Here is a 57671-nt window from a genome sequence, read left to right on the forward strand (position 1 = left end):
GTACCAGGCGGGCTGTCTGGCCGACAATGTGCTGGGGCAGCGGGCCTGAGTCGGCGGTCAGGCCCATGGCGCGTGCCAGCTGCTCCAGCGCCGCGCCCTCCGGCTCTGGCTCGTACTCCTTCCACTCACCGAACACACCGCGACTGCCGGCGGTGATGAGCAGCTTGGGGCTTGCCAGGGTGCCCGCTACGCCCACGCTGTGGGTGGGTGCGTAGTGGGGTGCGCCGGCTTCGGTGGACATGATCTGGGCGGGTTCGCCGGTGGTCAGCGGGTCCACGGCCCCATGCGGCACGGATCCCGCATAGCACCGTGAGACGAGGATGGGCACGGGGCGACCTCGGGTTGTTTGGCGCAGTCTGTTCAGGCTGGGGCGTCGTTTGAGGTAACCGCCCGCGGACCGCGGCGTCCCCCACAGCTTCCTGACCTTTCCGTTGATCCGCGCCCGCCACCAGAAACGGCCGTCCTCGTCGTTGTGACCGTCGAAGACGTACATCCGCAGGGCCGGGTCCGCGTCCCCCCACGCCGTGGACGTTGTCCCCACCGGGACGAACGTCTGATAGGCAGGATCCGAGTGGTACACGAAGCGCGCGGATCGCAGCCGGAAGTGGTAGCTGGTCGCTTCGTTAAGTGCCTGTTCGATGTCGTTGACGGTGGAGCGGCCGATGGACTCGTGTGTTTCGGGGTCGATGAGGGCGTGGGTGATGAGGTCCCGATCGGGCACCCAGTACCTGTCACCCTCATCGTCGTAGAGCCACTGGCCGCTGCTCGACGGTTCCGTCCCTGGCGGGGGCAGCAGTCCGGGCGGGCTGACGACCCACTGTCCTACCGGCTGCTCGCCCGGGTGTTCGTCGATCCGGACCGGGTAGGTCATGCCGGTCTCCTCGTCGGTCCATGTGCCCACGTCACCGGTGGATGTCCACACGGGTTCGCCGGTGGTGTTGGCCACGGTCCGTGCCAGGTCGAGTCGGTGCGGGGTGAGCAGGAGGATCGGGGCGCCGGGCGTTCGGGCACGGTCGTTGGCGACCAGCTCGGCGAGCACGTCCTCGGTGACCGGTCGAATGCCCTGGGAGGTCGAGATCCGGAACCGGCGCGCTGGCGGCTTCGTCTCCTCATCGTCCCCGCAGATGATGTAGACGAAGGTGTTAGCAGGCCAGGGGGCGTCGGCGAGACTGCCCTCGACGAGTTCGAAGTCGTCGTCGGTTACCTTCACCAGGCCGACGGTGCTGAGGTCCAGGTTCTCTGGCGATTCGTCGTTCCAGTCGCGGCCCAGTTTCCGGCCCTGAGGGGTCCTGAGCAGCCATCTGTCGGAGTGGGCCCCCTCGCTCTGGAGGTGATGGCCTTCCAGGGCTGCCAGGCTGTGGGCCCGCCCCTCGCGCCGTGCCGCGTCCACCGCCTGGACGGCCTGGCGGCGCAAATCGGCCCGGTCCACGTGCCGAAGGCGCAGCGTCCGGACAGCGAATGTGTCCAGGTCCACCAGTGTCAGGGGAACTGCGCCCTGGTTGCCGGGGAGGACCCCGGCCAGGGTCTTGAGCGCCGCGTGCAGGTCGTCCTGGCTGAGGAGGCCGGCGTCGACGAGCAAGCGCCGCAGCTCCGCGAGCGCGGGAGTGTCATCGTCGAAGACGATGTCCTCGTCATCCGCGGAGTCCTCGTCCATGCTCACGTCGGAGTCTGAGCTGGTGTCCTCGTCGAGGTGCGAGTTCTTCGGGTCTGCAAAGCGGACAGGCCTGCCCGGGTCCTGAAGGCTGTGGGAGCGGGAAGCCGAACGCAGGGCTGGTGCGGGGGCCGTGGCTCCGAAGGTCACGGAGCCAGTGTTCCGGGGGAGAGGTAGGGGTGGGAGGAAGTGCGGGTGGTGCGGACCCGCCTCTTGCCAGGTGTCGGTCTGGGGTGCCTGCCCGGGTGAGGCGGTCAGGCCCTGCGCTGCCAAGCTGCCTGCAGTGATGCCGCTGGTCGTGGACGTCCGGGCGCCGGGCCAGTTGTCCGACCTTTGGGTGCCGGAGGCTGCGGGAGCGGCGGACGGTGTCGGTGTCGGTGTCGGTGTCGGTGTCGGTGTCGGTGTCGGTGTCGGTGTCGGTGTCGGTGTCGGTGTCGGTGTCGAGGCAGTGTTCATGAGCGCGGCGCCGGATGTGCTGACCTGCGAGACCCCGGACCCGACCCCCGTCCCCGTCCCGGACCCGGCTGCGGTTGCGTCCTGAGCAGGGACGATGACGACACCCTGCACAGGAACGGTCGGCACGCCCTGCGATGGACCCGAGGCGATGACCTCGCTCTGACCCGCAGGGCTTTGACCCGGAACGGTCGGGCCGCTGAGCACCGGCATGGATTCGGGCTCGGCCGCGCGGCCGTCTTCCCGCCCCTGGGACACCTCCGTGTCCGCGACCACGTCTACCCGCTGGCTGTCCCCAAGGCCTCTCCCCCCTTCGCCGGTCTGGGGACCCGGCGCGGAGATCGAGCTGCCGGTGCGAGAAGGCTGAGCAGAACCAGCACCTGTCGAGGCGCCAGACGTCTCAGGGGCCCCGGACAGCGTCGGCATGTGCGAACCCCCGTCGCCCAGCCCATCGTCCTGGCCGACTCCGCGCGTTCCCTCCAACACGAGCCCGCTCTCGTCCTGTGGCTGCACCCGCTCGACCCTGCCGTCCTCAGCCCGAGTCCCGCTCGACGACGCCGGACCACGCGCCGTCTGCAACTCACCGTTCACGTCCGCAGCCTCGGGCAAGCCAGACCTGCTGAACATCCCCGTCGCGCCAACAACCCCACCGGCCCCCGGCGCCGGCGCTCCCGCACCCCTCACAAGCCCCAAACCGGTGTCCACACCGGTGTCCACACCGGTGTCCACACCGGTGTCCGAGACGGACACGGAGTCGTCCTCGACGTCGGTGAACGAGGACGCATCGCTGACATAAACCGACGACCCGTCACTGAAAGAATCGCTCAGGTCGCTGACACTGGTGAGGTTGCTGGGGACCTGCGGAGCATTCCCCAGGTTAGGAACGTCCGCACCCGGCAGGGATCCTGGAGTACCAACCGCCTCGAGCCCGTCCTCCGCACCCAGCGCACCCAGCGGACCCGGAGCTTCGGGGCCGTTCGCTCCAGGCGGGAGCGGGGACGGGAGCGGGGGCGGAGCCGAGAGCGTAGCGGCGGGCCGCACTGCATCCGGGACGCCGAGACCGACACTTCCCCCGGCGCCGAACCCCGCGGGCGGCACCGTGAACTGCGTGCCCTGCCAGTCCCCGACCGTCAACGGGTGACTGCTGTTGTCCCACACCGCGTCCGGCGAGTCGGGCAGACCCGGCTTGTCGCCGAAAAAATTGTTGTTGAGCGAAGTCTTCTGGAAGAACTCGTGATACAGCCCCAGACCAGCCGCACCCGCCACGAGTTCCGCGCTGGTGGTCAGCCCACCGCTGACACCCGCCATCCAGAAATCTTGCCAGCTGAGCCCGAACTTCCCCTCGAACACCAGTTTTTGCAACCCCATGGCGAAAATCTCAGCCTGGCCCTCGTTCACAAAAGCGAACGGAACCTCCGAGCCCTCTTTCAGCCACTTGTCCTTGAAATGCTTCGCGACGAACTTCCCGTAGAACTCGGCCAACGCACCGCCGAAGAACCCGGCGAAGAACCCGACGAACGCCGACTTGCCGATGTCGGTCCAGTCGAAGTCCTTCCGCTGCCGATCCGGACTGTCCGGCACCGTCATCGACAGGACCTGCGCGAAGAACGACGTAAACGCCTCCTCAAGCGCCTCCAGCACCGCCGTGAACGGCGTCGGCGCAGCACGCCCCATCCGCTGCATGACCAAAATGATCGACAAAGCCGTGCGCGACCTCACCGCCACCGCCTCGGACAGCGACGTCCCCCCAGTGAACACCGACAACAGTGCAATCAACGCCAACTCGAGATTCATGAAAGAGAACTCGATCAGAATCTCGTACTTAGCCTCGGCCAGCTTCCTCGAACGGTCGACCTGCCGATCGCCCGTCTTCTCCAGCTCATCCGCCATCCGGTACAGATGGTTCACACCGTTGTCATCGACGAACAGCCTCATCGCCCCGACGAACTGGTCCCCCACCGCCGGGGGCATCGAATACCCCACCTGTGCGATCGCACCCTGCGTCGCACCCGACAGATCCCGCAGATCTACTGCCAGCTTCTGATACGGCAACCGGCTGTCGTAGCCCAGGTCCTCATTACCCGATGCCACACTGGCACCCACCCAAACCTGGAGAAATTCCCTGAGGCTCGGAGAGAACTCAATCGCCATAACCGACTTTCCCCGTGCCGAAAGTGCTGCCGCAGCGGATGTCCATACGATGCACCGCCCCGTCTCCGGGGCGACGCAACAATGAAGGGCCCTGCGCTTCTCGGACTTCTTCCTATGCCGCTGCCTGCAACTCTTCGTACTCGGCGTGGACTTCTGCGGGAGACTTGTAGCCAAGTCCGGAGTGGAGGCGCTTTCGATTGTAGAACATCTCGATGTAGCGGACGATAGCCCGGTGGGCGTGTGCGCGTGTTGGGAACGTGGTTCGGTGCACGAGTTCGTTTTTGAGGGCGCCGATAAATGATTCAGCCATCGCATTGTCCCAGCAGACACCTGTGCGGCCGACCGACGCCCGCAGCGTTGCTGTATGGGCACGGGGTGGTGGCGGCGCTTGCCCTTCTGGCCCTGACGTCAACCGCCGCCGAGCGGCCCCTGCTGGTCGTCACCGCCATCGCGCTGTGTGCGCTCATTCCGTTGTGGTACCGCTCCGCTGTGTACGCCACCGACGAGTGGGCCGCTCCGGTGCGGGCCATGGTGAACTTGGGCCGCAAACCGCTGGCCGACGCGCTCGGACTGGTACTGCCCCAGCAACTGTCCGAGGAACGCACCATGTGGCAGCTCGTTACCCGGATGTCCCGGCGTCCCTACCGGGATGCCGCAGATACGGCCTTCGCACCATACCGGGCTGCGCCACCAGATCCGAACTGTCCATTGCATCCACCGGCTTCCAGATCGGGTGCGTAATGCACACAGCGCTGGATGTCCTTGCAGAGAAGTCACGCCCATCCCCGAATAGCGCATGGTGGGAACACTGCCTCTTCCCCAGTCCGACTCCCCCGCCACCGACCGCACCCTCGCCACCGGCCTCGCCGCTCTCACCTAGTACTCCAGCCGGACTTCTCCATTACCGCTGGTCAACGGCTTGAGTGTGGGGATTGTAGCGGGGTGGGTTTGGGTGCGGGGCGGTCTTGGTGGACCGTCCCGCGAACGGGTGGCCGCGCCGCATGTAGTGACAGTGTCGGGCGCGTGCTTGGTGGCGGCGTCTCCAGTGCGACCAGCTCATTGCGTGATCGCGTCGTTCAGGACGGCGGGGTTCAACTGCCAGCAGACGACGGATTTCTGCCGGGGTGAGGTCCACGAGGTCGGGTGTGTCGGCCGCGTCACCCCTTTTTCGCGTTCCTGAACGGCCATCGCCGCGAGGAAGATGTGCGCGAGCATGACGAGTGTGATGTGCCGGAACCAGCCGACGTAGCGGCGGACTTCGTACTGGTCCAGGCCGCATTCGTTCTTCGCACTCTGGAAGCATTCTTCGACCTTCCAGCGGCAGCCCGCGATGCGAGTCAGGTCGGCGACGGTGGCGCCCAGCGGGGCACTGGCCAGGTAGTAGGCCACCTCGTCGGGCCTGGCGATGCTGCGGCGGGCGAGCATCCAGCGTTGCCGAGTGGGCTCGTCGCCGTCGAACTCCCAGACGGCGGGCAGCCGGGCCGCCGCCCAGTCGTAGAGCCGTGGCCCCTTGGCGCCGTTGCCGCAGGACAGGCGTTGCCATGCCTCGGGCGGGGCCTGGCCGATGAGGTGGTCGATGCGGGGGCCGTGGACCTGCTGCGACTTGGGGACCGCGACGACGTAGGACAGACCAGCGTCTTCCAGGAAACGACGGAAGCGGGAGTCCTGGCCGTAGGCGGAATCTGCGGTGACCCAGGAGAAGGCGAGCGGGGAGTGAAGGGCCCGCAGGATCATGGCGCGGGCGAGGTCGTTCTTGGTGGTGAAGTCACGCTCGTCGGGGATCCTGGCCGCTCGGCAGCGCTCCCGGTCTTCGGCCCAGGACTTGGGTAGATAGAGCTCGCGGTCGACCAGGGCGTGCCCGCGTGTGGTGGCGTAGGCGGCGAAGACACCGATCTGGCAGTTCTCGGTCCGGCCCGCGGTCCCGGAATATTGCCGTTGCACCCCGGCCGAGGTGGTGCCCTTCTTGACGAAGCCGGTGTCGTCGATGATCAACACACCCTCTGATGAGCCGAGTTGCTCTGCTGCATAGGACTGCAGGTCATCGCGGAGACGGTCGGCGTCCCACCGGCTGTGGGACAGCAAGTGCTGGAGTCCGTCCGGGGTGGCATGGCCGGCGTACTCAGCAAGCTGCCAGCTGTTCTTGCGGCCTACCGGGCCCAGCAGCCCGCGCACGTAATCGCGCATCCGGCGTCGTGGTTCTATCCGGGCGAAGCAGGCTCCGGCCCGCAGGAATAGATTCTCGAGTTCATGGTCCCAGGCACGCCTGGGCACATCACTGATCACGCCTATGGACTGCTCGGCCCGCAGTCACTACATGCGGCGCGGCCACCCGTTCGCGGGACGGTCTGCCAAGACCGCCCCGCACCCAACCCACCCCGCTACAATCCCCACACTCAAGCCGTTGACCAGCGGTAATGGAGAAGTCCGGCTGGAGTACTAGGCCGCCGCCTCCACCCTCGCTCTGCGCGGCCTCAACCTGCGCTCCTCATCCTTCGTCCACGTCCACAACAACGTCCAACCCATGCCCGTCCAGAACCGCCCCGACATCCACGTCCCCCAACCGTTCCTAGCCAGTGCACATAGGTGAGTCCTGGACCCACTGCCGCGTGCTGGGCGCATCCCGAACGGTGTTGGATGCACTGGTCCCCCGCTTTCGCTTCCCGAAGGACCCCGGCGAGACCCGGTTCGTGTCCGATGCCCCGCCCAAGCGCCACCGCAACGACGACCAGGCCTGACACGCAAATGCCCGGGGCGGTCGTTCCGTCACCAGCGCCATACGCCAGCCGCCCACCCCGGGCACCGCTCAGCCTTCCACACCCCCACCCGGGGGCCGGACCAGGTCCCCGTTGCTGGCGCTCCAGCGATCACGCCCGTACACCCCCTTGATCCACCGGCATCTATGGCCAGCTTCTCCGCGCCCAGATACCGACTGCCGAGAGTCCACACCAGCCGAGACGGAGGCCTCTGCCCACATGCGCGCCCGAACCACGCTCACCCTCGCCCTGCTCGGACCCTCACGCTCACCGCGTGCGGAGCCGACACCCAGTCCCCGCCCGCGCACGATGCCCGTCTGAAGAAGGCCGCGGGTATCTGCAGCATGGACCTGGTCCTCGGGCTCTGGAAGAACACTCGCCCCTGGGCGCTGCGCAACCACAAGATCCGCCCGGCCGAAGGGGCCCGCCGCAACCGCGGACTTATCCGTATCGCCTGGCCGGCACCGAACTCGTTGCCTACCTCACCGAACTTGACGTCAACGCGCACTGCGGCTGGATGAGTTGCATCACCGACGACCGCAAGGCCACCGCCCTCCGCGTCTACGACAGCCTCGCCCCCGCCATCGACCGCGTGAGCAATGTCCGCACGGCCGGTGACCCCGACCCCGAAGTCGTCATCGACGACACCCTCGCCACCCCGCCCCCTGACCACTCGGTTCCACGCCGCCCGCCCCACCGGGCGGCGTGCCGTAGCCACAGGAGCGAAGGAGACGAAGGGCCGACCATCGGCCGGGCCCTTCGTCGCTGCAATCGATTCCATTATGTACTCTGCCTGTGGTTCAGCTCCTTGAGAGGCTGCGGGCGGTGATATCGCCGTGGGAGGTGGTGGCGCGGATGTCGAGTTCGGCGGTGCCGTCGTTCTTGAGGGAGTTGCTGACGCGGCCGTAGTCGGTGCCGGCGTCCAGGGCGGCCGAGACGCCGGCGGCGTCGACCGAAATGTTGCCGGACTGGGTGCGGAGCACGACCGTGCCGCGCACGGCCCCGGTGAGACGGATGTCGTCCCTTGCGGTGCTGATCTCCGCGGGGCCGCCCAACCGGTCGACCTCGATGTCGCCGTCGATCGCAGTGAGGCCTGGCTGCCGCGGACCTTGGTGAGATCACCAGAGCCGTGAAACGTCGGCTCAAGAAGATCCAGTACTGCCCTGACCTCGTCGAGGGCTGTATCGCTGCCACGGGTCTGAGTCTGGATGGCTGATCGAAACCGGGGACGGTCCCGGATCACACATTCCAGTCCTCATAGTCCCCGAATCACACGTCGTCGCAGAAGGTCTCCCAGAACCCGTTGTGCACGAGAGCGGTCTCGTCGATGTTGGAGACGAGATCGCGCAGCTCTTCCGCCACCTCCTCGCACCTCTCCGCGTCGCTCTCCGCATAGAACGGGAAGCATGCGATCACGGCCGCGACGCATCGGCTGAAGGAGTCGAGGTCTCTGTTCACGTGCCAGGTCGTTCGCTGCCTCCAACTTGGGAATTTGCACGATGTGACCACTGGCCACGTCGACGGCGATGCGTCCGAACAGGCCCCTTGTCGCGATGGCGACCATCCCCCGCTCACCGATCCCTCCGAAGTACACGGCTCGCTCAGCGGCCGGTACTCGTATCCGATCAATCCGCCTGGGATGCCAGTCTTCCCGAGATCGATAGCGATCTGGGTGGGCACCTCGGATGGGGCCTCGGTGGGGATCAAAACGAACTCGGGCTTCGGCAACTGCGGTTGGAGGCGGAGGCCGCGCCGCATCGAGCTGCTGGAGCTCGCCACCACGCCGGCCGTGGTGGGTTGGCTGGCCGGTGCGGGCCGGCCGGTTTCGTCGGTCAGTCTCCGTCGCTCGGTTTCGTGGCGGTCTTGGAGTACGCGTCGTGCCAGGCTGCCTTCGCGCCCGAGTCGCCGATCCGGTACACGTCGACGACCGCGCCCGCGGCCACCACCACAGACAGGATGGCCGCGGCGACGTGAAGGACCGACCCGGACCGCGCTCCCGACCGAGCCCCGGAAAGCTCCCGCGACTGCGGCGCGCCCGTACGGCGGGAGATCCACCACACGCCGGCCGCCAGCACGAACAGGCCCAGCGCCCAGGGCAGCATTCCGTCGCCCAGCTCGGCGTGCCGCCGCACCAGCGGGTCGCTGTCCACGTGTCGCTCCAGCCACTCCCCGGCCTGGGTGGCCAGCGGTACGGTCGCCAGCGTGACCAGGGCGAGTAGCGGCAGCGCCAGTCCGAGCCGCCGGGCGGCCTGTGGCCACAGCGCGCATATCACGAGCGTCAGCGCGCTGAGCGGGACCAGGACAACGACGGCATGGACCAGCAACACGTGCGCGGGCAGGCCGTTGATCAAACTCATCAGGCGCTCCTCCAGGGGCGGCCGTGGGGGCGCGAACGCCCCCAGTGGAGGGAAGGGTGAACTGGTTCAGGCGGGTGCCAGGAAGTGGTCGCCTCTTTTCCGGCTACCCGGGCGGAGGCAGGAGCCTTCACCCGTGAATACGGCGACTTCCTGTCTCGAGTTCACGCCCGTGAGGCTAGATTTCGAGGCCGTGGCGTCGGCCCGCGGGCGTGGCACTTCTGAAGCGCTGTCAGTGGCTGTTTGTAACTGATGGTTTCAGAATGAGGTTAGGAGTCGTCTCAAGCAGATGATGCTGCACGCGAGTTGGAGTAGACCCAGGTGAAGGTCGGCGCGTATCTCGTAGCGGATTCTGAGTCGCTTGAACTGGTGGAGCCAGGCGGTTGAGTCGGCCGCGCGGTGAGGTGCTTGCCGTGGGGCGAGTCCTGTTCCGCGCGGCCTCCCGCCGAACCGGACATGACGGTTTCCCGGTCATCCGGCTCTCCAGTGACTACGGCGTGAACGGGGAAGCTGTGTCCCAGTGGCGGCCCCTGAGGGATGTCGGCGAGCTGCACAGTGCCGTCGGGGAGGGCGATTACCGGGGGCGGGTGGCCGCCCGGGTCATGCTGCACTGCCGCGTCGTCGGGTCGTAGACCAGGTACAGGCAGATCGTGCCCACGGTTCGGCTGTCGGGGCCGTCTCCCCGGGTTCACGGCTGCCGAGCGGGTGACGAGTTCGTGCAGGCGCTCGAGCAGTTCGTCGGGGGCAGGTCCAAAGAGGCCAGGGCGCCGATGGCGGCCCGCAGTTCGCCCATGGCTGCCGCGGCGCGGATTGCCCGGCCGGGCGTGTCGCCGGCGACCAGAGCGACGCCTGCGCCGGACAGCGCGATGACGTCGACCCAGTTGCCGCCGGGACCCGAGGGCACGTAGCTGTGAGCGGTCTCCACTGCGGTGTGCACTGGTACCTCGGGCGGGCGCAACCTGAGCTGGAGGAGGTGCCCGGCCGAGCGTTCACGGCCGTAGAGCCGGGTGTTGTCCAGGCACACTGCGGTACGTGCGGCCAGTTGGACGGCGAGTGCCAGATCGTTGTCCTCGTACGCATCCGGGCACTGCCCCCCGGTGGAAGCAGACCAGACCCAGTACCACGGTGCGGGCGAGCAACGGGACCACCATCATCGAGTGGACCCCGGCCCCGAGCAGCACCCGGGCCCGGACAGAACACCGACCAGCAGTGGGCCGGCGACATTGGCGAGCGGCTACGCCGCACGACCTTTCGCCGACAGCTGCCCGGACTCGACGACCACCGGTTTCCGAGCGCGACTCCAGGGGCTCCCGTACTGGTCGCCGCACAACAACGGGAGTGGCTGGCAGGTCATTTGAGCTGCCGTAATCTGGCCGCTCGCCTAACTGGCCGTGCGGTCTGGGAGGCGACCCCGGCTCCGCGCGACCCGGCGCAGCGTTCAGTACTGTTCGGTCTCGATGAAGCTCGCGTCCGTGTCACCGAAAGCGGCGGCGATCGGGTCGAATCCGGGCGGGCTGTCCTTGAGGCTCATGCCCATACTGGCCAGCTTCTCCTTGACCTCGTCGATCGACTTCGCACCGAAGTTGCGGATGTCGAGGAGGTCGGCCTCAGAGTGGGCCGCGAGCTCACCCACCGTGTGGACACCCACGCGCTTGAGGCAGTTGTACGAACGGACCGTGAGCTCGAGCTCCTCGATCGGCAGCGCCAGATCGGCGGCGAGCGCGGTGTCCGTCGGGGACGGGCCCATGTCGATGCCCTCGGCATCGATGTTGAGCTCGCGCGCCAGACCGAACAGCTCGACCAGGGTCTTACCGGCCGACGCCATGGCGTCACGGGGACGCATGGCCTGCTTGGTCTCGACGTCGACGATCAGCTTGTCGAAGTCGGTGCGCTGCTCGACACGGGTCGCCTCGACCTTGTACGTGACCTTGAGCACCGGCGAGTAGATGGAGTCGACCGGGATACGGCCGATCTCCTGGCCCGCCTGCTTGTTCTGGACGGCGGAGACGTAACCGCGACCGCGCTCGACGGTCAGCTCCATCTCCAGCTTGCCCTTGCTGTTCAGTGTGGCCAGGACCAGGTCCGGGTTGTGGACCTCGACACCGGCCGGCGGGACGACGTCAGCAGCGGTCACCAGACCGGGACCCAGCTTGCGCAGGTACATCACGACCGGCTCGTCGTGCTCCGAGGAGAGGTCCAACTGCTTGATATTGAGTATGAGGTCGGTGACGTCCTCCTTGACGCCCGGCACGGTGGTGAACTCGTGCAGGACACCGTCGATCCGGACGCTGGTGACAGCGGCGCCGGGAATCGAGGAGAGGAGCGTACGGCGGAGAGAGTTGCCTAGGGTGTAGCCGAAGCCCGGCTCCAGCGGCTCAATGGCGAACCGGGAGCGGAACTCGTCCACGACCTCTTCGGTCAACGAGGGACGTTGAGCAATCAGCATGGGGTGGTGCCTCCAGATTTCGGCGCCCGCTATTTGACGTCGTAGACACCGCAGGATATCGGTAATACGACCTCACAAGAATCCGCACCGCCCGACGCTGCCAGGTGCCAGCTCAGCTGGCGGGACAGGAGAGTTGCCCGAAGCGCGCTGAACCTTTGCCGTCAGGCCGCAGACCGGCGCGGTGGTGAGCCGAAGAGGCCGAGTGCCTGCTGCCACGGGCCGTGCACATCCGTGCCGCCGGTTCCTCAGCCACCTTGCGGGCCGAGCCTGCGTCCGCGTGTTCTACGGCGTGCGGAAGGACTGTGAACCGGGCGCCGTCGCCGGCTGGCGCGAACCACGCAAGATAGGGGCGCTATGCGATGGGTGATCAAGAGCACGCCGTGCCCGCAGAACATGGAAGGTCTCTTGCGGCCAGAGCGCCCGCTCCCTCGTCGCCATCGGGATGATGCCCAGGGACACCGCGGGTAGCGCCCCGACGGACAGCAGGTGCCCGAGCTGGGCGTCGGCCGACTCGGCGTTGCCGAGCTGGAAGTACAGCACCGACTCCTCGACGAGGGGCAAACACCGGTGTCCCCGCTCCCGGATTACCTGGGAACGTTCGACCCGGGCCGCGGCCGTCTCCGCTCCGTCGTCGGGGATATCGAGGAGTCGTGTGTTCGTGCTGAGGAGCGCGCTGGCGTAGCCCTCGGTCTGTACGAGTACACCTGGAACACTCCGGTCCCCAGGGCGCGTCGGGGTGCCGGTCCCGGGCCGCGTCGCAGTCGGGCAGGAACCGGCACCCCGTCACGGCAACTCCCCGGGTGGGGCCAGGCCCCGGGGGCCAGCAGGCCCCGTGGGCCTCATACCGGGCATGAGCCCCACCGGCTCCGAAGCAGTGGTCTGCCCGGGCTGGGGGCTCGTTGCCCCGTTCATCCGATGGGGACCGATCTGGAACATTCAACAAAAGTTTTTTCGCGCTTGCGACACACCAATCGACGCGCGTAGACCAGAATGTCCGCAACTCAACTGCCTCACAACGGAATTAAAAGGATCGGTCTGTGCGTCTGCTCCCCCTTGCTGCATCACTGTTGACGGCGGTCGCCTCGCTGACCGTCACCACCCCCTCCGCCCAAGCCACCAGCACCGCCCATAACTCCCATGACACCCCGTATGGCGCGGGCCACGCGTGCTCTCGGTGGGTGGACATCGATGGTTTCTCCGACCACCTCGACAAGACCACGCTGGACGGTGTCCCCGTCGCCGAACTGTCAGGGCTGACCTACGACTCCAACGACCAACTCCTGGCCGTGGCCGACAACTCGTATCTGTTCACCCTCGACGTGCACAGCAAGCAGCCGGTCTCGGTGCTCCCGCTGAGGTACCCGGACGGCGCCCGCGTGGATTCCGAGGCGATCGCCGTCGACCGTGACGGCACATGGCTGATCACCGACGAGACCCAGCCGTCCATCAACCGCTTCACCCGCTCCGGACGGCTCATCGACAGGCTGCCGGTGCCGGACGCGCTCAAAGTGGCACCAGCCGGCCGGGCCACACACAACCTGACGTTCGAGGGGATGGCGCTGCTGCCCGGCGACCACACCCTCGTCGCCTCCATGGAAGGCTCCCTCGAAGGCGACGGCACCGACATCCGGCGGTTCCAGACCTGGCAGCGCACCGGACGCTCCGACCGCTTCCGCCTCGGCCCGCAGTACACCTTCCAGAATGACCCCGGCCTCGACATCTCCGACATCACCTCCACCGGTGACGGTCGACTGCTGGTCCTCGAACGCGGCTACACCCCCAATGTCGGCAACACCGTACGGCTGTACCTGGCCGACCTGCGGCACGCGACAGACGTCAGCAGGACCGAGACAGTGGCCGCCGGGCAGCAGGCAGTGCGGCTGGTCCACCGGACGCTGCTCGCTGACATTGGAAGCTGCCCGTCGCTCGGCGCAACCGCCAAGCAGCCCCAGCCGAACCCGCTGCTGGACAACATCGAGGCCGTCACCGTCACCGGACACACCCGGGACGGCCGGGTGAGACTGCTGCTGGTCAGCGACGACAACCAGCGCTCGACGCAGACCACACGGCTGTACTCGCTCAACGCACGGCTGCCGCGGTCGTAAGCTGAGCGCCCTTTCCCCCGACCGGCTCTGCTCTGCGTCCGTCCGGGATTGGGAAGGGCGCTCCGTCCACCAGCCCCTCCATCCGCGGTTCCTGGACGCGCCGCATAGATGCACTTCCGCACGTAGTCGAATGTATCCGGCGTAGGCATCAAGCTTCCGTTCGTCCCACCTGGTCAGCATGGCGTACCTCGTGCGTTGCCGGTCCATTAAGGGCGTGCCGAGAATCAACGTGTTGCTTCCCGCTCTGCGGCTCGTTGATGTGGTACGCGCATCTCCGAGTCGATCCGTGACCAACTCGCCCTGAAGTTTGCGGTGTTGTTCCCGCACCTCGACGAGCGGCAGCGGCGTCTGCTGATGGCAACCGAGGCCCGTTTGCTGGGCCATGGCGGGATCCGGGCCGTCGCGCAGGCGGCCCAGGTCAGCGAGACCACGGTCCGCAAGGGCGTGGACGAGCTGGAATCCGGGGCGCAACCGTTGGGACGGGTTCGCCGACCCGGGGGCGGGCGCAAGAAAGCAGCCGACATAGACCCGAGACTCCGGCCAGCCCTGCTCGCCCTGGTTGAGCCTGACTCGCGCGGGGATCCGATGTCACCGCTGCGCTGGACGACGAAGTCGACCAGGAAACTGGCCGAGGAACTCACCCGCCTGGGGCACAAGGTCGGCGCCGACACGGTGGGTGACCTGCTGCGGGAGGAAGGCTTCAGCCTGCAGGCCAACGCCAAGACCATCGAGGGCTCCCAACACCCGGACCGCGACACCCAGTTCCACTACATCAGCGAGCAGGCCAAGGCCCATATGGACACCGGACAGCCGGTGATCAGCGTGGACACCAAGAAGAAGGAGCTGGTCGGCGAGTACAAGAACGCCGGACGCGAGTGGCGGCCGACCGGCGAGCCGGTGAAGGTCAGGACGCACGACTTCCTCGACCGGCAGGGACCGGCCAAGGCGATCCCGTACGGGATCTACGACATCGCCGCGAACACCGGCTGGGTGAATGCCGGCACGGACCACGACACCGCGGCGTCCGCGGTCGCCTCCATCCAGCGTTGGTGGCAGGCCCGCGGTCGGCACGACTACCCGGCCGCCACCCGGCTTCTGATCACCGCCTACGCAGGCGGCTCCAACGGCCACCGCACCCGCGCCTGGAAGACCGAACTCGCCGCGCTCGCCGCCGAGACGGGACTGGAGATCACGGTCTGCCACATGCCTCCGGGCACGTCGAAGTGGAACAAGATCGAGCACCGGCTCTTCTCCCATATCGGCATGAACTGGCGCGGCAGACCGTTGACCAGCCACGACGTCATCGTGAACAGCATCGCCGCGACCACCACCCGCACCGGGCTACGGGTCGAGGCCCATCTGGACACCGGCGCCTACGAAACCGGAATCAAGGTCTCCGACACCGAGAGCGACGCCCTGCCGATGCACCGCCACCGCTTCCACGGCGACTGGAACTACACCCTCAACCCCGCCCACGCAAAGCCGACACCCCGGGCAGCCGACCCCGCCGAACCGGCAGACACCGTCCCAGCCCGGGCCTCAGCCCGTCCCGGCCCCGCCTCGCTCCGCGACCCGGAACTGACAGACATGACGGCCGCACAGCTGGACCAGCTGACCCGCACGCTGATCCCCGCCCTCGAGGACAGGCGCGAGAGTCTCCGGCACCAGCAGCGCGGCGGCAACCGGCTCCGGGCCCGGGGCGCCGGCGCCAAGGACACACTCACCGCACCCGACCGGATCCTCGCCACCGTCCTCCACCAGCGCAAGATCGGCACCCAGGACCTCCTCGCCGCACTCTTCGGCGTCACCCGCAGCACCATGTCCAGAGCCGTGCAGGAGGTGCAGCCTCTCCTGGCCGAGCACGGCCATACGATCCCGCCGTCCACCGCGAGGTTCCGCACACCAGCAGACGTGGAGGCCTTCCTCACCCCGGAAACTGTCCAACGCGAGATCAAATACGCATGTTGATTCTCTGCACGCCCTAACTGATCGTTTCAGCAAGGTGTCCGGGGTGCGTGCTGATCTTGTTCCTGACGACTTGTGGGAGCGGGTGGCCCCGCTGCTGCCGCCCACTCCCGAACGGCGCGTTGCCACCCCGGGCGGCTGCGCGTTCCCGACCGAGTGGCACTCGCAGGCGTCATGTACGTGCTGCGAACTGGTGTCGCGTGGCGCGATGTCCCCGCCGAGACGGTGGGCTGCTCCGGGGTGACGGCCTGGCGTCGTGCTCCGGGGTGACGGCCTGGCGTCGGCTTCGGGACTGGACTGAGGCTGGCGTCTGGCCACGCCTGTATACGGCCCTGCTGGTCGATCTGCGCCGCGCCGGCCTGCTGGACCTGGACGACTGCTCCGTAGACGGGTCGCACCTCCGGGCTCTCAAAGGGGGGATCACGTCGGCCCGTCACCCGTCGACCGCGCCCGCCCCGGCTCGAAGCACCACCTGATTGTCGACCGCCACGGAACCCCGCTCGCCGTCACCCTCACCGGTGGGAACCGTCACGATGTCACCCAGCTCCTGCCGCTGCTGGACGCCGTCCCATCGATCCCGGGACTTCGGGGACGTCCTCGTCGCAGGCCCCGGCGCCTGTATGCGGACCGGGGCTACGACTTCGACAAGTACTGCCGCCTGCTGTGGAAGCGAGGCATCAAGCCGATGATCGCCCGACGCGGCGTCGCCCACGGCTCCGGACTGGGCAAAGTGCGCTGGGTGGTCGAGCGCGCCTTCGCCTGGCTGTACCAGTTCAAACGACTCCGCACCCGCTACGAACGACGCGCCGATCTCCACCAGGGCCTGCTCGAACTGGCCTGCAGCCTCATATGCCTGCGGCGCCTACGAACCTCATCCTGAAGCGATCAGTTGGCTACGCTGAACCATCCCGGCCGCACCTCGTTCAGAAGCGGTTGCAGCGCCCGCGCTGCGGACCGCATGTCCTGATCCGTGAGGTCAAGAGGCTCCGGCAGGCTCAACCCATACCCGCGCAGCCGCCAGAGGTCGAAGATTTCGCTCCCGTCGGATGAGTTCCGATACGAACAGAGGTCTTCTTGGGCTGATGTGCTCGTGAGGTGCCAGTAGAGGCGCCGCCCAGTCCTCGGATCGTGGGCACGTACGGACTCGACCAAGCTTGATGACCGGTAAGGAGACTCCAGCGTGAGCGACATCGTGGTCCAGAAGATCGTCCGGCCGGAGCGCGCAGTATCGGGCCCGTGGCTGGAAGTGATCGCCTCGAATCTCGATTACCACCGAGCGACCTTCTTGTGGAAGTGCGAGGGCCTCTCGGATGCACAACTGCGGCTACGTCCTGTGCGGTCGTCGGCGTTGACCCTGCTGGGGCTCATGCGCCATCTGCAGGGGGTTGAGCGTGCCTGGTTCCAGCGGACGTTGGCCGGCACGACGCCTAGCTTCTTCCCCTATCGGACCTACGTCACCGCTGACGGTGGCGAGTGGTACGACGAGTCGGACGCTACGCCGGCCAGGGACGTCTACGAGGAGTACCTCAAGGCGTGCGAGGAGTCGCGGCAGGTATTCGCGAAGGTGACCGTCGACCTCGCGCGCATCGTGCCGAACCCGGAATTCGGTGACACCGATGTGCGGTTCGTCCTTGAGCACGTGATCGAGGAGTACGCCCGCCACGTCGGCCATGCGGATCTCCTCCGCGAGGCCATCGATGGCGTCACTGGCGAGTAGCCGACCGCTGCGCCCCACGAAGCATGCCTCAGCCCAGCATGCGACGAATCGCTACCGTACTGGCCAGCTACGGCTAAGCAAAATGGCCAACCAACCGTGAGTACAGGCTGGTCACCAGGGGTCCTGCGACCGCCCCTGGCTACATATCGCTGGCGGTCACACCGCCGTGGCGAGGGGCCGACCGCCCCAGCGGATGCCTTTCTCTCAGCGGATGCGGGCGCCTTCCTTGCGCTCGGCGGCCAGGACGTCGCGGTGGCGAGCGTTGGCGTTGCGCCACCGCAGGTAGGCGTGCAACGCCCGGGTCTGCACGGTGTGGTTGGGGTAGTTCGAGTTGGCGATGGTGAACTGCCTCAGCGGTCCGAAGTGGGCTTCGATGGGGTTGGCCCACGAGGCGTAGGTCGTCGTGAAGCACAACTCGACCTTGTTCTTCGTCGCCCGGCGCCGGATGTCGCGCCCTTGTGGGCGGACAGGTTGTCCAGGATCACGTAGATCGGGGCGCCGTCGGGCCGGGTGGCGCGAATCGATTTCAGCGCGGCCAGCGTGTTCCCGGCACCCTTCTTGCGCCGGTTGACACCCCACAGGTTGTCGTCGCCGACCGAATAGCAGCCGTGGAAGTACCGCACGCCGTGGGTGCGGTGGTAGGTCGCCGGCACCCGGTCGGGCCGGGTCCGTCCGGCCCAGCAGCTGCCGCCGGTGGGCCGGATTCCCAGTGGGCGCGGTGCCCCGGCGCACGATCTGCTGCAGCCGTTGGCCTTCCTGGTCGGTCAGTCTGCGCACGTCCGGCTCGGCCACCGCACCTCCAGCAGTCGGACCGGACGTTCGCCATATCCAACCGCCACGAGCGCCAACCCGGCGAACCTATGCGGTCACACCACTAGCAAACTAGCTTGCTGATCAGGGCCCCTCGGAGCGAGTCGCGCTCCACAGAGGGGGGTGCGAGAAAGAGTCGGCCGCTTGGTCACGGCAGCTGGTGATCCACTCGCGGCACTCAAAGCGGCCGAGGACTGCACTGGTGCCGCCCGTCACTGTTCGGTCGACGGCCCGATTGCGCACGACGAGTACAAGGATTTCGTCCTAACCGGGCGCCCGCCACGCAGCTCTCCCAACCGGCGCCCCCCAACCGACGCCCATAGAGCAGCCCGAGCAGTGACAGCTGATGACGCATCTGCTCGAGAAGTCCTCTCCGCGCCAACGGAGGTGAGCCAGGCATGCAGAATGCGATCAAGAATGCCTTCGGGTCCTCTCTGTGCCTTGGAGTGACTCGAAGTCTCTAAACGGATTCCACTCCCCCGCCCCATCGCCAGTGCTGCGTCCCGAAGCGCCCGGGTGGGCTCGACGGTGGCGTACCCGACTGGAAGCCGGTTGCAACACCGAGCGGGGTTCGCAACCCGGCCGGTCTAGGCCGTGTGTCGAAAGTGGATCTTGAGCGATGAATGATCACGGTTCATGGGGCGGGGAGATCTCACGGACGAGCAGTGGGCGGCGCTGGAGCCGTTGTTGCCGAAGGGGACAAAGTCGGGACGGCCGCCCGTCTGGCCTCGGCGGCAGCTGATCGACGGCATACGGTTCCGGGTCCGGACCGGTGTGCCGTGGCGGGACGTACCCGTCGAGTACGGACCGTGGGGACGGATCTACGACCTGTTTCGCCGATGGCAGCGGAACGGCACCTGGCACCGGATCCTCACCCGGCTCCAGTCTCTGGCCGACGCGAAGGGTGCGATCACGTGGGACCTGAGCGTCGACTCCACGGTCTGCCGCGCCCACCAGCATGCTGCCGGGGCTCGCAGGCAGGGCGAGCTACAGAAGGAACCGCCGGGTGGCGTGTTCACCGAGCCCGGTGATCACGGGCTGGGACGCTCGCGCGGCGGGTTCACCACCAAGCTGCACCTTGCCGTCGAGCAGGGCCAAAAGCCCATGTCGATCGTGGTCACGGCAGGACAACGCGGGGACTCGCCGCAGTTCGAACCCGTGCTGGCAAAGGTCCGTGTGCCCCGGATCGGGCCGGGCCGGCCGCGCGTCCGTCCCAATCGCGTGCGGGCTGACAAGGCGTACGCCTCCCGCAAGAACCGCGCCTACCTGCGCCGCCGCAGGATCCGCTGCACCATCCCTGACAAGGCCGACCAGGCGCGCAACCGCCAGAAGCTTGGATCCCGTGGCGGTCGACCGCCGCACTTCGACCCGGCCGACTACCGGCAGCGTCACGCGGTCGAGTGCGGGATCAACCGCCTCAAGAGATACCGCGCCGTTGCCACGCGATATGACTGTGAGGATGTTCAGGTGCCGCTCCGGGCGGTGGTCTGACTCGCGATACGACTGGCGTTGGTGCCTTGAGTTTGATCTGTCGGCCACTGCTCGGGGCGGTATTCGCTGCCGCCGGGCAGGGGATGTGTCCCGATAGGGGCCTTCGCAACAGGCACCGTCACAGTCTTGACCGCCCCGGCCCGGCGACGGCCACCGGTTCCCGAGGCGATCAGGAGACAGGCGACCTTGACCAGCATCACGCAGTCCACCGCCCCATGTCACATTCCAGCGGACGCCGAGGACGTCCTGCTCGGCGTGGACACTCACAAGGATGTCCACGCCGCAGCCGTCATCACCGTGCTCGGCGCCGCCCTGGACGGTCGCAGCTTCCCCGCGACCGCCGATGGCTATCGGCAACTCCTCGACTGGGCAAGGTCGTTCGGCGTGCTGCGGCGGGCCGGGGTCGAGTGCACCGGCTCATACGGAGCCGCCCTGACCCGTCACCTGCGCGCCGAGGGCATCGAGGTGACCGAGGTCAACCAGCCTGACAAGGCCGCCCGACGCCGGCACGGCAAAACCGACGCCATCGACGCCGAGGCCGCCGCCCGCGCAGTGCTGACTGGACGAGCCACCGCCGCGGCGAAGACCGGCGATGGTCCAGTCGAGATGCTCCGGCTGTTCAAGCTGGCGAAGGGGTCCGCCATCAAGTCCAGGACTCAGGCTATCAACCAGCTCAAGAGCGTCCTGGTCTCAGCTGACTCCGCCCTCCGCGAGTCACTGGCCGGGCTGAGCAACCCGCAGCTGTTCAAGCTGTGCGCCAACCTCGACACCCAGCCCACGAGCGGGCCGGCCGGGGCCGCTCGTCACACCTTGAGGCTGCTGGCCCGCCGCATCCGGCACCTGACCGAGGAGATCGACGATCTCCAAAAGTGGATAGCCGAGGCCGTCGAGGCCAGCACGCCCGGCCTGCTGGAAGTTCGTGGCGTCGGGCCGGACAGCGCCGCCGCCCTTCTCGTCTCGGCTGGCGACAACCCTGAGCGGCTCGTCAGCGAGGCATCCTTCGCAGCTCTATGCGGCACCAGCCCGGTCGAGGCTTCCTCTGGGAAGACACAGCGCCGCAGACTGAACCGAGGCGGCGATCGCCAGGCGAACGCCGCCCTCTACCGGATCGTCCTGAGCCGTTTGCGCTGGGACGACCGCACCCGCGATTACCTGCAACGACGTCTGGCCGAGGGGAAGACGCGCCGCGAGATCATCCGCTGCCTCAAACGCTACGTCGCACGAGAGATCTACCGACTTCTCGTCCCATCGAAGCCTCCGGCTGACCAGGCAGGACCTGTCAGAGCCGCTGCTTGACATCCATAGGGGCATCAAGCTCGCGGTCCGCTACGAGGCGACCGTCCTTGTCGCTGCCATCAACGAGTGGCTGTGACCCTCGGCCGTCACGCGGTGGGATCCACGTTCCACGCCGTAGGCAGATCGCTGCCGCAGAAGACGCAGACGAAGTCGTCCTCGCGCACGATGTTGTGTTCCTGGCAGTCGGGGCACCGCCGGAACACCACCTCGTGGGTGAAGCCGGAGGGCCGCACGAGCTCCACGTCGTCCAGAGCACGGGCGACTTCCGACCAGGAGGCGATGTCCGGGCAGTATCCGGTGGACTGGTTGGTGACCTCACTCACGACCCACTGATCTGCCTCACGGGTGAAGCTGATCTCGCCGGCACTCAGAACCATGTCTCCGCCGGCACAGGCCACGTGCTCGCTTCGTCGCGGCGCCAGTCGAAGCACACCGTCCATACCGACCACGAAGGTGAACGGTTCGGCCAGCTCCGCCGCCGATCGCTCAGCGATCCAGCTGTCGAAGTCAGCCGCCGAGCTGATCCTGCACCCGCCGCCACCAGGACGGACCGCAGTCTTCAGCTCGACCGGTCCGACATATCTGTAACTCCGCCCCCGCGCACTCACGTCAGCCAACCTAGAGCACTTCCGACACAGGCCCTAGTGATCAGCTGGTCAAGGACACCGGATACCTCCGAGGATGCCCGTTGAAAGTGGATACGTCGCGGCCGTGCCCAGCAGTGGATCGGTTTGAGTGAGACAGGGTGCGACCTGGTGTCTCAGTCAATCTGGCATCTGCGGGCCCTGGGCGGCCTCGCGCTCGGCAGCGAAGTCGTCGAGGAGTTCGAACAGGACCTTGATCGCACGCTGCTCGTCATCGGGCGGAAGGTTCCAGATGTCGTCCCAGCCGCTTGGGAGGGCGATGTGGAGAACCTGGCCGGGCCAGGCGTGGTTGCAGTCGTGTCCACGGCTGGCGACGAGCCACTCGTGCCAGCCGGCGAGCCCCTGTCCTTCGTGCCGGAGGGCGTGCTGGTCGTAACCGGTCAGGAACGCGGTCAGCATGTGGAAGGAGGTTTTCCCGACGAACATGCCTGGGCGCTGGCCGACGCTGGCGAAGTATTCGCGTTCGGTCACCTCTGAGAGAGGTTTCATGCGTCCGCATCCTCATCGTCACTGGCGCTGTCGTCCGGGGCTGGACGAAGCCTGCGGCGGGCCGCTTCCAGACGTTCGGCGTAGTCCGCTGCAAAGATCCCCGGCAGCGACTTGTCAAGCGTTCCGGCTATGCGATGCAGGGGTGCCCAGACTGCGGAATCGTCGATGTGACGGCTGAGGCCCGTCATCTGCACCTGCTCCAGCCAGTCCGACAAGACCAGCGCCTCATCTGGGGTGAGTTTGATGATGATCTCCGGATTCTCCACCTCTTGAACATAGTCCGTGGACCATGCGTCGTCAGAGGCACCTGGCACAGGCCGACTGTGGACATTGGTCTCTTCTGGGAGCTCATCGACCCGACACGGGCGCACGCCTCCGCCGGGACCGCGAACTTCAGGGCATCCTCCGATCCGATGCGATCGTCCGGACCCACGTCCAGCATCACGACCACGCCATCCCGGCGTACGGAATTGTTCGGCGTGTGACAGATCCGGCCGCCCTGCCAGCCGTCCCGCCACGACAGAGGCAGCGGCTGCGAAGCCAGCGCGGCAACCTCCAGATCGGAGTCGAGCCGCATCAGATGTCCCAACTCGACCCACGATTCGTAACCGATATCCGCGGCCAGTCGCTGCCGAGTACCAGCCAGGGAAGTTGCGCTATCCCAAGTGCGGCGGAAAACCACGCACCTGCTCGGCCATCTCGAAGCGGCAGGCCACATTATCTTGAGCGGCCCTCGGCGCAGCTCTCCCCGGACATCAACGTACTCCTGACAGAAGTCCTCCGCGTCCGTCAGCCACCTGCACTCGGTGCTGACCCCGTACAGCGACGGTAGGGAGCCAAGCGCGGTGGCGGGTCAGAAAGAGCGAGACAGAGCGGCAGATGGCCAACCTTGGCTGATGGGAACACCTGGATGATTCACATGGACCGAGACTGGTCCACCTTCAGCGAGACAGGTCAGGAACCGGAAAAAGCTCACTTCATGGTAGAAAAGCGACTCACAGAACGGCACCTTAAACGGCCTATCTCAGCGCAGCCGGTATGACGCTATACCGAAGGTACTCCCAGGCCGCCAGGCGGGCGCACAGCCGATTTAGCCCCACCAGGCAAGGCGCTGAATGCGACATATGGGTGAAACGATTCCCCTTGCGCGACTGAGTGCCTCCGTTGGCCCGCTTTGGCCAACTGAAGCGCTCAGTGAGTTCCGAGACAGATGTCGCTGGAGCCACGGGCTGATCCGGGGTGCCGGAGCTGACGGCTCGGGTCGGTGGAAAGTGATGGCGGTTGACTCCCGCAACGCCTTCCGGCTGTGTCCCGCCTGCATGGGACACACCGCGAAGGAGGAGCGGCCCACACTCAACAAGTTCCGCTGCATCATCTGCGATCACACCGCACACGCCGACACAGTCGGAGCGCTCAGCGCCCTACGGGCCGGGCTGGTCCGTAGCAACGCGCCATCGGTAAGGCGAGAGACCCCGCCCCTTCAAGGCAGGGAGGAGTCCCGCGGGTCCAAGAATTCGCCGATGGCCGTGACCACAGGAACGTGCACGCGAATCAGTTCGGCAACTGCTCCTAGAAGCGGGACGAAGTCTCGAAACATCTGGGCAGGATGGACTTTGAGCTAGTGCTCCGACATTCTGTGCGGACCTTGATCGCGGTTCGGCGTCGATCCGCGAGTCCGTCCTTCGTACGCAAGGGGAACTCTTATGAGCTCGTCCCGCCTGCCCTCCCGCCGGATCGCCGTGATCTGCGCGGCCGCCGCGCTTGCACTTCCGCTGAGTGCCTGTAGTAGCAGCGGTGATGGCGCGACCGTCAAAGGTGCGAAGCTGATCAAGTCCGGCCAGATAACCACCTGTACGCACTTGCCGTACGCACCCTTCCAGTCCGAGAAGGACGGAAAGGTGGTCGGTTTCGATGTCTCGATGATCGATCTGGTCGCCGAGGACCTGGGTGTGAAGCAGGAAGTCGTGGACAAGTCGTTCGAGACGATCAAGACCGGTGCCGACCTCAATGCCAGTGTCTGTGACGTGGCGGCCGCCGGCATGACGATCACCGACGAGCGCAAGCAGAATCTGGACTTCTCCGTCCCGTATTTCAACGCCACCCAGGCCCTGTTGGCCCGCAAGGGCGTCAAGGCGGCGTCCGTCGAGGACATCACCAAGCAGAAGCTCAAGCTCGGTTCCCAGTCCTCCACCACCGGCGAGGACTTCGCCCATTCGCACGGCGCCGACCCGCAGTCCTTCGAGAGCTCCGATGCCGAGCTCAATGGACTGCGCACCGGCCAGGTCGATGTCATCGTGCAGGACTATCCGGTCGTGCAGAACTGGCTCAAGGACCCTGCAAACTTGGCCAAGTTCGAGATCGTGGGCAATCTCGACACCGGCGAGCAGTACGGCTTCGCGGTCCGCAAGGGTGGCAACCCCAAGCTCCTTGCGGCGATCAACCAGGCCATCAAGGACGCGAAGTCCGACGGCACGTACAAGAAGCTGTACGAGCAGTGGATCGGGCCCATGCCGAAGGGTGCCGACGCCCAGTGACCACCCTGATCACCGGCAAGGACCGGGAGGGGGCGGCTGCGCGGCCCCGGATGTCGCCGCGACGCCGTCGCCGTATCTCCCGTGGCGTGCAGTATGCCGTCTTCGTGGTCGCCGTGGTGGTCGTTGGCGCGCTGGCCGACTGGCAGCAGCTCCAGGAGCAGTTTCTGGACCTGTCGGTCGCCCAGCGGCTCTTCCCCGAGCTCATCACGGTCGCGCTGCTGAACACCGTGGTGTACACGCTGACCGGCTTCGGCGTCGGACTCGTACTGGGCCTCGTGGTGGCCCTGATGCGGCTGTCGTCCGTTGCGCCGTACCGCTGGCTCGCGATGGCGTACATCGAGTTCTTCCGCGGCCTGCCCGCCCTGCTGATCTTCATCTTCGTCGGGGTGGGTGTCCCGCTCGCCTTCCCGGGGCTTGTCTTCCCCGGGGAGACCTACGGACAGGTCGCCTGCGCCCTCGGTCTGGTCTCCGCCGCGTACATGGCGGAGACCATCCGGGCGGGCATCCAGGCCGTACCGCGCGGCCAGCTGGAGGCGGCGCGCACGCTGGGCATGTCGCACGCCACTGCGATGCGGTCGATCGTGATCCCTCAGGCCTTCCGGATCATCGTGCCGCCGCTCACCAACGAAATGGTCCTGCTCTTCAAGGATTCCTCGCTGGTGCTCTTCCTGGGCGTCACACTGCAGCAGCGTGAACTCACGAAGTTCGGGCGCGACTTGGCCAGTACGACGGCCAACACCACCCCCATTTTCGTCGCGGGCCTGTGCTACCTCCTGGTCACTGTCCCGCTCGGCTATCTCGTACGGCGCCTCGAGGCCCGTCACGCACAGGCCAGGTGATCACGAGATGGCGGACATGACTGCGGCGATCGAGATCCAGGGGCTGCACAAGTCGTTCGGCGACGTCGAAGTGCTGCGCGGTATCGACTTCACGGTCGCGCCCGGCGAGGTCGTATGCGTCGTCGGCCCCTCAGGGTCGGGGAAGTCGACCCTGCTTCGCTGCGTGAATCTGCTGGAGGATCCGACCAGCGGCACGGTCACCGTCGGCGGTGTCGACATGACCGATCCGGACATCGATCTGGACGCGATGCGCCGGCGGATCGGCATGGTCTTCCAGCAGTTCAACCTCTTTCCTCATCTGAACGTCCTGGACAACCTGACGATCGCTCAGCGTCGGGTTCTTGGGCGCGGCAGGGAGGAAGCCGGCCGCATCGCCCGGGAGAACCTCGCCAAAGTCGGACTGGCCGACCGTGAGGACAGCTTCCCCGCCCAGCTCTCCGGCGGCCAGCAGCAGCGTGTGGCCATCGCGCGGGCCCTGTCGATGGGGCCCGGGCTGATGCTCTTCGACGAGCCGACCAGCGCGCTCGACCCCGAGCTGGTGGGCGACGTACTGGGGGTCATGCGCACGCTGGCCGACGAAGGCATGACGATGCTGGTCGTCACCCACGAGATGGGCTTCGCCCGCGACGTCGCCGACCGTGTGGTCTTCATGGACGACGGCCGAGTGGTGGAGGAGGGCGCCCCGGAGGATGTACTGGCCCGGCCGGAGCACCCCCGGACCAAGGCCTTCCTCGCCCGGGTACTGCACCCGGACGCCGTGCAGCCCGAGGCCTGACACAAGCGTCCAGCGTCCTCGTGGCCGCGTCAGCGTTCTTCGGTGGGCTGGAAGTGTTGCCCCCTCCCCTCCCTGAAGGGGAGGGGAGGGGAGGGGATTCCTCACCTTGAAGGGCTGATCGGGGATTTCTAGCTCACGCTGCCGGCCGGGGCAGCGCCCTGTCTGGTCTTACGCGATCAGCGTTCGCCGGGGTGGGATCCTCGGAGACATCCGGTGACAGCGCAGCATGCGCGGACAGAGGGGTGAGCGGAACTGGCTAGAGGCCGACAGTCGGACTGGGGTGCACTCCCTCGTGACCGTGCCTGGGGAGCCGGGCGAGATACCCTGGCACGCGATCGCACAAGATAATGGCCCCGCCCCCGCCAATAGGCTGAGTCGCGGGGCCGTGGCACCGATTCCTACTTCCCTCCGGCTGCTGAGGCTTGCTCAGCTCGCATCCTCTTTGTCTCCTCGATTTTGTAGTCCACCAGCAGCTCGGTGAGCTTCCGCCTTGTCGGCACATCGAGTTCAGCAATGATCAGCTCCGACAGAGCTTCAGGATCACGGGACGGCAACTGGCCCACCGCGCCAGCTTCCTCTCGCGGCTTCGGCAGATCGCTCCCGGCGGTCTCGTCAGACGCGGACCCATTTATTACGGCGTAATAATCGGGAGACGGCTCGGGGCTCGCTGATAGCCCGGACGGCTCTTCCTTCGGTTTCTTCTCAGCGGGCGCAGTGAGGGTCTGCTTCTTGCGACTGCTTGCGGCACGCTGCTCCGCCCGGGCCTTCTTGTCTGCGGCTTCCTGCGCCTCCTTCTCCTTGAGCAGTCGCAGGTGTTCCTCTTGCTCCTCGGCGTTCTTCTTCCCGACTCGCCGCAGCAGGGCTGCTGATTCCTCACCAGACTGAAGCCTCTGCTTCAGTTCGGGTGTCAGGGTGAGTAGCGCGAGCCTCTGGGAGACCCATCCCTGGGAGCGGTGGAGTCGGGCTGCGAGCGCCTCTTGTGTGCCGTGGACTTTGAGGAGTTGGTCGAGGGCCTTTGCTTCGTCGAGGTGGTCGAGATCCTGACGGTGGATGTTGGCGACGAGGGCCGATTCCAGTATTTCGTCGGGGTTGCTGCCGAGGTCGTCGTCGAGCATCACCTTGATCTCGGTGAGGCCAGCTTCCCGTGATGCGGCAAGGCGGGAGTTGCCGTCGATAACGACGTACTTGGTGTCCGGCTCCAGATCGTGCTCTCGCCCGGGGTTGCCTTCGAGGTAGGCGAACCGGCCCATGATGCTGATCGCGGTCTTCTGGCCGTGGTCCCGAAGACTGGCGCTGAGGTCTGTCAGGTCACCGAGTTCGGACCGCGGGTTGTCCGGGTTGAGACTGATCAGGTCAACGGACAGCTTGACGGGAGGCGGTGCTCCTTCAGTCGGAGCGCTGGTGTTGGCGTTGATCGCGGCGCGGCGTGCGCTGATGGTCTGCGTCTGTCCGAACGACGCACCAGCGCCGAGCCTGGATGCCTTGCTCATGAGATCTCCCGGGCCAGGGCCCGCATTCCGACGGACTGGTCACAGCGGGGCGAGTACGCCAGCAGGGGTTGCTTCACGCGTACAGCCTCCTTCTGCTCCTTCAGGTCTCCGATGACTCCGACTACCCGGGGATCCTTTATGTCCATCCACGATTCGAGGGATGAGGTGGCGATGTATCCGCGTCGGGCATCGTAGTGGTTCACGACGATGCCGAGGTAGTCGAGTTCAAGGTGCATGTCGTTGCGCAGGTCCTCGATCTGCGAGGTGAGGAGTCCGTACGCGTCGGCGGAACTGTCCTCGGCCTGGACAACGACCAGTACACCGGAGTTGCCGGGTGCCTCACCTGGGCGGCGGCGCCCGTAGTACGCGGCGGCGTCCATGCTCAGGCCGAGGCTTGGCGGGCAGTCGATGAGGATCGCGTCGTACTCGTCCTCGACGGCGGACAGTGCCCTTTCCAGTGCGGCCTCTCGGGCGCGGACACCGGAGAGCTTGACGTCCAGAAGGAACGCGTCGGTGCATGCGGGCAGGAGGTGCAAACGGTCACCGAACCGGGCGTCCTCTATCGGCACGATGAGGTCACGCAGTTGGCCCTTGGACTCGCCCGCCATGTGCTTGGTGAGGCTGTCGCCCTCGAGCGCCAGAGGCTCCTGCCCAAGCTGCTTGGTGAGGTGGCACTGGGGGTCGAAGTCGACCAGGAGAACCCTCATGCCGATGCCCGGGAGGTCCTCGTAGTCCAGGGGAGAGTCACCGTCGTCCTCAGACAGGGCGGCCGCGAAGTGCTTGGAGATCCGCACGGGGTGAAGCTGGTTGGCATCTTCAGCCAGGGCCTCACCTGTGCCAGCGGTGATAGCGGTCTTACCGACCCCGCCCTTCTGGTTGCAGACGACAACCCGCTTGGGGTGCTCGGGTCGCACCACGGTGGGAGCTGGGTTGGTCTCGAGCCACATCTGAACCGACTGCGCGAGGCCTTGGATGATGGAGACTCCGCGGGAGGCGCAGTCGCCACGGAAACTGTCCCACTGGCCTGCGGGAAGGAAGGTGGCAAAGGACTTGGCGCCTGACGTGTCGATGGGTGCGAGGTTGGACCCGAGCCCGCGCCAGGCCTCGATGCCGGCCTCGACGGCGTGCTGAATGTCGATGCCATGCTGGGCGGCCCGGATCTTCAGGTCCAGCTGTAGTGCGACAGGGATCTTCGAGACGACCTTCTCGCGGTCGCCGCCTGGGGATGACAAACTCATGGTAGATACCTTACTAACGCACACGATCAGATGCAGCATCAACACGCTAGCTTCGCCAAGTATTACGCCGTAATAACTGTCTTACGGAAGGTCAGCCAGTCTCGGTCGATCTGAACCGTCCGATCGCATGTCGCAGTCAACCTTGGCATCCCTGATCTTCGCAGGGGATCCCGGCCTTCAGGCCGGGCGGGAATGCGATCCCGAGCACGGAGGCGCGGAGCACCGGAGTTCTCTGCGTTGTCAGTGGAGCCAGCTAGGTTGACCGCACTGACCGAATGGGGGGTGGGCTGGATGATTCGTGCGTACAAGTTCCTGATGCGGCCCACCGCCCGGCAGGCGTTCGACGTGGTGAACCAGTGACGCGCTGGCTTCGCTGCTTCTGGGACGAGGAAGCCGTCTGCCTCTACTTCGAGTTGGACACCGATGGGTACGTGATCCGGCAAGTCGAGTTGCAGGAGCCCGGAACCAAGGCTTTGGCCGCTGCCTCGCTGGCCGAGTGGCAAGAAGCCCAAAGAGACGGTCGGTTGGCTGAGTACGAGAGTGTCTACGGTCTGACCGCGGAACCGCCCATCTCTGAGTGGGAGGGGCACGACCCGCGGTGATTGACAGCCAATGAGTTCGAGATCGTTTGGTCGACCGCTCGTCGGCAGCTTCAGGATCGCCAGCGGCGACATTGTTGGTGAGCGCGCCGAGGACACGGTGAGGCACCTCTGGTTCGAGGTCATGTTCCCCGACGATCACTGGGGCACCACACCTGACGAACTCCTTCGCTGAGGCAGGACAGTATTACGCCGTAATACCGACCCGTTCCGTGTGTGCCTCTCGTCGCGTCGAGGCGGGCGACCCATCCCCTGCGAAGTCTGCGCACTCCTGGTCTTCCCCAGGCATGCACGAAGGGCGCCGGTCACGCCTGGGCAAGTGGTGCAGTGCTCCGGCCTACTCGGGGTGCGAGGGTGCAACACACCACTCCCCCGGCACCTACCGATATGTCGCTACAGGCTGCTGTGCTGCTCCGGACAATGTCAGAGGTATCAGCAAAGATCGCAGCTGCGATCGCGACTACTGCCAACTACGCGTGGTACAACGAACGATTCGTCGAACTCTCGAGGGCGTATTGCATGACCCTGGTCCACGACCTGCACCTAGCCGCATTGCTGCGCCGGCTTGTCTGCCGGGCGAGACTGCACTCACCGGAATGCCGGTACTCGTCGACGCGGCATACGAACTCCAGGACAGACACCAGGGTCGCCACACACTGATCGCTCTGACCGCGATCGACTCATGGGCCCTCGTGATCGAACCCAACGGCTACCTCGGCGTCACCGAAGTAGGGCCTTGCTGCTTCGAAAGGCACCCGCTGGGTCTCGCGATGCGACGACCACGAAGGGCAACACCGGCGACACACTCCCCTGGGGCCAGGCCACAAAACAGCGCCTGCAGGTCGAACTCGACGATTCTGGATACCGAACCGGCTCCACCCCGGACGAATTCCGGCACGTCATCTGCCACACCGGCTTCGAGTTTCCGGAAGAACCTGTCCTCATCGACCACTCCCCCGCCGCATCCACCGACCTCGCCCTCGCGGGAACACCCCCACGCAGCTTCGCCTCACTCCCGAACTGCTCCAGAACACACCCTGTCCCACGGCAGTTCTGAGATCCGTTGAAATCTCCTCTGCCTGAAGGCGAGGGGATTCCTCACCGTCAAGGGCTGATCGGGGATGTCTAGCTCAGGCTGCCGGTCGGGGCGGCGCCCTGTCTGGTCTTACGCGATCAGTACTAGCCGGGGTAAGACCAGCGAGGGCCAGCATCACGCAGGCGGAGTTGTCCCGGAGAGACACGGCTCCACACGTGGTGCAGGCATAGGTTCGTTCCGAGAGAGGCAGTGCGTGCTTGGTTCTCGATCCGCACGTCGCGCAGTCCACGGTGGTGTGCGCGGGGTGCACAGGCCGGATCTCCCACTCGTGCTTGCGGCTCATCTCGACAGGGGGCGCCTTCGTCGCGCTGATCGCGGCATCGGCGGATTGTTGGGCAGTGGTGGACTTGGCGAGGAATTTCGCGCGGGCATGACTACCGGTGACAGATTCTGCGGGCACGTCCCAGACAACTCCAGCCGCCGTAGGCCGGAGCCCTGCCCTGCTCTCACAGATCTAGCGCAGGGCACGAAGTATTACGCCGTAATACCGCCCGCCAGTGAGCCTGCCCTGGCCGCGTAACGGCACGTGCTTGGGATCAGGAGGCCTACGTCGCCAGGCCGTACGTAACGGCGGACGTACCCGCAGAACCCCTCGGCCGCCTTGACTGGACTCCACCTTCACACGTCAGGGACAGGAATGTGGCTGCACGACTCTCGCCCTACGCCCGCACTGCGCTGATCGGACCCTTGGGGGAACTGGGCCGTGCCGTGGACTCCCCAATTGGGGAGTCCACCCTTGATATCGCTCCATGGACGGATTCCGGTGTGCCAGGATGCCGGTACCGCGCCTGTCCTGACGCGGATGTGGGGTACGCAAGGAGGCCAGCTCCGGTGCTCAACGATCCTTTGGAACTGATCGACCCACCAGCGAACAGCGTCGTGATCGGCACGGGCAAGGGCGGCGTTGGCAAAAGCACGATCGCCGCGCATCTGGCCGGCTCCTCGGCGGCAGAGGGCCGACGCACCCTGCTGATCTGCCTGACAAGCCAGGACGATGACGACCTCGGCATCAAGCGATACGGCAGAGGCATTCACCCTGCTGGGCCGACCGTCATAGACGGGCAGGGCCTGTATCGCGCTGTCTACGACCGCACACCGCTACTGCCTGTCCGTGAAGTGCGCCCCAACTTGGATGTGGTGCCGGGCGGCGAAACAGTGGGCGAGCTGATCCAGCTGCTGATGCACCGGATGATGGGCGAAGGGGCCGGGGTGGCACTCTCCCTGGCTCGCTCGCTGGCACCCATCGCCGGCTGGTACGACCAGATCGTCATCGACAGCGCTCCGGAGAACGACTCGCTCGAGCAACTGGCCGTCGCAGCGGCACGCGTCCTCGTGGTGCCCACCCGGTCGGATGACTCCTCTATCCAGGGCATGGAGCGCATCTCCCGAAACTTCAAGATGGTGCGCCGCCAGGTGAACCCACACCTGCGCGTCGGTGGAGCCTTCCTCTATGCATCGAACCCGACCGCGACGTCGATGCACGCAGAGGTGAAGGAGGACATCCGTGCAGTCCTTGGAATCACGACCCCGATCCTGTCGACCGTGGTCGGCTACCGCGAGAAGCCGGCCCGCAACTCACGCAAGAAGGGCCTGCTGTTCTCCGAATATGCAGAGCTTCTGCCGATGAGTGCCAAGGGGTACGACGTGGCTGCCGGCCGCGCGAAGGTCGCGGACGTTGTACCCGAGGCCATCGTGGGCCTGGCAGACGACATGCGGGCCCTGACCACCGAGATCTTCGAGCACTGCAGGAAGGCAACAGGCTGATGGGCGGCGACCTGTTCAGCGACGACGAGTTGGGAACGTCCCCGACCATGGGCACCGGCCTGATGGGACGGGGCTACCCGGGCGTTGTCCAAGACGCAAGCGTGGTCATCAAGGCACCGGTCGGCACGACGCTGGAGTCGATTCCACTCCCCCGCCCCCCAGCGAGCGAAGGAGAGCTCAGCTCTGATGAGGAGGAGACCTTCGAGGCGTGCAAGGCAGGGGTCGACAACCTCCACAAGGCCTTTTGGATCGCCGGCAAGGCTCTGGAAACGATGAGGACCGGCAACCTGCACCGGAACTCCGGAGTGCCGAACTTCGCGGAGTTCATCTGGATCAACTGGGAAATCTCCGAGTCGCACGCTCAACGGCTGATGGCTGAGTGGCGGATAGGAGAAGCGCTCGCTGGTCTGGGCTGGCGGCCCCGGGAGTCCCAGGTGCGTGAGCTGACGCCCGTCGCCAAGAATCACGGCGAGGACGCAGCGGTGGCCGTCTACGACACTCTGGCACGTGGCGGAGGACGCGTGACAAGTAGCGCGCTGAAGGATGTGGTGAGGCAACTGCCAGCCATTCCTTCCGGCGCTGTGCCCGCAGATGTCGAACGGGCAGTCCGCGAGATCCTCAAGGCTTCGGGGCCAACCACGGCAAGCGGGACCGGCAGTCTTACTGAGGTCCCGGCCGGGGACGCAGCCGCGGTCACCTCCTCAGCGAATGACTCCGCAGGTGGGAGAGACAGCCAGAGGCCTGATCCGACCGACTCCGAGGACGTACGTCGGCTCATGCAGGCTCTCGCCTCTGTGACGGATGCTGCGAAGACGGTCAGCCGTCCGGCAGTTCGACGTGCCGTCGATGAGCATCCTGAAGCCGCCATGCTGGTTGTCAAGGAGATCGAGACGCAGCTCGGCAAGATCGGGCGGGCGATCGCCCTGCGAAAGCCGGCCCGCTAAAGGCTCCTACACAAGAGCGGGACGGCTCATGGAGCCGCCCCGCTCTCACTACGCCTCCCCGGACGCTCTCCTGCGTGGGCTCTCATTGGGCAACGGTGGAAGGAAGGCGTCCAGAGCACTGTTGAGGAAGTCGGACCGGTTCGGAAACGCGTACGCAGAGGCGAGGGCGTCGATGACCGCCAGCTCGCGGCTGGAGGGACGGAAACTCTGCTGACGGCTGTCTTTGACCGATCCCCGGGCCGTACGCCGGGCCGGCACCTCACCGAACAAGCCATCCGGGTCGCTGTCTTCCTCCTGCACAGGCTGTCTCCGGTGGCGCAGAGCCTCGCGCAGGGAACCGAACAAGTCGTGCTTCTTGGCGTGGAGCACAGCGCGACGCACCACGACAGCGTTCGTCGGCTCATGACCGGTCGTCACTTTCTGGGTGAGCTGGTAGTGCGCGAACCGCCTCCGCACGTCGGAACTCACCATGATCGTGCACTGGCCGGCCTCTTGCCCCCTCTCCCCCAGTTGCGGCACCTGCACCTCGACGACGACCGCCGGTACCGCGGAGTGTGAACCCTGATTGGCAACAGTCGGCAGCACAGGCTCGGGCTGACTAACCGGTGCTGGAGCGGGAGATGCCTCAGGAGCGGGCGCATCCGGGGTGGACTTCCGTCGCCGGACGGGAGGGGCTTGGAAGGCATTGCTGGCCGCTGACGCGAAGGCCTTCAGGCCGTCATCGTCGGGAAGCCCACCCCGCTTCCTGGGCGTTCTGGTGGAATCGGTCATGCCGCCTCACTCTCCGTTCCGGCACCGCGGTCAAGCGCGATCTTCGCCTGCATGATCTCGATGGCCAGCGACTGGTAGTCCCCCGCGAGTGCCTTCACCGAACGCCGAAGACTGGGTTCAATTGCCGTGCTGGCCCCCATCTCGTGCGCGACACGGCCGGCCATCCGGCACGCCACTGCCGCCGCCTCTACATGGCGGATCGTCTGGCTGAAGACAGGGGCAGCGCCATTGAGATCCTCCTCCAGTTGCTCCTTGATCTTGGCCTGGACATTGGTAGCGCTCGCGTTGGTGGCGAAAATGACGACGCCGAGCAGTCGCAGCATCGGGTTGAGGACGCGAGCCTGACCGAACCGTCTGGCGACTGTGCGCAGCCCCTTACGCGAGGAGGGATCGGATTTGGAGGGGATGAGGACCAGGTCCCCTGCTGCGAGTGCCTGGAGTTGCAGGGGTTCTGACCCAGGGGCAACGTCCAGGATGATCACGTCGTAGTCGTCGCGGACAGCGTCAATCGCTGCGGCGTACATACCCATCCAGGCGTTCTGATCCTCAGCGTTGTCGTAGCGCGAGGCTAGACGGCGTTGGCAGTACAGCTCTTCGACGACGTCCTCGAGAACAGCTCCGCCAGGCACGACAAACAGGCCTGGACGTGCCTCGCCGGTCGGAGTGAGTACCTTGCCGTCGAGGATCGCGGTGGCCTGAGCCTCGCCGTCGTCGGCAAGCACGGTTCCTGTGGTTCCGAGGTCCTCGCCGTTGTTGCCCTGCTCGTCCATCTCCATGAGCAGGACCCGGAGCCCGATGCCGGACCAGGCCGCACCCAGGGCTGCAGACAGGGAACTCTTGCCTACACCGCCCTTGCCATTGACGATCACGAATACCTTGGCCTGGTGCACACCCTCCGACATGAGCTGAAGGCGCCGCCGCACTGCACGTTTCACCTCGATCAGATCGATGGCCGGGAGCGAGTGGAGAGCGAAGGGCACAGAGATCACCTCCAGTCATAAAATGGACATCATGTGATCATCGACGGTACGGGTGCTGCGAGTGCTCTCACGCAGGACACACACGTCGTGAAGTGCTGCGGTGCCGGTGTCCACCCGGTTGGACGCAGAGGCTGACACCGCAGCCGACGACATCGCGTGCACTATGCTGAGCGCCGCATATAAGGCAAACCATAGCGGTACGGCTAGCACGCCATATAGGGGCATGTACCGCCTAACTGGAGAGTCGACACTTGTGGTCGGGCGACTAGGTCGGGCAACCAGGCCACGACAACTCGACCGCAAAGTATGGCTGAGCGCTTCTGTTGGCCGACCGAGCGTCCGAGTTGACCTGCGGCGGCTGGCCCTCCCTTATGGCGAACAGGTGTTCCACCGGCCCGAGGTCTGGTTGTTGCCGCCGGGGTCTCGGTGGGTTGCCCAGTTGCAGGTGTGGATCGACGGCGAGGATGTGGTGACGGTCGGCGAGGGAGGCCGTGGCCCGTTTACGGTGGAGGCTCTGGCCGCCGACGGTCGCAGTTGGCTGCGGGCGACCCGGAGAGCGGCGACGCGTCGTGGTGGGGGAGAGCCCGATTGCACGGGCAGATGTTGCGGCTTCCGCTCAGTGTTGGTGCAGCGGCAGAGGTGCGTTGTGGAGCGGTTCGTCAGGTTGGGCGTCCACGCAGTGATGATGTCAACCGGCTCACACGGCATCTCGCAGGGAATCCCGGGCTTCAGGACTCTGCTCAGGAATGCGTGATTCGGGCCCCACGACCACACCAATCATGGGGGCCAACGTGCCGGTAGCGAAAGGCGGCCTCGAACATTTCACCTCGCCGCCGATCAGTACGACGTCGAAGTGGCCCGAGCAAGATCAGGGATGGACACCAGCCGCGGCGCACTCGTGTTCTGCCTCCTAATTTCACGATCTGCACCGTGCCCGCCTCCCAGTAGGACGCCCCGCGCGAGCGTACGTGCGCCAGTTGGCAGAGCTGAGTTCGATCCAGCAGACGGCCGCCAGCTGAACGCGGCCACACCAACGGAGGGCCCAGCGCGTCTCTACGCAGACAGACCGGCGAGAAAATGGGAGACCAGGCGATACACGATGTCGGGTTGTTCCAGGTGCAGGTCGTGCCGGGTCTCGCGAACGCTGACTGACATGGTCGGGACGCGGCGGCGCATCAGTTCATCGACCCGTGCAGGCGAGATGAAGCTCGACTGGGCCAGCATGAGCAGAGTGGGGCAGGTGACGCGCTCCCACTCGTGGGCAAAGGAGTGCCGGGCAGCGTCCGCCACGGACTGGACCATCACGTCCTGGTCGAAGCGGGGCCACCATTGCCCACCGCGTTCCTCCAGGCCATCCGCCCAGCCCATGCCGATTGCCCCGCCGCCGAAAAACTGGACCGCAGCATCGCGCGAGGCAAAGGAGGCCGGCCACGAGTCGAACCACCGGCGGATATGAGCCGGCCATGCACCACATCCGACATCGCGCACTGATCCACCGTGCACCGGGATTATGGGTCGGCCGTTACCGTCGAGTTATGGCGCTACGCATGGAGTGGTCGATGGAAGGCTCTTTCTCTGGGGCGGCAGGGCAGACCGTGCGCGACGTGCGAGAAGCTGTGTACTGGCTCGACACGTCACTGGTGCGGGTCCAGGAGCGCGCGAACCTGCCCCCATTTGAGTCCGATCGGCTCGGCCAGTGCGCGCGGCTCCTGCGCGCCCGGATGCTCGACGAAGCAGACAGTGTCACGGCGCGCGGTAAGCAGTGGTCGGCCACTGTCGGCCCTCTCAGCATGACACTCACCCCGACCGGCTGAAAGCCGGTGCACAGAAGACGCAAGAGCGGGCGGCCGACGGCAACTGCCGACCCTTGATCTTCCACCTCAGTGCTGGACAGGCAGGGGATACACCCGCATTCGCGGACGTGATGGCCCGCCCGCGTCTTCCTCGAGTGCGAGGGCGCCCCGGCACTCGGCCGGACCTAGTCTTGGCCGACAAGGGGTACTCCTCGCACGCCATCCGTGTGCACCTGAGCAAGCGGGGAATCCGGAGAGTCCTCCCCGTTCCGGCCGACCAACTCGGCCACCGCCTGCGGCGGGGGAGCCAGGGCGGCAGACCACGACTTGCCGATGGGCTACCAGCAACGCTGGTAGCCCATCGGCCGTTCTACCCGGCCTGTTCTGCGCGCGCTTGCTCAGGAGGCGCAGTAGAAGCGGGCCTTGCCGGCGAAGTTGCGGTCGGCGGCGGCAACGTCCCGGCCGGTCTGTTCCGAGGTCGCGTCCAGGACCGTCGACAGCAACTTCGGGGGAGTGTTGCCGGTGGAGTAGGGGCGGCCGTCTGGTGCTCTGACCGGGAAGGTTCGCCGGATTGGTGGATCATTCCTGCTCGGAGGCAGCGGCGAGGCGGCGGCGGCAGAAGTCGGCAGCCGTGAGGTGGGGCCTGTGCAGCGCATCGCTGTAAAGGCGCATCTCACGAGCCGCTTGGTCCAGGTGCTGCCAGAAGCTGAGGGGCAGGTCGAGGTCGTCACCGAGATCGACCAGGCAGTCGAAGGCGAGTCCCAGCTCGTTGTGCTCCAGGAACTCCAGCGTCGCTGAGAGGTCGATGTCCGGCAGGCGTGTGAGGTGGGCTCGGGCGGCGTCGAGGTGGTCACGGGTCTGATTCCAGCTGGCCTGCAGAGCCTCACGATCATCGGTCATGGTGCCAGTGTTGCCGGTGCCTTGATCGGGGTCACGCGACTTTCGTTGGTCGTCCGCCCCAGCGGATGCGCTTCTCGCTGCGGATGCGAGCACGCTCCTTCCGCTGGGCGGCGAGGACGTCGGGGTGTCGGGCATTTTTGTTGCGCCATCGCAGGTAGGCGTGCAGGGCACGGGTCTGGACCGTGTGATTGCGGTGGTGGGAGTTGGCGACGGTGAACTGCCGTAGCGGCCCGAAGTGGGCCTCTATCGAGTTGGCCCAGGACGCGTAGGTCGGGGTGAAGCACAGTTCGACCCGATTGTTCTTCGCCCAGCGCCGGATCATGTCGCCTTTGTGGGCGGAGAGGTTGTCCAAGATGATGTAGATCGGGGCGCCGTCCGGGCGGGCCGCGCGGATCGACCTGAGTGCGGTCAGGGTGTTGCCAGCTCCCTTCTTGCGGCGGTTGACGCCCCAGAGGGTGTCGTCGCCGACGGAGTAGCAGCCGTCGAAGTAGCGGACGCCGTGGGTGCGGTGGTAGGTGGCGGGGTGCCGTTCGGGGTGACCGGCAGGGGCCCAGGACGAGCCGGCGGTGGGTCGGATGCCGAGCGGGCCGAACTCGTCGAACGCGAAGACCCGGTCGGGGAAGCGGTCCAGGACGTGTTCGATACGGTCGAGCTTGGCGTCGCGCTCAGGGTCCGGGGATTCCTTCCACGTCTTGGTGCGCTGGAAGGTGATGCCGCGGCGAGCGAGTAGGCAACGTAACGCCTCGCGGCCGATGCAGATGACGCGGCCGTGGGCTTTCCGCAGGTAGGCGGCGAGTTTGCGGATGGACCAGCGGGTGAAGGGCTGGCCGAGTTTGGTCGGGCGGGTGGTGGCCGTCTGGATGACGAAGTTCTCGTCGTCAGGACTGAGCAGGCGGGGACGGCGTCCCGCCCACTGAGGGTCCAGGCAGGCGAGGTCGATCTCGTTGAACCGGTGGATCACGTCCCGGACGGTGTCCTCGTCGGCCTGCACCAACTGCGCGATCACTGGCACCCGGTTTCCGCCGGCGGAGGCCAGCAGCATCATCGCGCGCCGGTAGCGCACCGAACTGGTGCTGCCCCGGCGCACGATCTGCTGCAGCTTCTGCCCCTCCTGATCGGTCAACCTGCGCACACGGACGGGCTCTGCCACCACACCCCCAACGATCGGACGGACGTCACCGCACATCCAACCGTCGCCATCACCAACCCGGCGAACCTTCCCGGTCAGAGCACTAGATGAACTGATCGGCCGTTTTCGCGTACTTACCGGTCGAGGAATCCTTCGCTCAGTACAGCGACCGCGCAGGGGCCCCCGAGCTGGACTAGGCGATCGACATCAAACTCGAGTGCTGGCCTGGTGCGGCCGCTACCCGGCCTTCCCTCGCCTGCTCGTGGTCTTTACTGGCGGGTTCGAAGCCGCCTGGCTCGATGTATTGCTGATCGGTGAATGCTCGCCGACACTGACCTGACGCTCACCGATACCCCAATGCGGAGCGGCCTGCGGACGTGCTCCGGTTGGTCGGTCGGGGGCGTGAGCGGACTGTCTGCGCCGGGGGAACTGGTCGGAGCGGGCGGGCCCGGTTATTGGAGGAGGGTGGCTATGTGCTGGCAGTGCCCCGCTGGCTTCGGTCCCTGGCTTCAGTCCCTTGGTAAAACAGCAGGTCAGAGGGGGTTCGGTGCCTGATTCAGGGACTGAAGGGACTCAAGTTGAGCGTTATGACGTCACTACGTGTGCGCGTATGCGCAGGCGTATGAATCTTGTTCTAGACGTATTAGGGCTAGCTCATAATTAGGGATTTCAGTCCCTTCAGTCCCTGATCTGCTACCTATACGTGCTCTGACCTGCATCTTCTGTCAGGGACTGAAGCCAGGGACCAACGGCATCCCGGCCCTGGTTCTCAGTCCAAGCGCGTTCTGGCTCAAGCCTGCCTGCCATCCGGTAACCCCGCCCGCCCCAGGGCAGGCTCTGTTCCGCCGGCTCTACTTCTGGCCTCCAGTCCCTTCAGCCTCTCGCAAAACGTCACATACTTCGCATATCACCTCAACGGAAGGCTGTTTGTCAGGGGCTGAAGGGACTCAAGGGACTCAAAAACTGATAGAACGGCACGCGGGGGAGTTCCCCGGCCGAGGATGACCTGAGCCCTAGACTCATTCCGAAAGACAGTCCCTTCGGTCCCTGAACCTGCAGACACGGACCCCTGTGACCAGCATTCTTGTCGTAGGGACTGAAGCCCCTACGACCGGACCGATAAGGACGACTGCGTGCCGCGCCACGGTAAGACGAGCCCGGACACTTCCCCGGCCAGCTCCGTGCCGTCGCTTGCCCTTGCACGCTGGTGCGCAAGCAACGGCTGGCCGGTCCATCCTCTTGCGGTGGGCCGCAAGACTCCCGCCGCGAACTGCTCAGCCTGCAGGGACCGGCACCACAACCCCAAGGCCTGCCCCTGTTTGCCAGCAGGCAGGCCTTGTCATGGCTTCCACGCCGGCACGACCAACCCGTTGCGCATCGAGAAGTGGTGGACCGATAGCCCCCGCTCCGGTGTAGGAGTGGCCTGCGGGGCGGCCGGCCTCGTCGTCCTCGACATCGACGCCCACTCTGCCCCGGTGCCGGACCGAAGCCGGTTGCTCCCGGGTATCGCCATCCACGAATCGGTCAACCTGGCTGGACTCGCTTCGGGCTTTGACACGATGGCGTTGCTAGCCGCCTTTCGTCGGCAGCCCAACCCTGCCGACGACGAGAACACCTTGCGCGTTCGCACTCCGTCGGGCGGCCTCCACGTCTGGTATCGCAACACGGTTGCCGGAACCCGTTTCCGCTCCTCGACGGGTTCGAGCCCGAGGGTCGCGCTCGCCTGGCAGGTTGATGTGCGGGCAGAGGGCGGCTACATCATCGCGCCCGCTACCCGCACCTCCCAGGGCAGCTACGAGGCGGTCGGCCCGGCTCGTATGCCGGCCCCGTTGCCTGACTGGCTCGCGGCTGAGCTGATCCGGACGGGCCACACGGTCTCCTCGGCACCAACGCCGCAGACCGCCTCGACTCTGCCCCGTGCTCGACAGGCGAGCAAGCCGAAGTCCGCTCACCGGATCCTGGACCCACACCTGGCTGAAGTCGCCCAGTGCGCGGCCACACCAGAAGGCGCGGGGTTTACCGAGAAGCTGAACCGGGCTGCGTTCACCGCAGGCGGCCTTGCCGCCGCAGGACACCTCAGCGAATCCATCGTCCGTGAACTTCTTGCCGCCGCCGCGCACGAGGCACGCCCCTGGCAGATATCCCGCAACGAAAAGCTCATCAATGACGGTCTCGCCGCCGGGGCCGCCCGACCGCTCCATCTCAAAGGACGTTCATGAGCAGCGCCGAAAGCACCCGCTTTGACGCAACTGCCGCCGCTCAGCAGATGCTCAATCTCGAAGCCCTGCAGCCCGCCCCGGCCCTCCCGGTGCAGGCTGCTTCCGCGTCCCCCTTGTCGACTCAGAGCCAGTTGCCCAGCACTCTTACCGACCGCGGTAATGCCAAGTTGTTCGTCCGCCTCTACCGCAGCCAGTTCCGGCACGTTGAGGGCCTGGGCTGGTTTGCCTGGGACGGCTACAGGTGGAAGCGGACCGGCGGCGAGAAAGCTGCGCTGTGGGCGGCGGGGGAGATGGCCGAGGAGATGCCGGATACCGATCTCCGTGGCATCTTCAGCGACCGCGAGCTCTGCGTCCACAAGAAGCGCACCTTGTCGACCACTGGCATGAAGGCCCTGCTGACCCAGGCGAAGGCATCCCCGGACCTGTCCGTAGACCCCGACACCCTGGACGGCGATCCCTACGCCCTGTGCACCCCTGAAGGCGTCGTCGACCTCACGACCGGCCGCCTGCGCAAGCCCGATCCCACACGCGACTTTCACTCCCGCGCCACGAGCGTTGCCCCCCTGAACATGCCCACCCCTCGCTGGCACCAATTCCTGGCCGAGACCTTCGGTGACGACGCCGAAGGCCAGGAAATGATCGACTTCCTGCACCTGCTGCTCGGCTACTCCATCACCGGCGACGTCGGTGCCCAGGTCCTGCCCTTCCTCCACGGCCAGGGAAAGAACGGGAAGTCTGTTCTTCTTGACGTGATGATTCAGATCCTCGGCGACTATGCGGACGCAGCCCCGCCCGGTTTCCTGATGGACCGAGGTGCGTTCTCCGAACACTCCACCGAGCTCACAGAGCTTCACGGCCGGCGCCTGATCGTCTGCAGCGAACTCAAGCCGAACGACCGGTTCGACGAAGCCCGCGTTCGCCTTCTTACCGGCGGAGACAAGATCAAGGCCCGCCGCATGCGGCAGGATTATTTCTCCTTCACGCCCACCCACCACCTCTGGCTGCTCGGTAACCACCGCCCCGAAGTCTCCACCGGTGGCTTCGCGTTCTGGCGCCGCATCCGTCTGTTGCCCTTCGAACGGATCGTCCCCGACGAGCGGAAGATCGACAACCTCGCCGTGGAACTCGTCGGTGACGAAGGTTCAGGCATCCTGCAGTGGCTCATCGAGGGCGCTCGCCGCTACCTCGCGACCCGTGACAGCCTCGCCGGACCGGACCGGGTCCGTATCGCCACGAGCGCCTACGCCAACACCGAAGACCACATCGGCCGCTTCCTCGCCGAATGCTGCATTCACGACCCTGAGAAGCAAGAACTCCGTGTTGAACAGGGCTTGTTGTACGCCTCCTACAGCACCTGGTGCACTGCCAGCGAAGGTATCCGCCCCGCCACAACCCGCACCTTCGCCACCCGCGTCCGGCAAGAAGTGGGCCTCGCCTCACCCGCCGACATGATCAAATCCAACGGCCGGAAGTTCTACCCCAACCTCGCCCTGGTAGCCGAGCAGTGAACCACACACACCCGCCCGCCCCCGCCCGCCCCCGGCAAGGCCCCCTAGGCCCTCGCTCCCGGCCGGTCTACGATGACGGCAAAGCCCACTGCTACGAGGCACCACCTCACGCAGTGACATCACGGCCCCCAACGGGAGCCCACAAATTGTTGGCACGGGAAATCAGCGCCTACCAGGTACGTGGGGAACAATCCGGGCACCACGTGAATCGGTGCCCACAAATGAAGGAGAGGTCGCGGCCATGAGCTCGCTCCTGACCGACGGCGATCTCGCCCACGAAGCAAACGTGGTGTGGATTGAGGACCCCGAAAACCTCGACTACGTCCGCCAAGCCCTGGACAAGACCCCCCGTCGCCGCAGCAAGCCCCGATACGAACGCGACGGCCGCATGATCGGGTACGTCGAGCTCGACGGCACCGCCGAAGCCGACCCAGACAGCGGCCTCTACCGGCGACGCGTCTTCTTCCTCCTCCCTCACGACCGCGACTCCGCCCCAGAAGGTGTCTACCGGCAAGGAGCACCGGGAGAAGCAGTCGACCCACGAACCATCCGGCCAAATCGGGTGGGGGAGAAGACACCACGCTCTCAGCGTGGGATCGCCTCCGCTATAACCCCGGCCAGCTCGTAGTCCGCCGTCCGGACTGCCTGCGCCCGCTTTAGTCGACTGCGCCCCCGCCTCACGTTGGGGGCGCAGTCGACGACGACCTTGGCGACAGCAACCCACGTGCACGGTGGCGTTAGCGAAACCGAACGCGGACGCGGACTCAACGTGCACGTGCTTTCCTGAACGCTGAGCGCATCAACCGCCGGCTGTCGACCCCGACGACATCGACGCCCGCCACCGCGACCCGACGGTGCGCTGCGTCGTCGAGCAGGACTGCGACAAGTACACCATGGCGCGCAGCTGGAGATCGCGCTGCGCTTCGTAGGCGGAGCCCCACCGTAAACGCTCCAGCTCATCACTGCACCGGCCGGTGACCGTCGTCACAGCGACTCAAGGGACTGGACCTCGTAGGCCCGTTCGCCGGCAGGTTCCTTCGGTCGCTTCAGTCGCTGGCCGTGGAGGCCCGGCCAGCGACTGAAAGCCTGGCACGCCGCAGGATGCTCAGTCGCTGCCTCGGTATACGCCAAACATGCAGGTCAGAAGACTTCTTGCGACCAGAGCAGCGACCGAAGCGACTCACAGTGCCTGTATATGCCGTCATTCTTGAGTGTGCGTGTGTGTCATATATAGAAGACTTCAGTCGCTTCAGTCGCTTTCTGTCTTCCAGCAGGCTTCTGACCTGCAGCTTTCGGCGAGCGACGAGGCCAGCGACTCAAGCTCGCTGGGTCGCTGCCCCTCGCTCTTGGTCGCTGGTACACCTGGCCTGCCTCGACACGGAGCCTCTGTGTTTCCAGGGGTGTCCGCACGTTGCCACGTACTTCGCTAGTGTGTGTTCATTGTTGAGTCGCTTCAGTCGCTGATGGGGGAACCACATGCCTGCTGAGCTGCGGATTTCTCGCAGCGACTCAAGGCAGTCAGTCCCTGAACGTTCAGTCGCTGACTCCTTGATGCTGGCTACGGCCAGGTGGTGTGCCAGCCGCGGGTGGCCAGTGCACCCGCTGACGCCTGGACGCAAGACACCAGCCGGAAACTGCCCTCGGTGCCGTGAAGCAAGGCACTCCCACCACAGGTGCGACTGCCGGGAAGCTGGTCGGTGGTGCCACGGATTTCACGCCGCCACCCTCGACAGAGCCCAAATCGACCAGTGGTGGAGCCACACGCCCGATTTCGGTGTGGGCATCGCGTGCGGCCCCGCAGGACTGGTCGTCATCGACGTCGACGCTCACCAGCAGCCGCTCCCGGACCGGCACCACGTCCTGCCCGGCATTCCGATCCCGGAGGGCGTCGACCTCCGGGGACTGGCCAACGGCTACCACTCCCTTGCCGTCCTGGCCGCTTTGCGCGGCGTAGCGAGCCCCGCCGACGACGTGTCCACCCTGCGCGTGCAGACCCCATCAGGAGGGCTTCACGTCTGGTACAAAGCGACTGACGGACGACGCTGGCAGTGCTCGACCGGATCGGGCGGCGGCCGGGCGCTGGCCTGGCAGGTAGACGTGCGTGCCCACGGCGGCTACATCATTGCCCCCGGTACCACAACGAGCGCAGGAACCTACACACCGCTCGGAACGACTCGGGAGCCTGCACCGCTGCCGACGTGGCTGGCCCAAGAACTTGAGCGCACCGGGCACCTTCCGGCTCCGAGTGTTCCTGCCCCGCGGTCTGTTCCGCCACGTGCCCGCCAGGCTGTCATTGCAGCTGGCGGCGGCGCCGACCGGGCCAGCCGCACCCTGGCCACCGTCCTGGGCGAGGTCGCCGCCTGTTCAGCCGTGGCTGAAGGAGCGGGGTTCTCGGACAAGCTCAACCGTGCCGCTTTCACCGCAGGCGGGCTGGTTGCAGCGGGGCACCTGGCTGAGCAAGCTGCCGCCCAGGCACTGCAGGAGGTAGCCGACGTGGCCCGCCCCCGCCAGACGCGCCGAATCGAGCAGATCATTCGCAGCGGCATGAATGCTGGCAAGCAACATCCTTTGGATCCGGGGAGTCGCTCGTGACTTCCTCCGCCAGCGACGACGGTTTCCTCTTCAACTTTGATCCGCAGGCCGTAGCAGCCCAGATCCTTGCTCAAACGGCAACGCCGCTGCCGGCGCAGGCAGGAGAAATGCGCTTGGCAGCAGTGCGGGACAGTCCGGCCACGCCCGTCGGCCTGCTGCCAGATACGCTCTCGGACCGCGGCAACGCCAAACTGTTCGTGAACCTGTATGCCAACGACTACCGTCACGTTCCCGGCCTTGGCTGGTTCCGGTGGGACGCCACCCGCTGGCAGATGGACGAGGACGATGCCGTCGTCTGGGCAGCTGGCGACCTCGCAGAGAACCTGGCCGTCAGCGACCCTCGAGGCATCTTTACCCCGACCGCGCTGCAGCAGCATCGACGCCGGGCCCTGAGCACGTCGGGCATGAACGCCATGCTCACCCAGGCCAGGTCCGCCCCGGGCATGGTCCTCAACGCCACGCTCCTGGACGCTGACCCCTACGTTCTGTGCACCCCCGCAGGCGTGGTCGATCTGCGCACCGGCCTACTGAGAACACCCGACCCGAACAAGGACTTTCACTCCCGCTCGACCTCGACCGGACCGACACACGGCCCTACCCCGCGATGGGACCGCTTCCTTGCCGACACGTTCGGCGACGACGCGGAAGGCACGGAAATGATCGACTTCCTGCACCTGCTGCTGGGCTACTCCATCACCGGCGACGTCGGCGGGCAGGTAATGCCGTTCCTGTTCGGATCCGGCAAGAACGGCAAGTCCGTCCTCCTGGATGTGCTCATGAAACTGTTGGGGGACTACGCCGACGCTGCCCCACCCGGCTTCCTGATGGCCCGCCCCTATGAGGGCCACCCCACCGACCTGGCTGAGCTGCACGGCCGTCGCGTCATCGTGTGCTCCGAGGTCAAACCCGGTGACAAGTTCGACGAGGCACGCGTCAAACTCCTGACCGGCGGGGACCGCATCAAAGCCCGCCGGATGAGGCAGGACTTCTTCAGCTTCGCCCCCACCCACAAGCTCTGGCTGCTGGGCAACCACCGACCCGAAGTCGGCACCGGCGGCTTCGCCTTCTGGCGCCGCATGAGGATGATCCCGTTCGAACGTGTTGTCTCCGACGACCGCAAAATCGACAACCTTGCAGACATCCTGGTCGCTGAAGAAGGCCCCGGCATCCTCAACTGGCTGATCGAGGGGGCACGCCGCTACCTCGCAGGCGACAAAGACCTCACCGGCCCCCAACGAGTCCGCATCGCCACCACCGCCTACGCAGAAACTGAAGACCATACCGGACGTTTCTTCGAAGAGTCCTGCGCTCTCAACCCAGAACATCGAGCCGAGCAGACCAGGCTCTACGCCGCTTACAGGGACTGGTGCCAAAATGAAGGAGCACCTGCCATCTCATCCCGAGCCTTCGCCACCCGGGTACGTGATCTGGTCGGACTCGCGTCGCCAAAGGAAATGAAAGTGTCCAACCAGCGAAAGTACTACCCGGGCATCGGATTGCTTGCCGACGAGGAGACAACGTGAGCTCCCTCATCACAGAGGACGAAATCTGCCACGAGACCGCACTCGTCTGGCTCGAGGATACGACCGACCTCGACTACGTACGCCAGAGCCTCGACCGGCTGCCCACCCGCCGAGCCAGACCTGCATACCACCGGGACGGTCGCATGGTGGGATACGCACTCCTTGGCTCCAACGCCAAACCTTCACGCTCATCGGGCACCTTCCGACGACGCGTCTTCTGGCTCCTGCCGCACGACCGAGATACCGACGCCAACGGTGTCTACGCCACCGGAGCACCAGCCGAGGCCATCGACCCCCGGACCCTTGCTCCGGCGAGCAAGGGATGTAAGACCGAACGGTCCGAGGGAGGCCCCCCCTCCAGCGCGATGCAAGAACTAGGCATAACACTCCCTCTCTGAAAAGCAGCACCACCCTCGCCATGCCGCAAGGGTTCTCCGCGATCACTGAGCCCGGCGATACAGATTGATGTCCTCGGAGGAGCACCTGTGCAACCCACGGCGGACGGCACAGGGCGTGGACGGCTGATGACTCAGGTAGAGGATCTCGACAGCCCAGTCATACGTGCACGCTGCGTTACCTGCAAACGTGCACCACGCACGTGGCTACCCGTGAACGCGGATCCTGGCTCCTCCACCGCAGCCGTGTGGTCCTCCACCGCAGCCGTGTGGTCCTCCACGCCTGCCAGGGATGCCGGCCGGGCATTTGTCGGCCCGCCCCACGAGCTGTCGCCGACGGAAGTACAGTCGCTGTTCGGCGAGAGCCCCGGAAGTCGGCGATGCGTGCCCGGATTCGCCGGCGACGGCTCCGGCCGGACAACCCACGTGTGCAGCGCAGAGCCCCCTGCCCGGAGTCATCGGGACGCCGGACGAGTGGCATATATCTTCTGTTGTGGTGCGGCTGGAGGGGGGCTTGGTGTGGTCTGCAGGCGGGGGTGGGCCTGTTTGCGGCGAGGAGGGCGCTGAGGACAGGAGGATCAGGGGTGGCGGATTGTGTGTTGCACGGTGTGCTGTCTCGGATGTGCCGTGTCTGATCACAGGCTCTGTGCTTGTGCCACTGTCCTTAGCGGCGGCTCGTTTCCGGAGCCCGTCAGCTCGGGTGTTGGGGCGTTTACTTTGCGAAGCCGGCTTCTTTGAGTGCGTGCTTGAGTGTTTTGATGGCGTAGTGGGTGCGGGATTTGACGGTTCCGAGGGGCAGGCCTAGTTCTTTTGCGGTTTCGAGCCCGGTCAGTGATCTGAAGTACAGGCAGTGGATGACGGCTTGTTGCTCTGCCGTCAGCGATGCGAGGGCTTTGTGGATCAGTTCTGCGACCAGTAGTCGGTCGTAGCCGTGTTCGGGTTCGGGGATCAGGGTGAGCACGGCGTCGTTGCACTCGGGGGGCCGTACTCGGCGTGCTCGGTCCGCGTCGATCGCGATGCGTCGGGCGACGGTGAACAGCCAGGGCCGGAACGATTCGAACTCGCGGCTGGCGTCGAGTGCGTTGGGGTGTTTCCAGGCCCGGATCAGGGTTTCCTGTGTGATCTCCTCCGCACGCCAGCGGTCGCCACGTGTCAGCGACAGGCAGAATCGGTGCAGTGCGGATCCGTGCAGCTCAACGATGCTTTCCATCTGGGCCGCGGTGGCGGTCCGCTGAGCCGGAGCTGTGTGTGCGCGGTGCGTCGTGGGGGTTGCCGTGGGCGGGTGGGTCGTGTCACGGAGGGGGGTGTCGTGGCGGCCGGCGTTGCGGCGGGTGAGGAGCGCGGTTGTCATAGTGATCCCCCTCTTTTGACGGGGCGGTCCGCCGCCCCGTCTGCTGACAGGAAACACTCTGCTCAAGTACTTCCTCGGAAACATCGGCCACCTGACGTACGACCGCCCTCGAAGCGACACCAGGCACGTACGTCACGCCGGTGGCATCCTTGAGCGCAGGGCGCCGTAAGCACGAGAGTTGCACCGGGCGACCGGCGAGCGCGGTGTCGTCGCAGGCCTGACAGCAGAAGATCTCTTGTGAGGGCCAGTTCTCCGTCGCGGTGTGTCCGCAGCCGGGGCACGTCCGGGAGGTGCTGCGGGAGTTCACGGCCGTCACTTCTCATCCGGCGCTTGCAGCCTGTGTGTTCAGGCGCGCGAGGAACACCCACCATCCGGCATCACTGATCGAACGGTTCGCCGGGCCATAGCTGTGGCCCTCGGGGAGGAAACGACCGCGCGCCTCGAGGTCGTTTTTGGGTGCGGGCGCCTTGCGCATGCTGCGGATTGTGAGGCCTTTGCGTGCGATGACATCGTGCGCGCAGACCAGAGCGAGAGCGGTCTTGTGCGCGTGGTCGAGCCGCTGACGCCGAACCTTGCCAGGCAGGCCTCGGAGCCCTAGCTGGGGAAGCCACGAAATGAATGCCGCAGAGTGACGGAACTCCCTGCGTGACTACTGAGCGGGACGTCTGCGGTGTGGTCGGCGCCTCTGATGAGGCATTGGGTCCCCCGTTTGGGAACCTGAGGGCTGTTCCGGGATCTCGGGTTGTGCCTGGTAGGTGAACTCGGTGGCGAGCATGAGGGCCCGGCGGGCTTCGTCGGTGGTGGTGGCGGGCTGTTTGCGCTCGCGGGCAAGCTGATGGATCTCGCGGACGAAGCCCTCGATGAATGTGCTGAAGTTGGCCCGCTCCAGTGCGGTCTCCCGGTGGTCGATGGTGTCGGTGATCTCGCTGAGCCAGTACTCGGACATGGTGGTCACAACGAAGCCGTCCTGGTGCTCGACGAGCATCCGCCCGATGCGCAGGGCGAGAGGGAAGCGCCGCTCTTGCGCGACTACTCGAGCCCGCTCGGCCCGCTCCTCGGCCAGCGTCCGATCTTCGTGCTTGCGGGCCGTCTCGGGAGAGCGTCGCTCGTCCGGTTCGCGGACCTGCTCAGCCTTCAGCCGCCGGGCCTTTTGGTAGGCCCCCTGTTTCGACGTCACGCACAGCGCTTCGTTGAAGTGATGCCACGGCACTCCGGCGGCTCGTCCTTGTTCCACTGCCTTGAGCTGGCCGGCGTCCGCCTGCTCGCGCAGGTGCTGCCATAGCTTCGCTCGCAGCACTGCGGCCTCGCCCACGACGTTCACCGGCACGTCCTCCGGTTGCTTCAGTTCGGAGGCCGTTCTGGCCGCGTGCTGGAGCACGAGGAACAGTTCCTCCGAAGCCGGGAACCGTTCGAACTCGGGGTCCCTGCCCAATCGGTGCAGCTCGCGCAGACGGTCGGCGATGACTGCCGTGTTGATCCGGCCCAACCGGACCGGCAGCCGCTTCGTACGGGGTTTGCTGATCTTCTTGGCCACACCAGAAGTCTGCACTCCTAGGGGGTTCCCAAACTGGGAACCCCCTAAGGTGACCACCTATGAAACAATGGCGCCGGAGACCAGGCGGGGGAGCGGGGCCATATCCGCGATCTGTTTACGATTCGTGGGGTCAGGCGGCGTTCGCCGACGGTGGTGTCTCATCTGGGGGTGCCCCGGACACGCCGGTGATGGCGCGGCGATCTGCCCAGTCCCTGGCTCTGACGTTTGATCACGCTTTCATCCCCGAAGGAGAGAACCCCGTGGGTAGCAGCGTCGAAACCCTGGAGTTCCAGGCCGAGTCCCGTCAGTTGCTGCAGATGGTGATCCACTCGATCTACTCAAACAAGGACATCTTCCTGCGCGAGCTGATCTCGAACGCGTCTGACGCACTGGACAAGCTGAGGCTGGAGTCGCTGACCGAGTCCGAACTCGAAGTCGACATCTCCGACCTGCATATAGTCCTGGACATCGATAAGGACACCCGCACGCTGACGATCCGAGACAACGGGATCGGCATGAGCCGGGACGACGTCGTCGAGCTGATCGGCACGATTGCCAAGTCCGGTACCGCCAGCCTGCTGGACAAGCTCAAGGACGCGAAGGACGCCGCCGCGGCGCAGAGCCTGATCGGCCAGTTCGGCGTCGGCTTCTACTCGGCGTTCATGGTCGCCGACAAGGTCACCTTGCGCACCCGGCGGGCCGGCAACAGCTCCGGCACCTGGTGGGAGTCCGACGGCGAGGGCACCTACCAGATCCAGGAAGTCGACGACCTGCCCGTGGGAACCTCGGTCACCTTGAACCTCAAGCCCGCCGACAGCGAGGACGGGCTGGCCGACTACCTGGCAGAGTGGAAAATTCGCCAGATTGTGAAGCAGTACTCGGATTTCATCCGCTGGCCGATCCGGATGGCCACCGAGCGCACCGACGCTGACGGCGCCCCCTCGCACACGGTCGACACACTCAACTCGATGAAGGCGCTGTGGGCCCGGCCACGCAGCGAGGTGTCCGACGCCGAATACACCGAGTTCTACAAGCAGATCAGCCACGACTGGCTCGCCCCGGCCGAGACCATCCATATGCGCGCCGAGGGCACCTTCGAGTACGAGGCACTGCTGTTCATCCCCGCGCAGGCACCGTTCGACTTGTTCTCCCGCGAGACCAGGCCTGGCGTGCAGCTGTACGTCAAGCGCGTTTTCATCATGGACGACTGCGACGCGCTCATGCCGAACTACCTGCGCTTCGTCAAGGGCGTTGTGGACGCCCACGACCTGTCCTTGAACATCTCCCGCGAGATCCTCCAGCACGACCGACAGATCCGCGGCGTACGCCGGCGCCTGGTCAAGAAGGTTCTCGGCGCACTGAAGGCCATGCAGGCAGGCGACGCCGAGCGTTACACGGAACTGTGGGCCCAGTTCGGCCGAGCGCTCAAGGAAGGCCTGATCGAGGACGGCGACAGCATCGACGTTCTTCTAGAGCTGGTGTCGGCCGCCTCCACGCACGACCCGGAGAAGCCCACTACCTTGCGCGAGTACGTCGGACGCATGAAGGACGGCCAGGACGCCATCTACTACCTGACCGGCGAGACCCGCGCGATGGTGGAGAACTCCCCGCACATGGAGGCCTTCGCTGCCAAGGAATACGAGGTCCTGATCCTCACCGACCCGGTCGACGAGATATGGACCGACCAGATCGAGGCCTTCGACGGCCACCGCCTGCAGTCCGTCGCCAAGGGCCAGGTCGACCTCGACGAGCGGGCCGACGACGACCAGGAACCTGGAGCCGAGAAGGCCAAGCGCGAACAGGATTACGCAGCCCTGCTGCCCTGGCTGACGACGACCCTGTCCGAACACATCAAGCAGGTCCGGCTCTCCTCCCGGCTGACGACGTCGGCAGCCTGCATCGTCGGCGACGCTCACGACATGACCCCGAACCTGGAGAAGATGTACCGGGCCATGGGGCAGCAGATGCCCACCATTAAGCGGACCCTGGAGCTCAACCCCACTCACCCCCTCATCGCCGCACTGCGCTCGGCCCACGAGACCAAGCCCGATGACCCCGCCCTCGCGGAGATTGCCGAGCTGGTCTACGGCAGCGCGCTGCTCGCCGAAGGTGGCGAACTTCTCGACCCCGCCCGCTTCACCCGGCTGCTCACCGACCACCTGCCCCACCCGCTCTGATCCCATTGGGTGCGGCTCGCCACGTCTCGAACCGCTTGGCCGGTCGCACCCGCCTGGGGCATCGCAAAGATGAGCCCGATAGGGCCATGGGATGATCTTGAAGCCCTCAGCCTTCGCGGTAGGCGTACCTGCGGCCGGAGAGCAGGACCTCGAGCGCCTGGTCGCCGTTACCGACGACACACGAAGCCAACTGGTGCACCGCGCCCTCAACAACAACGCACCCGACGCAGTCCGGACAGTCGCTGCCGACGACCCGAGAGTGAACCTGCGCCCAGACGTGACCGTTGGCGCGCTACCAGAACGCGGCCTCATGAGATCCGGGACCGATCAGCGGCGGCACCAGCCGCCGGTCCCATGGCAACCCAAACAGCTCGGCGCCTGCGGCCCGGGTTTATAGTCTGCGGCGACAAGCGGGAGCGCGAGAGATCGCGTCGGCACTGGGGGACTCATGACGTTCGATCACAGAAGTGCCGCGGCTACCGCCGCACTGGCGTTCGCCGCCTGTTGGTGCCTGGCGGCCTGCAACAACGGTTCCGGTTCGGCAGCACGCGCAAGCGCCGCGCCAACGTCTGCCCGGAACGCGTCGGGATCCGCGACGTACTCGGCCTCGCCCACACCGACAAACTCGCAGGCGGTCGCGGCATCCGTCAGCAGCCTAACCGCGGTGGCACCTCACCCGCCCCCACCGCCAAAGCGAACGCCGACGCCTCACGGACGACGGCAGCGTCGAGCGCCTAGGCCAGCCCCGTCGCATGCAAGAACCTGGCGGCCACTGCCGACGTGAAGTCTGCAGTGACCCAGACCTGGGAGCACGCCAAGAGAGTCAGCCACATCCAGCCGAAGCCCGACAACTTCTACTACGGCAGCTGCGGCACCACGCTCTATGCAGCCGCCCGCTTCGACGCTGGTGCTGACGCGACAGGCGAGGACCGAATCCAACTCCAGGATGAGGGCTCGGGCCTGCAGTTCTTTCGATTCACTCCCAGCTCCGGGTGGTGGTTCGTCGGCTCCGACGCTTATCCGCCCAGCAATGAATGCTCGCGGTTCGCGCCCGTTGCCCTGGCACGCCAGTGGAACTGCTCCTGAGCGGAGCCCCATCCGGCGTCCGAGCAACCGCGTCCTCCGCACCGCCGCTCGCCCGCTGGCGCAGCCCTTACAGCCGGGCAAGGCCCGCCGAACCGGAGTCACGTCTTTCCCGGTGATCTCGCCCCCTCCGGCCCGACGCAGGAACTCCGTCACATCCATCAGGCTGTGCGCCATGCCGAGGATCTCCCCGTCGACACGCATCCGGCGGCCGCCGGACTCATCGGACGGATTTGGCCGCCGGCCTTGTCGGCGACCTGACCATCCCCGGCCACCCCGCAGCAGGAGCAGCGCACCTTCGAGGACCTGGCGCAAGCCATCACCCGGCTCCGCAACACCCTTGAATGATGGGGTGGCTTTGCTCACGAGAACGGGCTCTGGCTAATTTTCGTGGTGGCTGCGCTTGAGCTGGCCAGGCCGGCACGCTCAGGAAATTTGCATGTCAGGGACTGCGGTCGTCGTTGCGGCGAGGGCCGATCCAGCTAGCTCCACAGAAGTGATGCTGTTGGTGATCATCGCTCGGTGGGGTGAAACCGCTCCGGCATGCTGTTCGTGCTGGTGGTCGGTGTGCTGCTGTTGTCGAGCGGGGTAGTTCTGCCGGTCGGAGGGGGCCGGGATGGCAATGGGGTGTGGTTCGGGTCGGGTGGTTCCGCCGCTGACCGTGAAGATGGCCCGGGCGAGTAATCCGCGGGGTACCGCAGCGATGTGGATCCGTGACCGGCTGGACGAGTTGTTCGTGGATGAGGACTTTGCAGCGTGGTATCCGTCGGACGGGCGCCCGGGTCTGTCGCCGGCCCGGCTCGCGCTGGTGTCGGTGCTGCAATACACGGAGAATCTGACCGATCGGCAGGCGGCGGAGGCCGTCCGGTGCCGCCTGGACTGGAAGTACTGCCTGGGCCTGGAGCTGGACGACGCAGGTTTCGACTTCTCGGTGCTGAGCGAGTTCCGTGACCGGCTGGCCGAAGGGGGCCGCGCGGACCGGCTGCTGGCTGTGATGGTCGAACGTCTTGCGGCCGCCGGTCTGGTCAAACGCCGCGGCCGGATCCGCACCGACTCGACCCACGTGCTTGCGGCAGTACGCCGGCTCAACCGGGGTGAACTGGTCGCCGAGACCCTGCGGGTTGCTCTCGAAGAGCTCGTAGCCCACGGCGAAGAGTGGTTGGCCAGCGTCACTGCGGACTGGGCCGACCGCTACGGCCGCCCGGTCCGCTATGAACGGCTTCCTCGGGGAGGTGATGCCCTGATCGCCTACGTCCTGAGGGTCGGAGAGGACGGCATGCATATCCTGCGAGCCGTCCATGATGCCAATGCCCCGCCCGAACTGCGGGTATTGCCCGCTGTTGAGGTCCTGCGGCAGGTCTGGGTCCAGCAGTACTGGATCGATGAGGACGGCCGACTGCGCTGGCGGGGACCGAAATCCAGTCGGGACCGGGCAAGCCGCCGGACCACGGAGCGGCGCAATACGGGGAAGGCATCGGCGGACGGCCGGCCAGATCCCGGTGCGGCGCGAGTGCCGTGGTCAGGCATGGAGATCGTCACCCCGCACGATCCCGAGGCCCGCTACAGCCAGAAGATCACCGCTGCCGGACAGCGGGACTGGATCGGCTACCGCGACCACCAGAGCGAGACCTGCGATGAGACCAGTCCCAACGTGATCGTCCAGGTGACCACAAGGCCGGCGCCCGAGCAGGACATCGACGCCCTCGACCGAATCCACCAGGGACTGACCGCCCAGGGATTCCAGCCCGCCGAACATGTCGTCGACAGCGGCTACATCTCGCCCGACAGCATCCACCACGCCGCCCAACGTTGGGGCATCCCACTCTTCGGGCCGGTCCGGGACGACCCCCAGGCCGGCAAACGGCCCGGCTTCGCCAAACAGGACTTCCACATCGACTGGCAAGCCCGCACCCTGACCTGCCCGAACGGCGTGACTAGTCCGCCATGGAAGCCCACACTCGGCGACGGCCACCCCCCGGCTCTCCGTCCTCTTCCCACGCAAGGCCTGCCGCGAATGCGCCGACCGGCTCAAATGCACCGGCAATGCCGAGGGGAAGGGCCGTCACGTCTTCCTGATGCCGCAGCCTCTTCAAGAGATCCAGACGAAGACCAGGGCGGACCAGACGACAGACGAGTGGCGCCGGCGATATGCGATCCGCGCCGGCTGCGAGGCCACTGTCTCTGAAACCGTTCATGCCCACGGCCTGCGGACCTGCCGCTACCGCGGCATGGCCAGAACCCACGGGCGTTTCCCCTTGATCGTGGACACCCTGATCATTGGGTCGTGATGATCCATAGGACAGGAGTTCCCGTTGGGGACGTCGAAGTACTCGCCTGAGTTCCGGGCCGATGCCGTCGCGCTGTACCACTCGAGCCCGGGTGGGTCGTACGCGTCGGTGGCCAAGGACCTGGGCATCAACCACGAGACGCTCCGCACGTGGGTGCGGGATGCCGAGCAGGCAGCCCGGCCTGGGGCGGTGGAGGCCACCGCGATGGAGAAGGAGAACCGGCAGCTGCGGGCGCGGGTGAAGGAACTCGAGCTCGAGCGGGAGATCCTGCGGAGGGCCGCGAAGTATTTTGCGGGCGAGACCAGCTGGTGAGCAGCCGCTTCCAGTTCGTCGACGATCATCGTGGCGCCTTCGGCGTCAAGCGGCTGTGCCGGATACTCATGGTCTCGCGGTCCGGCTTCTACCGGTGGCTGGCCGGCGCGGACGCGCGGGCCGGCCGGGCCCAGGCGGACGTCGAGCTCGCCGAGCACATCAACCGGATCCATCAGGAATCGGACGGCACCTACGGGGTCCCGCGCGTCACCGCCGAGCTGAAGGATGCCGGGGTGCGGGTCAACCACAAGCGGGTCGAGCGCGTCATGCGCAAATTCCACATCGTCGGGCTGCACCTGCGCAAGAAGGTCCGCACGACCATTCCCGAGCCGTCGGCGAAGCCGGTGGCGGACCTGCTCCAGCGGGACTTCACCGCCCAGGTGCCGAACACCAAGTACGTGGGCGACATCACCTATCTCCCCATCGGCAACGGCCAATTCCTTTATCTGGCAACGGTGTTGGACCTGTGCTCGAAGCGTCTGGCGGGCTGGTCGATCGCCGATCACATGCGCACGGAGCTGGTCACCGACGCGCTCAGGGCCGCAGCGAGAGCCCGCGGCGCCGACGGCCTGCGCGGGGCTATATTTCACAGCGACAACGGGGCGCAATATGTGTCGAAGGAGTTCACCCAGGTCTGCTCGGAGCTGGGCGTAACCAGATCGCGCGGCGCGGTCGGCACAAGTGCGGACAACGCCGCCGCGGAGAGTCTGAACGCGACCATGAAACGCGAGACGCTCCAGGGCCGCAAGCGGTGGAACGGAGCCCGTGAGGCCCGCCTCGCCGTCTTCCGCTGGGCGACCCGCTACAACACCCGCCGACGGCACTCCCGCCTCGGCCAGATCAGCCCGATCACCTACGAACAGCGATCAACTACGCTGGCCACCGCCGCATGACAACCGGTGTCCACGATCACGGGGAAGGCCCCCACCTCCAACACGTCCTGACAGCAGCTGGAACGAATATCATCCGGCTCAGCGAATACCTCTCACCCGGCATCACACCACCCTGCCGCCCTCGCTCCAGGAGCCGCTTCCAAACCTTCTGCCGGAGCCTACCCACCTAAAGATCACCAACAGCATCCAGAAGTTGTGTCAGAACCCGGGGTTGGGGCGATTGCGCGGGTTGAGAGAGTGCGGTTGCGCGTCCGGTCCGGTCACGGGGATGTTCACGATCCCGGCGATGGGCAGTGTGCGTGTGGATGCGGTGCTGACGGTGCCGGAGGATCTGGTGCCGGTGTTGCTCGTGGAGGTAGGCGACCATACCGAACTGGCCGCGGTCGTGGCCGTAGAGATTTAGCGCTGCCACCGGTATCGCCGGCGCCTGGTGAGGCGTGTCTGGGGCTGTGGTGTTCTGTTGTGGTTGGTGTTGTGGGATGGCTTTGGCCGCGGTGGTTCCCCGCCTGCTGCCCCGAGTGTTACGTCAGGGCCACGGGTGTGAGGTTCTCAGTTCTTCGTGTGGATCCTGGTGGTATTTTCACCGGCCAGTTGACGTTGTGTGACGAGTTTTTGAAGG

At 66.1% G+C, this 57671-nt stretch carries 43 protein-coding genes and 12 pseudogenes (1 of these 55 only partly in view); 30 read left to right on the forward strand and 25 right to left on the reverse strand.

All coding sequences use genetic code 11. The annotated features are described in order from the left end of the window. Positions 1–4255: the start of a lonely Cys domain-containing protein gene (locus OHB49_RS44630; RefSeq protein WP_329167350.1), read on the reverse strand. It extends 4418 nt beyond the left edge of the window; 4255 of the gene's 8673 nt are visible here — the first part of the coding sequence; the start codon lies at positions 4253–4255; the stop codon falls past the left edge of the window. A 112-nt stretch (positions 4256–4367) separates the two neighbouring features. Then, positions 4368–4604 (reverse strand): annotated as a pseudogene (locus tag OHB49_RS44635) (integrase core domain-containing protein); the annotation flags it as partial. Between the two features lie 26 nt (positions 4605–4630). Here OHB49_RS44635 and OHB49_RS44640 point away from each other — a divergent pair. Next, on the forward strand, positions 4631–4996 hold the full coding sequence (locus OHB49_RS44640; protein WP_329167489.1) for a hypothetical protein: 366 nt from the start codon (positions 4631–4633) through the stop codon (positions 4994–4996). Between the two features lie 315 nt (positions 4997–5311). Here OHB49_RS44640 and OHB49_RS44645 read toward each other — a convergent pair whose 3' ends face one another. Next, entirely contained in the window at positions 5312–6526 is a 1215-nt protein-coding gene (locus OHB49_RS44645; RefSeq protein ID WP_329167473.1) for an IS701 family transposase, read from the reverse strand. A 1282-nt stretch (positions 6527–7808) separates the two neighbouring features. Continuing rightward, a pseudogene (locus tag OHB49_RS44650) lies at positions 7809–8099 on the reverse strand (DUF4097 family beta strand repeat-containing protein); the annotation flags it as partial. Between the two features lie 2 nt (positions 8100–8101). On the opposite strand from OHB49_RS44650, the pseudogene OHB49_RS46115 reads away from it, so the two are divergent. Further along, positions 8102–8224, forward strand: a pseudogene (locus OHB49_RS46115) (IS630 family transposase); the annotation flags it as partial. A gap of 53 nt (positions 8225–8277) precedes the next feature. Here OHB49_RS46115 and OHB49_RS44655 read toward each other — a convergent pair. The 3 genes and pseudogenes from OHB49_RS44655 to OHB49_RS44665 all read right to left on the reverse strand — a co-directional run. Next, positions 8278–8466, reverse strand: coding sequence for a hypothetical protein (locus OHB49_RS44655; protein WP_329167352.1), 189 nt, complete (start codon positions 8464–8466; stop codon positions 8278–8280). A 374-nt stretch (positions 8467–8840) separates the two neighbouring features. After that, positions 8841–9365: a DUF2231 domain-containing protein gene (locus tag OHB49_RS44660; RefSeq protein ID WP_329167353.1), complete on the reverse strand. Its 525-nt coding sequence runs from the start codon at positions 9363–9365 to the stop codon at positions 8841–8843. Positions 9366–9620: 255 nt separating this feature from the next. Then, positions 9621–9743, reverse strand: a pseudogene (locus tag OHB49_RS44665) (IS5/IS1182 family transposase); the annotation flags it as partial. A 32-nt stretch (positions 9744–9775) separates the two neighbouring features. On the opposite strand from OHB49_RS44665, the gene OHB49_RS44670 reads away from it, so the two are divergent. Next, on the forward strand, positions 9776–9994 hold the full coding sequence (locus OHB49_RS44670) for a hypothetical protein (protein ID WP_329167355.1): 219 nt from the start codon (positions 9776–9778) through the stop codon (positions 9992–9994). Between the two features lie 56 nt (positions 9995–10050). Here the strand turns inward: OHB49_RS44670 and OHB49_RS44675 are convergent, their stop codons facing one another. The 3 genes and pseudogenes from OHB49_RS44675 to OHB49_RS44685 form a co-directional block, all read right to left on the reverse strand. Further along, entirely contained in the window at positions 10051–10386 is a 336-nt protein-coding gene (locus OHB49_RS44675; RefSeq protein WP_329167356.1) for a hypothetical protein, read from the reverse strand. A 414-nt stretch (positions 10387–10800) separates the two neighbouring features. Next, a complete protein-coding gene (locus OHB49_RS44680) occupies positions 10801–11808 on the reverse strand; it encodes a DNA-directed RNA polymerase subunit alpha (protein ID WP_329167357.1) in 1008 nt (335 codons plus the stop codon). Between the two features lie 336 nt (positions 11809–12144). Further along, positions 12145–12519, reverse strand: a pseudogene (locus OHB49_RS44685) (Scr1 family TA system antitoxin-like transcriptional regulator); the annotation flags it as partial. Positions 12520–12845: 326 nt separating this feature from the next. On the opposite strand from OHB49_RS44685, the gene OHB49_RS44690 reads away from it, so the two are divergent. The 4 genes and pseudogenes from OHB49_RS44690 (at position 12846) to OHB49_RS44705 (ending at position 17595) form a co-directional block, all read left to right on the forward strand. After that, a complete protein-coding gene (locus OHB49_RS44690) occupies positions 12846–13913 on the forward strand; it encodes an esterase-like activity of phytase family protein (RefSeq protein ID WP_329167358.1) in 1068 nt (355 codons plus the stop codon). A 270-nt stretch (positions 13914–14183) separates the two neighbouring features. Continuing rightward, complete coding sequence (locus OHB49_RS44695; RefSeq protein WP_443079745.1) at positions 14184–15881, forward strand: ISAzo13 family transposase; 1698 nt, start codon at positions 14184–14186, stop codon at positions 15879–15881. Between the two features lie 43 nt (positions 15882–15924). Beyond that, positions 15925–16758 (forward strand): annotated as a pseudogene (locus OHB49_RS44700) (IS5 family transposase). Between the two features lie 300 nt (positions 16759–17058). Next, the gene (locus OHB49_RS44705; RefSeq protein ID WP_329167359.1) at positions 17059–17595 is read left to right on the forward strand and encodes a DinB family protein; all 537 of its coding nucleotides are present in this window, start codon (positions 17059–17061) and stop codon (positions 17593–17595) included. Positions 17596–17799: 204 nt separating this feature from the next. Here the strand turns inward: OHB49_RS44705 and OHB49_RS44710 are convergent. Beyond that, a pseudogene (locus OHB49_RS44710) lies at positions 17800–18308 on the reverse strand (transposase); the annotation flags it as partial. A 733-nt stretch (positions 18309–19041) separates the two neighbouring features. Here OHB49_RS44710 and OHB49_RS44715 point away from each other — a divergent pair. After that, a complete protein-coding gene (locus tag OHB49_RS44715) occupies positions 19042–19896 on the forward strand; it encodes an IS5 family transposase (protein ID WP_329167361.1) in 855 nt (284 codons plus the stop codon). 186 nt (positions 19897–20082) lie between these two features. Next, complete coding sequence (locus tag OHB49_RS44720; RefSeq protein ID WP_443079734.1) at positions 20083–21192, forward strand: IS110 family transposase; 1110 nt, start codon at positions 20083–20085, stop codon at positions 21190–21192. 86 nt (positions 21193–21278) lie between these two features. Here OHB49_RS44720 and OHB49_RS44725 read toward each other — a convergent pair whose 3' ends face one another. From OHB49_RS44725 to OHB49_RS44735, 3 genes are all read right to left on the reverse strand, one after another. Next, positions 21279–21800, reverse strand: a complete 522-nt coding sequence (locus OHB49_RS44725) for a hypothetical protein (RefSeq protein WP_319741530.1) — start codon at positions 21798–21800, stop codon at positions 21279–21281. A gap of 156 nt (positions 21801–21956) precedes the next feature. Beyond that, positions 21957–22325 carry a hypothetical protein gene (locus OHB49_RS44730; RefSeq protein WP_329167362.1) on the reverse strand — a complete coding sequence of 123 codons (369 nt, stop codon included), beginning with the start codon at positions 22323–22325 and terminating at the stop codon, positions 21957–21959. Continuing rightward, positions 22322–22591: a hypothetical protein gene (locus OHB49_RS44735; protein WP_329167363.1), complete on the reverse strand. Its 270-nt coding sequence runs from the start codon at positions 22589–22591 to the stop codon at positions 22322–22324. Before OHB49_RS44735 ends, OHB49_RS44730 begins: the two co-directional genes overlap by 4 nt. A 1437-nt stretch (positions 22592–24028) precedes the next feature. Between OHB49_RS44735 and OHB49_RS44740 the strand changes: the two genes are divergently transcribed. The 3 genes from OHB49_RS44740 to OHB49_RS44750 are packed head-to-tail and all read left to right on the forward strand — an operon-like array spanning position 24029 to position 26473. Next, positions 24029–24859, forward strand: a complete 831-nt coding sequence (locus OHB49_RS44740; protein ID WP_329167365.1) for an ABC transporter substrate-binding protein — start codon at positions 24029–24031, stop codon at positions 24857–24859. Between the two features lie 50 nt (positions 24860–24909). After that, positions 24910–25698, forward strand: a complete 789-nt coding sequence (locus tag OHB49_RS44745; protein ID WP_329167476.1) for an amino acid ABC transporter permease — start codon at positions 24910–24912, stop codon at positions 25696–25698. A 7-nt stretch (positions 25699–25705) separates the two neighbouring features. After that, entirely contained in the window at positions 25706–26473 is a 768-nt protein-coding gene (locus tag OHB49_RS44750; protein WP_329167366.1) for an amino acid ABC transporter ATP-binding protein, read from the forward strand. Positions 26474–26871: 398 nt separating this feature from the next. Here OHB49_RS44750 and OHB49_RS44755 read toward each other — a convergent pair whose 3' ends face one another. Both OHB49_RS44755 and OHB49_RS44760 read right to left on the reverse strand, forming a co-directional pair. Continuing rightward, positions 26872–27963, reverse strand: coding sequence for a ParB/RepB/Spo0J family partition protein (locus tag OHB49_RS44755; protein WP_329167367.1), 1092 nt, complete (start codon positions 27961–27963; stop codon positions 26872–26874). Beyond that, on the reverse strand, positions 27960–29201 hold the full coding sequence (locus OHB49_RS44760) for a ParA family protein (RefSeq protein ID WP_443079735.1): 1242 nt from the start codon (positions 29199–29201) through the stop codon (positions 27960–27962). Before OHB49_RS44760 ends, OHB49_RS44755 begins: the two co-directional genes overlap by 4 nt. A 356-nt stretch (positions 29202–29557) precedes the next feature. Here OHB49_RS44760 and OHB49_RS44765 point away from each other — a divergent pair. Next, positions 29558–29884 (forward strand): annotated as a pseudogene (locus OHB49_RS44765) (hypothetical protein). Positions 29885–30220: 336 nt separating this feature from the next. Then, positions 30221–30460, forward strand: a complete 240-nt coding sequence (locus tag OHB49_RS46120; RefSeq protein WP_443079736.1) for a DUF6461 domain-containing protein — start codon at positions 30221–30223, stop codon at positions 30458–30460. 470 nt (positions 30461–30930) lie between these two features. Here the strand turns inward: OHB49_RS46120 and OHB49_RS44770 are convergent. Next, positions 30931–31263: pseudogene (locus tag OHB49_RS44770) on the reverse strand (zinc ribbon domain-containing protein); the annotation flags it as partial. Between the two features lie 464 nt (positions 31264–31727). Between OHB49_RS44770 and OHB49_RS44775 the strand changes: the two are divergent. Further along, positions 31728–32660, forward strand: a complete 933-nt coding sequence (locus OHB49_RS44775; RefSeq protein WP_329167368.1) for a ParA family protein — start codon at positions 31728–31730, stop codon at positions 32658–32660. Further along, positions 32660–33604, forward strand: coding sequence for a hypothetical protein (locus OHB49_RS44780; RefSeq protein ID WP_329167370.1), 945 nt, complete (start codon positions 32660–32662; stop codon positions 33602–33604). The genes OHB49_RS44775 and OHB49_RS44780 overlap by 1 nt, the downstream gene beginning before the upstream one ends. A gap of 48 nt (positions 33605–33652) precedes the next feature. Here the strand turns inward: OHB49_RS44780 and OHB49_RS44785 are convergent, their stop codons facing one another. The 3 genes from OHB49_RS44785 to OHB49_RS44795 all read right to left on the reverse strand — a co-directional run bounded on the left by OHB49_RS44785 (position 33653) and on the right by OHB49_RS44795 (position 36843). After that, a complete protein-coding gene (locus OHB49_RS44785; RefSeq protein ID WP_329167372.1) occupies positions 33653–34375 on the reverse strand; it encodes a hypothetical protein in 723 nt (240 codons plus the stop codon). Further along, positions 34372–35355, reverse strand: coding sequence for a ParA family protein (locus tag OHB49_RS44790; RefSeq protein ID WP_329167373.1), 984 nt, complete (start codon positions 35353–35355; stop codon positions 34372–34374). The genes OHB49_RS44785 and OHB49_RS44790 overlap by 4 nt, the downstream gene beginning before the upstream one ends. Before the next feature lie 1053 nt (positions 35356–36408). After that, a complete protein-coding gene (locus tag OHB49_RS44795) occupies positions 36409–36843 on the reverse strand; it encodes an alpha/beta fold hydrolase (RefSeq protein WP_329167374.1) in 435 nt (144 codons plus the stop codon). Positions 36844–36890: 47 nt separating this feature from the next. Here OHB49_RS44795 and OHB49_RS44800 point away from each other — a divergent pair, with 47 nt between their 5' ends. Then, a complete protein-coding gene (locus OHB49_RS44800; RefSeq protein WP_329167375.1) occupies positions 36891–37169 on the forward strand; it encodes a hypothetical protein in 279 nt (92 codons plus the stop codon). A gap of 26 nt (positions 37170–37195) precedes the next feature. Further along, positions 37196–37471, forward strand: a pseudogene (locus OHB49_RS44805) (transposase); the annotation flags it as partial. Between the two features lie 256 nt (positions 37472–37727). Here the strand turns inward: OHB49_RS44805 and OHB49_RS44810 are convergent. Next, positions 37728–38048, reverse strand: coding sequence for a MafI family immunity protein (locus tag OHB49_RS44810; RefSeq protein WP_329167376.1), 321 nt, complete (start codon positions 38046–38048; stop codon positions 37728–37730). A 31-nt stretch (positions 38049–38079) separates the two neighbouring features. Beyond that, positions 38080–39198 (reverse strand): IS630 family transposase, encoded by a 1119-nt coding sequence (locus tag OHB49_RS44815; RefSeq protein ID WP_329167478.1) that lies wholly within the window; start codon positions 39196–39198, stop codon positions 38080–38082. A 1160-nt stretch (positions 39199–40358) separates the two neighbouring features. Here OHB49_RS44815 and OHB49_RS44820 point away from each other — a divergent pair. The 6 genes from OHB49_RS44820 to OHB49_RS44845 all read left to right on the forward strand — a co-directional run bounded on the left by OHB49_RS44820 (position 40359) and on the right by OHB49_RS44845 (position 47417). Then, on the forward strand, positions 40359–41396 hold the full coding sequence (locus OHB49_RS44820) for a bifunctional DNA primase/polymerase (RefSeq protein WP_329167479.1): 1038 nt from the start codon (positions 40359–40361) through the stop codon (positions 41394–41396). Next, positions 41393–42904: a DNA primase family protein gene (locus OHB49_RS44825; RefSeq protein ID WP_329167377.1), complete on the forward strand. Its 1512-nt coding sequence runs from the start codon at positions 41393–41395 to the stop codon at positions 42902–42904. The genes OHB49_RS44820 and OHB49_RS44825 overlap by 4 nt, the downstream gene beginning before the upstream one ends. Positions 42905–43145: 241 nt before the next feature. Next, on the forward strand, positions 43146–43532 hold the full coding sequence (locus OHB49_RS44830; RefSeq protein WP_329167378.1) for a DUF6009 family protein: 387 nt from the start codon (positions 43146–43148) through the stop codon (positions 43530–43532). Positions 43533–44380: 848 nt separating this feature from the next. Beyond that, positions 44381–45496: a bifunctional DNA primase/polymerase gene (locus OHB49_RS44835; protein WP_443079737.1), complete on the forward strand. Its 1116-nt coding sequence runs from the start codon at positions 44381–44383 to the stop codon at positions 45494–45496. A gap of 107 nt (positions 45497–45603) precedes the next feature. Beyond that, positions 45604–47019: a DNA primase family protein gene (locus OHB49_RS44840; protein WP_329167482.1), complete on the forward strand. Its 1416-nt coding sequence runs from the start codon at positions 45604–45606 to the stop codon at positions 47017–47019. Then, positions 47016–47417: a DUF6009 family protein gene (locus tag OHB49_RS44845; RefSeq protein WP_329167380.1), complete on the forward strand. Its 402-nt coding sequence runs from the start codon at positions 47016–47018 to the stop codon at positions 47415–47417. Before OHB49_RS44840 ends, OHB49_RS44845 begins: the two co-directional genes overlap by 4 nt. A gap of 709 nt (positions 47418–48126) precedes the next feature. Here OHB49_RS44845 and OHB49_RS44850 read toward each other — a convergent pair. The 3 genes from OHB49_RS44850 to OHB49_RS44860 all read right to left on the reverse strand — a co-directional run bounded on the left by OHB49_RS44850 (position 48127) and on the right by OHB49_RS44860 (position 50299). Further along, the gene (locus OHB49_RS44850; RefSeq protein ID WP_329167000.1) at positions 48127–48765 is read right to left on the reverse strand and encodes a sigma-70 family RNA polymerase sigma factor; all 639 of its coding nucleotides are present in this window, start codon (positions 48763–48765) and stop codon (positions 48127–48129) included. Between the two features lie 319 nt (positions 48766–49084). After that, the gene (locus OHB49_RS44855; protein WP_329167381.1) at positions 49085–49240 is read right to left on the reverse strand and encodes a hypothetical protein; all 156 of its coding nucleotides are present in this window, start codon (positions 49238–49240) and stop codon (positions 49085–49087) included. Positions 49241–49414: 174 nt separating this feature from the next. Beyond that, entirely contained in the window at positions 49415–50299 is an 885-nt protein-coding gene (locus OHB49_RS44860) for a hypothetical protein (protein ID WP_329167382.1), read from the reverse strand. 260 nt (positions 50300–50559) lie between these two features. Between OHB49_RS44860 and htpG the strand changes: the two genes are divergently transcribed. The 6 genes and pseudogenes from htpG (at position 50560) to OHB49_RS44890 (ending at position 57455) form a co-directional block, all read left to right on the forward strand. Beyond that, positions 50560–52476: a molecular chaperone HtpG gene (htpG, locus tag OHB49_RS44865; protein WP_329167383.1), complete on the forward strand. Its 1917-nt coding sequence runs from the start codon at positions 50560–50562 to the stop codon at positions 52474–52476. A gap of 780 nt (positions 52477–53256) precedes the next feature. Beyond that, entirely contained in the window at positions 53257–53562 is a 306-nt protein-coding gene (locus tag OHB49_RS44870) for a hypothetical protein (protein ID WP_329167490.1), read from the forward strand. Between the two features lie 700 nt (positions 53563–54262). Next, positions 54263–54487 (forward strand): annotated as a pseudogene (locus OHB49_RS44875) (transposase); the annotation flags it as partial. 1099 nt (positions 54488–55586) lie between these two features. Continuing rightward, a pseudogene (locus OHB49_RS44880) lies at positions 55587–55847 on the forward strand (transposase); the annotation flags it as partial. A gap of 24 nt (positions 55848–55871) precedes the next feature. Next, positions 55872–57052, forward strand: a protein-coding gene (locus tag OHB49_RS44885; protein WP_329167386.1) for an IS3 family transposase whose coding sequence is annotated in 2 segments (ribosomal slippage) — positions 55872–56139 and positions 56139–57052 — 1182 coding nt in all. Because the reading frame shifts where the segments join, the coding sequence is not laid out codon by codon here. Between the two features lie 268 nt (positions 57053–57320). Beyond that, positions 57321–57455, forward strand: coding sequence for a hypothetical protein (locus OHB49_RS44890; RefSeq protein WP_329167387.1), 135 nt, complete (start codon positions 57321–57323; stop codon positions 57453–57455). The last annotated feature ends 216 nt before the right edge of the window (positions 57456–57671 follow it).

It is taken from the genome of Streptomyces sp. NBC_01717, assembly GCF_036248255.1.
Classification (GTDB): domain Bacteria; phylum Actinomycetota; class Actinomycetes; order Streptomycetales; family Streptomycetaceae; genus Streptomyces.

Coding starts and splice junctions, on each gene's coding strand:
- OHB49_RS44660 (WP_329167353.1), bottom strand. CDS start 9,365: ATGAGTTTGATCAACGGCCTGCCCGCGCACGTGTTGCTGGTCCATGCC.
- OHB49_RS44680 (WP_329167357.1), bottom strand. CDS start 11,808: ATGCTGATTGCTCAACGTCCCTCGTTGACCGAAGAGGTCGTGGACGAG.
- OHB49_RS44715 (WP_329167361.1), top strand. CDS start 19,042: ATGGGGCGGGGAGATCTCACGGACGAGCAGTGGGCGGCGCTGGAGCCG.
- OHB49_RS44730 (WP_329167362.1), bottom strand. CDS start 22,325: ATGAAACCTCTCTCAGAGGTGACCGAACGCGAATACTTCGCCAGCGTC.
- OHB49_RS44740 (WP_329167365.1), top strand. CDS start 24,029: ATGAGCTCGTCCCGCCTGCCCTCCCGCCGGATCGCCGTGATCTGCGCG.
- OHB49_RS44745 (WP_329167476.1), top strand. CDS start 24,910: ATGTCGCCGCGACGCCGTCGCCGTATCTCCCGTGGCGTGCAGTATGCC.
- OHB49_RS44750 (WP_329167366.1), top strand. CDS start 25,706: ATGGCGGACATGACTGCGGCGATCGAGATCCAGGGGCTGCACAAGTCG.
- OHB49_RS44755 (WP_329167367.1), bottom strand. CDS start 27,963: ATGAGCAAGGCATCCAGGCTCGGCGCTGGTGCGTCGTTCGGACAGACG.
- OHB49_RS44760 (WP_443079735.1), bottom strand. CDS start 29,201: ATGAGTTTGTCATCCCCAGGCGGCGACCGCGAGAAGGTCGTCTCGAAG.
- OHB49_RS46120 (WP_443079736.1), top strand. CDS start 30,221: ATGTCAGAGGTATCAGCAAAGATCGCAGCTGCGATCGCGACTACTGCC.
- OHB49_RS44780 (WP_329167370.1), top strand. CDS start 32,660: ATGGGCGGCGACCTGTTCAGCGACGACGAGTTGGGAACGTCCCCGACC.
- OHB49_RS44785 (WP_329167372.1), bottom strand. CDS start 34,375: ATGACCGATTCCACCAGAACGCCCAGGAAGCGGGGTGGGCTTCCCGAC.
- OHB49_RS44800 (WP_329167375.1), top strand. CDS start 36,891: ATGGCGCTACGCATGGAGTGGTCGATGGAAGGCTCTTTCTCTGGGGCG.
- OHB49_RS44810 (WP_329167376.1), bottom strand. CDS start 38,048: ATGACCGATGATCGTGAGGCTCTGCAGGCCAGCTGGAATCAGACCCGT.
- OHB49_RS44825 (WP_329167377.1), top strand. CDS start 41,393: ATGAGCAGCGCCGAAAGCACCCGCTTTGACGCAACTGCCGCCGCTCAG.
- OHB49_RS44830 (WP_329167378.1), top strand. CDS start 43,146: ATGAGCTCGCTCCTGACCGACGGCGATCTCGCCCACGAAGCAAACGTG.
- OHB49_RS44835 (WP_443079737.1), top strand. CDS start 44,381: ATGCCTGCTGAGCTGCGGATTTCTCGCAGCGACTCAAGGCAGTCAGTC.
- OHB49_RS44840 (WP_329167482.1), top strand. CDS start 45,604: ATGCGCTTGGCAGCAGTGCGGGACAGTCCGGCCACGCCCGTCGGCCTG.
- OHB49_RS44850 (WP_329167000.1), bottom strand. CDS start 48,765: ATGACAACCGCGCTCCTCACCCGCCGCAACGCCGGCCGCCACGACACC.
- OHB49_RS44855 (WP_329167381.1), bottom strand. CDS start 49,240: ATGCGCAAGGCGCCCGCACCCAAAAACGACCTCGAGGCGCGCGGTCGT.
- OHB49_RS44890 (WP_329167387.1), top strand. CDS start 57,321: ATGTTCACGATCCCGGCGATGGGCAGTGTGCGTGTGGATGCGGTGCTG.